Raw genomic sequence first — 55103 nt, forward strand, 5'->3', positions numbered from 1 at the left:
GCGGCGGAGCGCCCGGACCTGTTCGACGGCCTCGTCCTCGTGGGTCCGAGCCCGCGCTACGTCGACGCCGACGGCTACCGCGGCGGCTTCACGGCCGAGGAGATCGACGAGCTCCTGCAGACCATGGACAGCAACTACCTCGGCTGGTCGCGCACGATGGCGCCCGTCATCGCCGGCAACCCCGACCGGCCCGAGGTCGGGGCAGAGCTCACGAACCTCTTCTGCCGCACCGACCCGGCCGTCGCCCGCCGGTTCGCGCGCGCCACGTTCCTCGCGGACAACCGGGAGGACCTCGCCCGCGTGCGCACCCCGAGCATCGTCGTCCAGAGCCGCGAGGACGTCATCGCACCGCCCGAGGTCGGCCGGTACGTGCACGAGCACCTGCCCGGCAGCGAGCTCGCCGTCATCGACGCGGTCGGGCACTGCCCGAACCTCTCGCACCCGGAGGAGCTCGTCCGGGCGATGGACGACTGGCTGCGTTCGCGCTGATGCAGGCCTCTCGCGCAGCGCTCTGGGACCGCTCCCCGGTCGCCCTCCTGCTCCTCGACCCCGACGGACGGATCCTCGACGCGAACCGTGAGCTGCTGCGCCACGTCGGCGCGCGGACGCGGGACGAGGTCGCCGGGCGCCGTCTCAGCGACCTGCTCACCGTCGGCGGCCGGATCTACTGGGAGACGCACCTCGCGCCCCTGCTGCGGATGGAGGGCCGGCTCGACGAGGTCGCCGTCGAGCTGCGGACGCCGGCAGGACGAGAGCCCGTGCTCCTCACGGTCACCCACCACGCCGCCGAGGGCGGGACGTCCGACGCGGTGCTGCTCGGCACCCGCGAGCGCGCCCGGTTCGAGCGTGAGCTCGTCGAGGCGCGTGCCGCCGCGGAGACCGCCGAGCGCCGCGTGCGCGCGCTGCAGCGCACCGCGGCGGCGCTCGCGGGAGCGGCGGGTTCCGAGGGCGTCGCGCAGGTCCTGCTGCGGTCGGCGACGACGGAGCTGGGCGCGGCGGACGCCGCGATCTGGACGGTGACGGAGGACGGACGGCTCCGGCACGCGGGCGGCCGGGGCAGCCTCGTCGTGCCGGCCGCGCACGAGCTCGCGGGGACCGTCACGCGCGCCGACGGGGACGTCGTCGTCCCGCTGCGTCAGGGTGGCGCGCTGCTCGGCGTCCTCGTGCTGCACCCGTCCCGCGCACCGGGCGCGACCCCGGCCGACGCGGAGACGCTCACGGCCGCGGGACAGCAGGGAGCGCTCGCGCTCGCCCGGGCGCGGACGCACGAGCGGAGCCTGTCCGTCGCGTCCGTGCTCCAGCAGGCGATGCTCTCCGGCGGGCTGGTGCGCGACCCGCGCGTGGAGGTCGTGGCCGAGTACCGCCCCGGCGTGCACGAGCTCGAGGTGGGCGGGGACTGGTACGACACGTTCCTCGTCGCGGACGACACGCTCGCGCTCTCGGTGGGCGACGTCGTCGGCCGCGGACTGCACGCGGCGACCGCGATGGGGCAGCTGCGCACCGCAGCGCGTGCGTCCGCGGGGCCGGGTGCCGGGCCGGAGGACGTGCTCGGGAGGCTGGACGACTTCGTCGCGCGCACCGGGACGGGTTTCATGGCGAGCGTCGTGTACGCCGAGCTGGACCTGGCCTCGGGCGTGCTGCGCTACGCGTGCGCGGGCCACCTGCCGCCCCTGCACGTGCGCGCCGACGGCGGGGCCGCGTACCTGTGGCACGCGCGCTCCACGCCGCTCGGCGTGCGCGGCGCCGCCGCGCGGACGGCGGACACGCTCCGGCTCGCGCCGGGGGACACCGTCCTGCTGTACACGGACGGCGTGGTGGAGCGCCGCGACCGCGCGCTCCCGGAGGGCCTCGACGAGCTGGCCGGCGCGGCGCTGCGGGCGCTCGCGGGCGGCGGTCCGCTCGACGGGCTCCCGGCCCGGCTCGTCGCCGCGGCGGCGGAGCACGACGACGCGTGCGTGCTCGCCCTGCGCTGGCGGGGCTGACCGCACGGCGACGACCGGGCGGCGTGCCCCCGGCGCCGCTCAGCGCACGAAGAAGGGGCCCGACGAGGGATCGGCGAGCCAGCCGAGCGCGTGGCCGACGCGCTCCGTCGTGGACGGCGTGACGTCCAGCGGAAGGGCGTCGGGCGCGAACCACGCGACGGCGAGCGACTCGTCGTCGGCCACGTGCGCCGCCGCCGCGGCGGCGGGGGAGGTGGGCCGGCACAGGAACGCGAGGTCGAGGTACTGCGAGAGGTCGCCGTTCGGGTACCGCACGGGCTCGGTGACGGTCACCGCGACGAGCGCGTCCACCACGACGTCGACGCCCGTCTCCTCGAGCACCTCGCGCGCGAGCCCGACCGCCGGGTCCTCGCCCGGCTCGAGGATCCCGCTGATCACGGACCACAGCCCGCTGTCGGCGCGCCGGCCGAGCAGCAGGCGGCCGTCGTCGTCCACGACGACCGCGGACACCCCCGGCATCCACAGCAGGTCGGTCCCGACGTGGGAGCGCAGGGCGGCGACGAACTCGGGGATCGGCATGCCCCGAGCGTAGGTGCTGCGGTCGCGCGACCACCACGCGAGACGGACCGTCCGCTCCTCGGAGACCGCGTGCTATTGTCGCGCCGTGACCTCGCAGTGGTATTGGCGCTTTACGCAGGCTCCCGGTGGAGCCGTGCGGGCGTTCGCCTGACCACACGTCACCACCCGGAGCCAGCACAGGGCCTTGGACGCGGACCGCGTCCGGGCCCTTCGTCGTATCGACGGGCCGCTCCGGGACCACGGGCGGCAGCAGGCCGGAGAGGGCTCCCGTCGGACGGCGGCCCGACCCCCCAGCCGCACGAACCAGGAGCCTCCCGTGACCAGCACGACCGCCCAGCCCGCGAACGCCGACGCCGATCCCGATACCGTCGACCCCGTGGACAGCCCCGAGCTGCAGGCCCGCACGAGCGACCTGCGCGTGCGCGCGCTCGACGCGCTGCCCGCGCCGCGCGCCATGCTCGCCGACCTGCCGCTCGGCCCCGCGCGCAGCGACCTCGTCACCACCTCGCGCCGCGAGGTCCGGGACGTGCTCGCCGGCGACGACGACCGCCTCCTCGTGATCGTCGGCCCGTGCTCCGTGCACGACCCGGAGGCCGCGCTCGACTACGCCGGCCGCCTCGGCGCGCTCGCCCGCGAGCTCGGCGACGACCTGCTCGTCGTCATGCGCGTGTACTTCGAGAAGCCGCGCACGACCGTCGGGTGGAAGGGCCTCATCAACGACCCGCACCTCGACGGCTCGCACGACGTGCACCACGGGCTGCGGCTCGCCCGCGAGGTGCTGCTCGGCGTGCTCGACGCAGGAGTGCCGGCGGCGTGCGAGTTCCTCGAGCCGACGAGCCCGCAGTACATCGCCGACGCCGTCTCCTGGGGCGCGATCGGGGCGCGCAACGCCGAGTCGCAGGTGCACCGCCAGCTCGCGTCGGGCCTGTCGATGCCGGTGGGCTTCAAGAACGCGACGGACGGCGACGTGCAGATCGCGGTCGACGGCTGCATCACCGCCGCGAGCGAGCACACGTTCTTCGGCATGGACTCCCTCGGCCGCGCCGCCGCGGTCGAGACCGCGGGCAACCCGGACTGCCACGTCATCCTGCGCGGCGGCCGCTCGGGCCCCAACTACGGGTCGGACGACGTCGCGGCGGCGCTCGCGGTCGCCCGCGCCTCGGGCGTCGGCGGGGTGGCGGAGCACGGGCTCGTCGTCGACGCGTCGCACGGCAACTCGGGCAAGGACCACCTGCGTCAGGCCGAGGTGGTGCGCGAGCTCGCCGCGCGCCTCGCCGCGGGGGAGGAGGGCGTCACGGGGCTGATGATGGAGAGCTTCCTCGTCGCCGGGGCGCAGAAGCCCGCACCGTCCGGTCTGACCTACGGGCAGTCGGTGACGGACGCCTGCATGTCCTGGGACGTCACGGCCGACCTCCTGCGCGAGCTCGCCGGAGCGGTCCGGGAGCGCCGGGCGCTCTGACGGTCGCGCCGACCCATCCGGTGGGGCGTCCGCACCGAACCCCGGACGGGCGAGGGTGAGGACCCCCGCCGTGCGGCAGACTGTCCGGGTGCCGCACCCCGTGACGACGAGCCCGTCGGGTGCCGTCGACGCCGCGCTGGCCGCGTGCGCCGACGGCGACCCCGGCGCGTTCACGCCCGTGTACGACGCGCTCGCGCCCGTCGCCTACGGCACGTGCCTCGGCGTGCTGCGCGACCCGGACCACGCGGCGGAGGTGATGCAGGAGGTGATGGTCGAGGTGTGGCAGACGGCAGCGCGGTTCGACGCGACGCGCGGCTCCGCACGCACGTGGGTCGCGACCCTCGCGCGTCGCCGCGCCGTCGACCGGGTCCGCGCCGAGCAGGCGCGGCGCGCGCGCGACCAGCGGGACCTCGACACGGCGACGGCGGTCGCGCCGCGCGACGTCGTCGCGGAGGACGTGGAGCGGATGCTGGAGGGCGCGGCCGTCCGCCGCTGCCTCGGGTCGCTCACCGCCACGCAGCGGGAGGCGGTGGTCGAGGCGTACTACGGCGGCTTCACCTACCGCGAGGTCGCCGACCGTCTCGACGCCGGGCTGCCGACCGTCAAGTCGCGCATCCGCGACGGTCTGATGCGCCTGCGCGACTGCCTGGGGGTGAGCCGTGGCTGACCGGACCGTCGGCCCGGGCGCCGGGACCGGCGCCGACGGGCGTGGCGACGCGTGGGACCTGCTCCCGGCGTACGCGCTGGACGCCGTGGACGACCTCGAGCGGCGCGCCGTCGAGCGTCTGCTGGACGCCGACCCGGACGCCCGTCGTGCGCTCGACGAGTACCGCGACGTGGTCGCGGCGTTCGCGGTCGAGCAGGCCCCGCCGGCGGCGGCGCGCGAGGCGGTGCTCGCGCGCGTCGCGGCCACGCCGCAGACCACCGAGGGCGCTCCGGCCGGTTCGACGGCCCCGGTCCGCGGGGCGGCACCGTCGTCCGGGGGGCCGTCGGCCGGTCGGGCCCGGCGTCGCTGGGGCGTCGCCGCCGTCGCCGCGGCGGCCGTCCTCGCCGTCGCCGTGCCGACGACCGTCGCCGTGCGCGCGACGCAGGAGCAGACGCGACTGCAGGAGCAGGCCGACGTCGTCGCGCAGATGATCGCGGACCCGGCGGCCACGATCGTCCGCGGCGACGTCGCGGGCGGCGGCGAGGCGTCGGTCCTCGTCGCGGGCGACGACTACCTGTTCCGCGCGAGCGACCTGCCGGGTGCCGGCGACGACCGCGACTACCAGCTGTGGGTCGTGGGCGCGGACGGCGGCGTGACCTCCGCCGGGGTCCTGCCGGACCGCGAGGGAACGGTGGAGCGGCTCGTGCAGGACGTCCCCGGCGTGGGCGTCGCCGTGTCGGTCGAGCCCGAGGGCGGGTCGCAGCAGCCGACCACGGACCCGATCGTCGCGCTCGTCGGCTGACGCGCTCAGCCGTCGGCGGGGCCGTGCTCGTCCGGGCGTCGTCCCGTGCGGCGCTCGAGGACCCACACGTTCCCCCCGCCGTCGCCGGTGAGGTGCTCGAGGACGTCGAGGCACGAGCGGGCGAGCGCGACGCCGCGTCCCGACTCGGCGTCCGTCCCGGGCATCGGTCGGTCGAGGTCCACGGCGGCGGCGGGAGCGGTGTCGGCGAGCGTCACCCGCACGCGCGCCCCGTCGACGTCGAGCGCCGCGCGCACCTCGACGGCCTCGGGGGCCGGCGAGTGCCGGACGATGTTCGCGGCGATCTCCGTCGTGGCGAGCTCGACGGCGAACCGGTCGTCGGGCGGCACCCAGGGCGCGCGCTCCCAGAGCCGCGCGAAGGCACCGGGCAGCGCCTCCAGCCACGGCGGCGTCGCCGTGGCGCTCAGCACGACGAGGGGCGCCTCCTGCGGCGCACTCGTCGGGTCGGTGGCCATGCGGTCGTCAGCCGTCGACGAACGCGGTCGCCGCGTCGTCGTGCACGCGCAGCACCCGGTCGAGGTTCGTCAGCCGCAGGACCGTCGCGACCTGCTCGGAGGCGTTGGCGAGCCGCAGGTCGCCGCCGCCCGCCCGGGCGGTGCGCAGGCCCGCGACGAGCGCCCCGAGCCCGGAGGAGTCGACGAACTCGAGCGCTCCGAGGTCCACGACGAGCCGGACCCTCCCGGCACCGACCAGCTCCGTCACCGCGTCGCGCAGGTGCGCGGCGGTCGTGAGCGTGAGGCGGCCGTGAGGCGTCAGCACCGCCCCGGTGTCGTCGAGGGGTGTCACGTCGAGCTTCACGGTTCCTCCGTCCGGACGGCTCGCGCCGTCGATGTCTGCTGGGGTCGTGGGGGCACGCCGGCGTAGCGCGCCGCGGGGAAGAGGACGCCGAGCACCGCGAGGTCGTACACGACCCACAGGAGCGTGACGACCGTCGCGCCGGGGTCGGCGTCGAAGGCGACGAGGCGGACCGTGCCGACGACGGCCGCGACCACCAGCACGCCCATCGCGGTGAGCTGGGGCCAGATCGTGCGCCAGGCGGGCCGGTGCGCGCCGGTGCGCGTCTTCGGCGTCACGACGAACCCGAGCGGCCGGCCCAGCACGACGTTCGCGAACGCGGTCCAGCACGCCCGGATCCAGACGGGGAACAGGGCGAGCGAGTACTGCTGCCCGCGCCACGTCCGCACCCCGCGCGCGACCACGACGAACAGGAGCTGGTTGAGCACGAAGTAGGGCACGAACCGCAGGAAGAAGTCCTCCCCGAACGCCTGCACGGGCAGGATGCCGAAGCACAGGTACACCACGGGCGCCGCCAGGTAGGCGAGCGCGGCGAAGCCGGAGAGGTAGCTCCACATGGTGGAGAAGTACATGAGCCGCTGGCCGACGCTCAGGCCGCGCTTGGTCAGCGGGTTCTCGCGCAGCATGACCTGCACCGTGCCCTGCGCCCACCGCAGGCGCTGCTGGAGCATCGTCGGCATGTCCTCGGGCGCGAGGCCGTGCGCGAGGATCTCGTGGTGGTACACGGACCGCCACCCCAGGGCGTGCAGGCGCATCGCGGTCGCCATGTCCTCGGTGACGGAGATCGTCGCCATCGGCATGACGGGCTGCGCCTCGTCGCTCATCTGGACGTCGATCGTGTCGGCGAGGCGCCGCACCGCCTCCACGGCGACGAGCGGCGACAGGTCCCGGCGCGCGAGGCGGTCGAGCGCCTCCTCGTCCACGACGAGCTGCCCGATCTCCTCGTCCACCGCGAGCGGGCCGCCGTCGACCAGCTCGGGCTCGAGCGTCGCGAGCTCCGCGCGCAGCCCCTGGACCTGACCGGCCACGACGGCGCGCGAGGCGCTGTCGACGCGGCGCTGGAACCGGTAGGTGACGTCGGCGACGGGCTCGCCCGCCGTGATGGCGCGCCGGGCGACGTCGGCCTCGGCGCGCAGCTCCTCGATCGCCGCGCGCACCGCCGGGTCCGCCGCGTCCGGCGAGCGCGCGGCCCGGGCCAGGACGGAGCTCGCGGTGCGCAGCGCCCGGCGCACCCCGCTCGTCACGCCGCGCACGTAGCCGACCACGCCGAGCTGCATGAGCGCCTCGCGCCGCAGCACGGCGTTGGACCCGCAGAAGAACGCCGCGTTCCACCCGTCCTTGCCCTGCTGGATCGGTCCGTAGAACAGCGGCGCCTGGCTGCCCAGCGGGTCGGCGTCGTCGACGTTGACGAAGTACTGCGGCGTCTGGACGACGGCGACGCGCTCGTCCTGCGTGAAGTACCCGACGGTGCGGTCGAGGATCGCGGGGTCCGGCACCTGGTCGGCGTCGAGGATCAGCAGCAGCTCGCCGTCGGTCTGGAACAGCGCGTTGTTGAGGTTGCCCGCCTTGGCGTGCCGCGGCTTGTCCGCCCAGCTCGCGGAGCGCGTCAGGTAGCCGAGACCCTCGGCCTCCGCGGCGGCCCGCATGCCGTCCCGGGCGCCGTCGTCGAGGATCCACGTGCGGTGCGGGTAGCGGACGGCCCGCGCGGCGCGCGCGGTCGCCAGCACGAGGTCCTCGGGCTCGTCGTAGGTCGTGACGAAGACGTCCACGGTGACGCCCGGGGGTGCCGGGGGCGGCTCGTCGCGTTCGCGCAGGCGCCACATCGTGACGCCGAACAGCGCGGTGTCGACGAGGCTGTACGTCTCGGCGAGGACGAGCGGCACGGCGATCCACCACGCGGACCACGCGACCGAGTCGAGCCAGCGCCACGCGACGTAGTTGACGCCCGTGAGCAGCGCGAGCACGACCAGGACCCGCACGACGACGAGGCGCCGCGCGCCGCCCTTCGCCCCGCCCCTCACGCCGCGACCCGCTCGACGACGAGCACCGTGAGGTCGTCCCCGACGTACCGGCCGTCCGCGATGGCGAGCAGCGCGGCGAGCGTCGACGCGGCGTCGGGCGCGCTGCGCACGTCGCGCGCGGACCGCGACAGGTCCTCCCCGTGCGGGAGCGGCAGCGGGTCGTCGGGGTCGACGCTGCGCGGGTCGCCGCCGGGCACGCCCAGGTCCGCGAGCAGGTCCACGAGGCCGTCGCTCACGACGACGAGGCGGTCGCCGGGGCCGAGCGTCGTCTCGTACGGCGTGCGCTCGACGTCCGGCGCGACGCCGAGCGGGAGCCCGTCGGCCTCGAGCCGGTCGATGCCGCCGCCCGCGCGCAGGACGCTCGCGAGCCCGTGCCCGGCGTCGACGTACTCGAGGCGCCCGGTCTCGCGCTCGATCGTGCCGCACCACGCCGTGACGAACGAGCCGACCTCCTCGAGGTCCGCCGACAGCACCTCGTCCGCCGCCGCGACGCCCGCGGCGAGCGCCGGGGCGCGCAGCGCGGTGCGCAGCGCGGCCCGCGCGGACGCGGCGACGATCGCGGCCGCCATCCCCTTGCCCATGACGTCCGCGAGCACGAGACCCGCGCCGTCCGGCGTGGGCGTCCAGTCGTAGAAGTCGCCCCCGACGCCGCGGGCCGGCAGGCACCGCGCGACGACGCGGTAGCCGTCGAGCTCGGGCGGCCTGCGGGGCAGCAGCCCGCGCTGCACCGCACCCGCCCGGTCGAGCTCCTCGTCGCGGTGCAGCTCTCCCTGCACCCACAGGGCGAGGTCGCGCAGGAGGGCGCGGTCCCCGTCGCCGAAGCTGCGCGGGCTCGTGTCGATGACGCACAGCGTGCCGACCCGCTCGCCGCCGGGTGCCGCGAGCGGGTGCCCGGCGTAGAAGCGCAGGCGGGGGTCGTCGACGACGAACGGGTTGTCGGCGAAGCGCGCGTCGGCGGCCGCGTCCTCGACGACCAGGGTCCGGTCCTCGCGGATCGTGACGTCGCAGAACGCGCCCTCGCGCTGCGCGACCGGTCCGTCGAGCCCGATGAACGCCTTGCGCCACTGCCGGTCGGCGTCGACGAGCGTGATGCTCACGGTCGGCACGTCGAACAGGCGCTGCGCGAGCCGGGTCACGCGCTCGAAGCGCTCCTCCGGCGCGCTGTCGAGCACCCCGAGCCGGTGCAGAGCCAGGAGGCGCGCGTCCTCGCGCGCGCCGCGTGCGGTCGCGTCCGTCATGATCCCCCTGCCCGTCACCGCCGCCGTGCTGATCACGTCGACATCTATCACGGGACCAGGCACGACGCGCGACCGCGCTGCACCGGCGGGGCGGTGCCGCCCCGGGGGCACCACGGCGTCGGCTCGCTGCTCCGCCGGTGCCCGGGTGCCGGGAGCGTCCTTGACGGTGCGCAGCAGCACTCACGGGACACAGCGACATCTGGCATGATCCGGCCATGACTGTGAGGACGGCCGCGGACCTCGCCGCCGTCGACGACCCGGCGTGGCCCACGCTCGCGCGCATGCTCGGACGCGCGGGCGTCGACGTCGTCCCGCCTCCCGCGTGGGCGCTCGACGTGCTGTACCGGCTCCAGGTCACGGTCCGGTCAACGCTCGGTGCTCTCGCGCTCCACACCGGCGGCGTCCTCGTCGACGGCGGGTGGCTGCGTCTGCTCGGTGGTGGCGGTGCCGGACTGCCCGACCTCGCGAGCGTGAACGGGCTCGGCGACCCGGACGACGCGAGCGTCGCGCCCCCGGTGCTCGTCGTCGGGTACGACGTCCTCGGCGGGACGTTCGCCGTCAACGGCGGCGGGCTGCCCGGTCCGCTCGGCGACGTGCACTGGTTCGCGCCCGACACGCTGGACTGGGTGGACCTCGGCTTTGGCCAGGCGGCGTTCCTCGAGTGGGCCGTGAGCGGGGGGACCGGTGCGTTCTACGACCACCTGCGCTGGCCGGGCTGGTACGACGAGACGCAGCGGCTCCGGCTCGACGAGGGGCTCAGCGTGTACCCGCCGCTGTGGTCCGAGGAAGGGCGCGACGTGGCCCGCGCCTCGCGGACGCCCGTGCCGCTGGCCGAGCTGGTGGACTGGCACTTCGAGATGGCCGCGCGCATGGCGCCGCTCGACGAGGCCTGAACCCAGCTGTATACAAGTGCGCACGCCCGTGCCACCATGACGGGGTGACGACGCCGCCGCCCCTGGACCTCGCCGCGGAGCCTCCGGCCGCGGCCGCGCTCACCCGGCGGCAGTCCGGAGCGCGCGCGGTCTACGCGGCCCTGCGGGGGCACATCATCGACGGGACGCTCGCACCGGGCGAGCGGCTCACCGAACCGGTGCTCGCGGACAGGCTCGCGGTGTCGCGCACCCCGGTGCGCGAGGCGCTGCGGCTGCTGGAGGCCGAGGCGCTCGTGGTCGAGCTCCCCACGGGCGGCGTGCGCGTCGCCCCCCTCGACGTCGGGGACGCGCGGCGCGTCTACGAGGTGCGCGCCCGCCTCGAAGGGCTGCTCGCGCGCGACGCGTGCGAGCGCGCCGGCCCGGCCGACGCGCGACGTCTCGAACGTCTCGTCGCCCTCATGGACACCGTGCGCGACCACGAGGACGAGGTGCTGCGCGTCGGCGCCCAGTTCCACGGCGAGATCGAGGCGCTCGCGGACAACCGCTGGTGCTCCGTGCTCCTGCGCCAGATCCGCGGCCACGTCGACCGGTACCGCGCCCTCGCCACGCGCGGTCGCGCCGGTACCACCGACCACGTGGACGAGCACCGCGCCGTCGCCGCCGCGATCGCCGCCGGCGACCCGGTGACCGCCGAGACCGCGATGACCGCCCACATCCACCGCAGCGCGGCCCTCGCCGAGCAGGCGCTGCGCGAGGACCGTCCCTGACCCGCACGACCCGAGAGGCACCCATGCCCCAGACCCACCGGCTGCGCGTGCACCCGAGCGCCGACCGTCTCGACCGGACCGACCAGCTCGCGTGGCAGCTCGCCGAGCTCGCCACGGACCCCGTGGACGTGACCCCCGAGGCCGCCGACATGGTGGTCAACCGCGTCATCGACAACGCCGCCGTCGCCGCGGCGAGCCTCGCGCGCGGGCCGGTCGTCGCGGCGCGCGGCCAGGCGCTCGCGCACCCGTACGCGCCCGGCGCGACGGTCTTCGGCTGCGGCCTCTCGACGCGCACCAGCCCCGAGTGGGCGGCGTGGGCGAACGGTGTGGCCGTGCGCGAGCTCGACTTCCACGACACGTTCCTCGCCGCCGAGTACTCCCACCCGGGCGACAACATCCCGCCGGTGCTCGCGGTCGCTCAGCACGCCGGCGCGGACGGGGCCGCGCTCGTGCGGGGCATCGTCACCGGGTACGAGGTGCAGGTCGACCTCGTGCGCGCGATCAGCCTGCACCGGCACAAGATCGACCACGTCGCGCACCTCGGCCCGTCCGCCGCGGCGGGCATCGGCACGCTGCTCGGGCTCGGCACCGAGACGGTGTTCCAGGCGATCGGGCAGGCGCTGCACACGACGACCGCCACGCGCCAGTCGCGCAAGGGACAGATCTCCACGTGGAAGGCCCACGCGCCCGCGTTCGCGGGCAAGGTCGCGGTCGAGGCCGTCGACCGCGCGATGCGCGGCCAGACGTCGCCCGAACCGATCTACGAGGGGGAGGACGGCGTCGTCGCGTGGCTGCTCGACGGCCCGGGGGCCGCGTACGACGTCGTGCTGCCCGGCCCGGGCGAGCCCCGGACAGCGATCCTCGACACGTACACCAAGGAGCACTCCGCGGAGTACCAGTCGCAGGCGCTCATCGACCTCGCCCGCGCGCTGCACGCCGAACACCCGTGGCTCGCGGACCCCGAGAACGTCGCGGGCGTCGTGATCCACACGAGCCACCACACGCACTTCGTCATCGGCTCCGGGTCGAACGACCCGCAGAAGTACGACCCGGCCGCGTCCCGCGAGACCCTCGACCACTCGATCCCGTACATCTTCGCGGTCGCGCTCCAGGACGGCGGGTGGCACCACGTCGACTCCTACACGCCCGAGCGCGTCGGGCGCCCGGACACCGTCGCGCTGTGGCGCAAGGTCACCACGGCCGAGGACCCGGAGTGGACGCGCCGCTACCACTCGACCGACCCGGCCGAGAAGGCGTTCGGCGGCCGGGTCGAGATCGAGCTGGCCGACGGCGGCCGGATCGTGCGGGAGATCGCCGTCGCCGACGCGCACCCTCTCGGTGCCCGCCCGTTCGGGCGCGAGCAGTACGTGCACAAGTTCCGCACCCTCGCCGACGGCGTGCTCGAGGAGAGCGAGATCGAGCGCTTCCTCGGCCTCGCCGAGCGCCTGCCCGGGCTGACCGCCGCCGAGGTGCGCGAGCTGACGGTCGTCGCGCGGCCAGGGCTCCTCGACTCCGTGCCCACGCCCACCGGGCTCTTCGAGCTCGGCCGCGAGACGCCGCCCGCCGACGTCGAGGGCGAGGGCTTCACGATGCACGAGGCGACCGAGGGGGAGGGCGCCTGATGCTGTACAGCCAGGTGACGCCGTCGGACAAGCGGCGGACGTTCCGCGCGGCGCTCGACGCCGCCGCGACCACGGGCGAGCCGCTGCGGCTCCCCGGAGCCTTCAACCCGCTGTCCGCGCGGCTGATCCAGGACAAGGGCTTCGAGGGCGTGTACGTGTCCGGCGCGGTGCTCTCCGCCGACCTGGGCCTGCCGGACATCGGCCTCACGACGCTCACCGAGGTCGCGGGGCGCTCGCAGCAGATCGCCCGCGTCACCGACCTGCCGGCGCTCGTCGACGCCGACACCGGCTTCGGCGAGCCGATGAACGTCGCGCGGACCGTCCAGGCGCTCGAGGACGCCGGCGTCGCAGGCTGCCACGTCGAGGACCAGGTCAACCCCAAGCGGTGCGGGCACCTCGACGGGAAGGAGGTCGTCTCCCTGGAGGAGGCGGCCCAGCGCGTCCGGGCCGCGGCCGACGCGCGTCGCGATCCCGGCTTCCTCGTCATGGCACGCACGGACGTGCGCGGTACCGTCCCCGGACCGGACGGGCTGCAGCTCGCGGTCGACCGCGCGAAGGCGCTCGTCGACGCCGGGGCCGACGCGGTCTTCCCCGAGGCGATGGCCGACCTCGCGGAGTTCGAGGCCGTCGCGTCCGCGGTCGACGTGCCCGTGCTCGCCAACATGACGGAGTTCGGGAAGTCCGAGCTCTTCACGCGGCGCCAGCTCGGCGACGCGGGCGTGCGGCTGATCATCTACCCCGTCACGCTGCTGCGCGTCGCGATGGGTGCCGCCGAGCGCGCGCTCGAGGAGATCGCCGGGACCGGCACGCAGGCAGGGCAGGTCGCGGGCATGCAGACGCGCGCGCGGCTGTACGAGCTGCTCGACTACGCCGCCTACAACACGTTCGACGAGGGGATCTTCACCTACCGGCCCTGACCTGTCAGCACCACGTCGCACCCCGGGGGCCTGTGGTGCTGACACCGCCGCAGGCCGCATCACGAAGGAGTGATCGCATGACCAGTCCCGCCGCACCGACCACCGCCGACGCCCCGGAGGTCCGCAGGGGGCTCGCGGGCGTCGTCGTCGACGTCACCGCCGTCTCGAAGGTCGACCCGGCCTCCAACTCGCTGCTGTACCGCGGGTACCCCGTCCAGGACCTCGCCGCCCGCCGGTCGTCCGAGGAGGTCGCGCACCTGCTGTGGCACGGCGAGCTCCCGACGCCCGGGCAGCTCGCCGAGCAGACCGCCGTCGAGCGTGATCACCGGGCCCTGCCGGACGCCGTGCGCGACGCGGTCCTCGCGCTGCCCACGACGTGCCACCCCATGGACGTGTGCCGCACCGCCGTGTCGCAGCTCGGGGCGCACGACCCGGACGCCGAGGACTCCTCGCCCGCCGCGGAGCAGGCCAAGGCGCTGCGGCTGTGGGCGGTGCTGCCGGCCGTCGTCGCCCTCGACCAGCGGCGGCGCCGGGGCGAGCCGGCGGTCGCGCCGCGCGACGACCTCTCGTACGCCGAGAACTTCCTGTGGATGACGTTCGGCGCGGTTCCCGACGAGGCCGTCGTGCGCGCGTTCGAGGTGTCGATGGTGCTGTACGCCGAGCACTCGTTCAACGCGTCGACGTTCACCGCGCGGGTCATCACGTCCACGCTCGCCGACCTGCACTCCGCGGTCACGGGCGCCGTCGGGGCCCTCAAGGGGCCGTTGCACGGCGGCGCGAACGAGGCCGTCATGGCGACCTTCGCGGAGATCGGCACAGCCGACCGCGCCGCCGGCTGGCTCGACGACGCGCTCGCGACCAAGCGCAAGATCATGGGGTTCGGGCACCGCGTCTACAAGCACGGCGACTCGCGCGTGCCGACCATGCGCGCGACGCTCGACGACCTCGTGCGCCATTACGACCGGCCCGACCTCCTCGAGCTCTACACCGCGCTCGAGACGGCCATGGCCGAGCGCAAGGGGATCCTGCCCAACCTCGACTACCCCGCCGGCCCGGCCTACCACCTGATGGGCTTCGACACCCCGATGTTCACGCCGCTCTTCGTCGCGTCGCGCGTGGTCGGCTGGACCGCGCACGTCATGGAGCAGCGCGCCGCGAACGCGCTCATCCGGCCGCTCAGCCAGTACGTCGGCCCGGAGCGGCGGGAGGTTCCCTGAGCTCGTCGCGACGTCGGCGAGCACGCGCGGGGGTCGCGAACGCGCCCGCGGAGCGGGTGAACTTGGTCGCACTCCGGCCCGTGGACGCGCTCTTATCGGACAAAACGGACGACGATGGCGAAGTTGAACGGGTGTCCAAGATGTGAACGTTCACCTGCGACGTGCACCATGCGGGCATGTCTTGGGTGGCGGTCGGGTGGGCGATGGTCGTCCTCGGGTCGGGGGCGACGGTGCTCTTCGCCCGGCGTGCCCGTGTCCGTGCCACCACCGGAGCCGACGGCCTCGCCGTCGGCTGCGGAGCGGGCCTCGCGTTGTGGGGCGTCATCGTCGTGGTCGTCGCGACGGTGCTCCAGCCGCAGTGACGGCACGTCGGCCTTCCTCCCGCGCAGGGGGATGGGAGGAGGGCCGGCGTCACGCCCGCAGGGCGCGCCCGAGCCGTGCGACGTACGTGCGCAGCTCGTCGAGCACCCGGGCGTGGACGTCGTCGTCGCGACCGTAGGGGTCCTCGACGTCCGGCGTGCTCACCCCGCCGAGCCGCGCTCGCACCCGTCCGGCGGACGTGACGAGCGACCGCAGCCGCGCCGCGTCCCCCGTGCCCTGGAGGTCCGGGCCGGCGTGCTCCGCGAGGGACGTGAGCTCCGAGAGCAGGAACGTGCGGCGCAGCGCGCCGGGGGAGTCCTCCAGCACGACCGCCCGCTGCGCCGCGGTCATCGTCACCACGAGGTCGGCGGCCCGCACGATCGCCGGCGTCAGGGCGCGCGCCGCGAAGCCGGAGTGGTCCAGGCCCAGACCCGCGAGCCGACGCGCGACCGGTTCCGCGACCGGCGCCCCGACGACGGCGTGCGTCCCGGCACTCGTCACCTCCACCGACCCGTCGAGCTCGTCCGCGAGCAGCAGCTGCGCGGCGGGAGAGCGGCAGATGTTCCCGGTGCACACGGCGAGCAGGCGGAGCACGTCGTCCTTCCTCGCAGGTCGTCGGGCAGGGTCCCCAGGGCCTGGTTACCGTAGCGCGAGCGGTGCCGCCCTGCCGGGCGGCGACGACGGGGGCGAGTCGCAGGGGGCGACATGGTGCACGACGGTTGGGGTCCGCGGTGGTCGGGGGCGACGCCCTCCGTCGCGGTCGAGGAATGGCAGGGGCAGCCGTCGCGGCCGGCTCGCACCGGCACCGGCCGCCGTCGTGCGCGCAGGCGCGCGGTCGTCGTCGCGGTGGTGCTCGCGGTGCTGGTCGCCGGCTGGGCGGCGTGGCTCGTCGGTGACGTGCTGCGCGCGCGGTCCGCGCTCGAGCGTGCCGCGGCCGACCTCCCGGGCCTGCAGGAGACGGTGAGCTCGGGCGGTGACGCGTCCGCCGGGATCGAGGAGGTCCAGGAGGCGGCGCGCACCGCGGCCGACGCGACCACGGGACCGCACTGGCGCCTCGCCCGGCTGCTGCCGGTCGTCGGCGACGACGCCCGTGCCCTCGGCGACGTGGCCACGGCCGTGGACGGGCTCGCCGCGCAAGCGCTCCCGCGCCTCGCGCGCGCCGCCGAGGCCGCCGCCCCGGCCCGGCTCGTCCCGCGCGACGGCGCCGTCGACCTCGCGCCGCTGGAGGAGGCGCGAGCCGACGTGCTCGCCGCCGACGCCGCCGTCGCCGCCGCCGCGACGACGGTCGCGCACCTCGACACGGCGACGCTCGTCGAGCCGCTCGCGCGGGCGGTCGACGACCTCGGAGGTCGTCTGGCCGAGATCCGGTCGTCCACCGAGACGGCGGCCCGGGCCGTCGACCTGGTCCCGCCGATGCTCGGAGCGGACGGCCCGCGCGACTACCTCGTGCTCGTGCAGAACAACGCCGAGCCGCGCGCGACCGGCGGCATCGCCGGGTCCGTGCTCCACGTGCGGGCACGGGACGGCCGGCTCGAGCTCGTCGAGGTACGACCGGGGAACGAGCTCACCGGTGAGTCGAGCGCCGTCCCGCTGTCGCGCGCGGAGCAGGCGCTCTTCGGAGACGACCTCGGCCGGTACATGCTCAACGTCACCTCCACCCCGGACTTCCCCCGGGCGGCGGCGGTCGCCCGGCAGATCTGGGCGGACCGTACCGGGACGCAGGTCGACGGCGTCCTCGCCGTCGACCCGGTGGCGCTCCAGGGCGTCCTCGACGCGACCGGACCCGTCACCTTCACCGACCCCGGCGGCGCCGAGGTGCGGCTCACGGGCGACGACGCGGCCGGCTTCCTCCTCAACGGCGTGTACCGGCGCTACGAGGACCCGGCGACCCAGGACACCGTGCTGGCCGCGGCGGCGCACGCGGTGCTGAGCGCCCTGACCACGTCGGCGGGCGCGGAGCCGGCGGGCGTCGTCGGGGCGCTCGCGGACGCGTCGCGCGCGGGCCGCCTCCTCGTGTGGTCCGCGGACGACGGCGAGCAGGCCCGCCTCGCCGGCACCGTCCTGTCCGGGGAGCTCGCCGGTGTGCTCCCCGGGGCGTCGGGCGGTGACCCGTCGCCCGTGCTGGGCGTGTACCTCAACGCGTCGTCGGCCTCCAAGACGGGCTACTACCTGAGCACGAGCGTCCGGGTCGACGACGTGACGTGCCGGCCCGACGGGTCGCAGCGCTTCACCGCGGCCGTGACGCTGACGTCGACGCTCACGCCCGAGGAGGCCAGCACGCTGCCGGCCTACGTCGCCGGCGCCCGGGACGGCGACGGCACGATCCGCGCGAACCTCCTCGTGTACGCGCCGCGCAACGGCGGGATCCTCGGCGCGCAAGGACCGCAGGGCGACCTCGGCCTGTTCTCCCAGGTGCACGAGGACCTCGTCGTCGGAGCACGGACCGTCGCGCTCGCGCCGGGCGAGTCGGCGACATACCGCTACGACGTCGTGTCGGGCAAGAGCCAGCGCGGAATCGTTTCGGTGCGGAAAACACCTGGCGCCTCGGCGGTCCCGGACGAGCTCCCGACTGTCGGCTGCACCGCGCGTGTGCTGTCCTGATCGGGCACGGCGGGACGCACCGCGGTCCACCCGGCTCTCCTGGGGGTCGTGGACGCGCGACGCGCCCCGCTCCGTTCACCAAGGCAGGGGGCCTTCGACATGAACGTTCGACGCGCAACGACCACGCTCCTCCTCGGCGCCGCGCTGGTGGCCGCGCCCGCGGCCGCCGCGACCGCCTACGAGGCGGACGAGTACGAGGTCGGCATCTCGACCACGACGCCCGCGCCCGGGCAGTCCTTCTCCGTGACGGTCGGCGGACCCGCGGAGAACCCGACCATCACGCTCACCATCAGCTCGCCCGACGTGCCCGACGGCGCGATCGCGATCGCGGGCACGAAGTCGCTCACGAAGGGCACGACCGACGGCTTCGCCTCGTTCACGGTGACGCTGTCGGAGCCGGCGTCCTACACGATCCAGGCGACCGACGCGGACGGCACCGTCCTGTCGTCGCAGCAGGTCGTCGTCCCGGCCGACGCGGCGGGCGCCGACGGCGACGGCGACGGCGACGCCGCGGGGGCGAGCGGTGCCACGGGCTCCTCGGGCTCCGCGGGCGGCTCCGGCCTCGCCGAGACGGGTGCGGACGAGGTGCTCCTCGTCTCCGGCGCGGCGCTCCTCCTCGCGGGCGGTGCGACGGCTCTCGCCGTCAGCCGCCGCCGACGCGCGGCGAGCACCCGCGCCTGACGGCGGCGGCGCCCGCGGGCGCCGCCGTCCGGAGCGGCTCGCGGGCCGGATCGCCGGCCCGCCCGGGTCCGAGGACGTCCACGTCCTGCCGGACCACTTCTCACGGCACACGCGCGGGCGTGCCGGGACCACCCGACGGCGGGGGTCCCGGCACGGTCCGACGTGCCGTCGCACTCAGGCGTCGCGGGGGGCACCATGACGTTGGAACGAGAGCAGGACCTACGACCGGTCGTCCCGGCCGGGTCGTCGTCGCCGGCCGGGTCGTCGTCGCCGGCCGGCGCGGGACGGGGCGCGCCGGCGTTCGACACCGGACAGCTCGTCCGGATCGCGCTCGGCGCCTACCGGCGACCGGGCTGGAAGACCCGGCTGACCCGGCGGGTGGCCCTGGTGGACACCGTCGCGGTGACGGCCGCCGTCGTCGTCGCCTACCTGGTGCGGTTCGACGGATTCGGCGGGACGGCGCTGGACGTGCAGTACCTCGCGATCTCCGTGGGGCTGCTCGTCGCGTGGTCGCTCGCCCTGCGGATGGCCTTCTCGCGCGAGAGCCGCGTCCTGGGCACCGGGGCCCCGGAGTACGCCCGGGTGGTCAACGCGACGCTCGCCGTCTTCGGGGTCGTGGCCGTGGTCGCCTACCTCCTGCGGTACGACCTCGCGCGCGGCTACGTCGCGATCGCGCTGCCCGTGGGACTCGTGCTGCTGCTGCTCGGCCGGTACGCCGTGAAGCGGCGTCTCGTCGCCCAGCGCGAGCAGGGTCGCTGCCGGTCGCGGACCATCGTGGTCGGCGGGCGCGAGGGCGTCGCCCACCTCGTCGGTGAGCTGCGCAAGGACCGCCGTGGCGGCTACGAGGTCGTCGGGAGCTGCGTCCCCGGCGGTCCGGTGGAGCCGCACGAGCAGGTGGCGGGCGTCCCGGTCGTCGGTGACGTGGTCGACGGCGCACGGCTCGTCGGGCCGCTGCGCGTCGACACGGTGATGGTGACCGGGTCCGACCTCGTGACGCCGCGCACCGTCAAGCGCCTCGCGTGGGATCTCGAGCCCTGGGGTGCCGACCTCGTGCTCGCCCCGGCGCTCACCGACGTCGCCGGACCCCGCATCCGGACGCGGCCGGTGGCCGGCCTCCCGCTGCTCCACGTGGAGGCACCGGGGTACTCGGGGCCGCAGCACGTGCTCAAGCGGGCGTTCGACGTCGTGGGGGCGGCGCTGCTCGTCCTGCTGTTCTCCGTGCCCCTGCTCGTCACCGCGGCCGCGGTCAAGCTGTCGAGCCGAGGACCGGTCTTCTTCCGGCAGGAGCGCGTGGGGCTGCAGGGGGAGCCCTTCACGGTGCTCAAGTTCCGGTCGATGGTCGTCGACGCGGAGTCCCGCCTCGAGGACGTCCTCGGCGCGGGGAACGTCGGCGTCTTCTACAAGCCGCGGCACGACCCGCGCGTGACGCCGGTCGGGCGGTTCATCCGGCGTTACTCGATCGACGAGCTGCCGCAGCTGTTCAACGTGCTCGGCGGCTCGATGAGCCTCGTGGGCCCGCGCCCGCAGGTGCCGCTCGAGGTCGACCAGTACGACGACGAGATCGGGCGCCGGCTCCTGGTCCGGCCGGGCCTGACGGGCCTGTGGCAGGTCTCCGGGCGCAACAACCTCACGCTCGAGGAGAGCGTGCGTCTCGACCTGTACTACGTGGAGAACTGGACGGTCGCCGGGGACCTGCTGATCCTGCTGCGCACGGCTCGTGCGGTGCTCGGGCGGGACGGTGCGTATTGAGAGACCTGGCACCACACGTCACGGTGGTCGTGCCGACGACGCTGCGCAGGACGCTCGCCCGCGCGGTCGCGTCGGTGGAGGGTCAGACCGTCGGTCGCGAGCGGATCCGGCTGGTGGTCGTGGTCGACCGTGACGACGAGGCGGTCACCGACGAGTGGCGCGGCGTGCTGGACGCCGCCGACGCCGTCGTCCTCACCGGCGGGGGCGCAGGAGGCGGCCGGGCTCGTCAGCTCGGGGCGGAGGCGGGCGCGGAGCCGTGGGTCGCCTACCTCGACGACGACGACGAGTGGCTGCCCGGCAAGCTGCAGCAGCAGCTCGAGGCCGCCCGGGCGCACGCCGCCGACGTCGTGTCCTGCCGGGCGGTGCAGGTGGCGGAGGACGGCCGGGTCTCGGCGCCCGTCCCCTCCCGGGTCTACCGGGAGACCGAGCGCGTGGGCGACTACCTCTTCCGGCACCGGGGGCCGAGCCCGGGCCGGGCCTCGCTCTTCACCTCGACCCTCCTCGTCGCGCGCGAGCTCGCGACGGCGAACCCGTGGCGACCGGAGCTCCGCCGCCACCAGGACTGGGACTGGCTGCTGCGAGCCGTCGACGGGCTCGGCGCACGCCTGCACCAGGTGGAGACCGTGCTCGTCCGCATCGCGCTCGGCAGCCCCGGGTCGATCTCGGCAGGCTCGGACTGGCGGAGCTCGATCCGCTGGGCGGAGGGCCACGCGTCGCTGCTGTCCGCCCGGACGCGCTCCGACTTCGTCGCCGGCCAGAGCCTGCGCTACGCGCTCCAGGCGCGGTCGCTCGACGGCGCCAGGGCGTGCCTGGCGTCGTTGCGCCGCACCGGGACGCCTCCGAGCCTGCGCAGCCTGGCTCTCGGCGCCACCGGCCTGGTCCCGCGGAGCCTCGGCCAGCAGGCGCTGCTGCGCCTCGGCGCGAACGGGGGGACCCGATGACGCCGGCCCCTGTCGACGTGGCCGTCCTCCTGGCGGTCCGCAACCGGGCGGAGACCACCGAGCGGTTCCTCAGGGCGCTCGCGCGGGAGGAGTCGGGCTCGCTCCGGTTCACGGTGCACGTCGTGGACGACGGGTCGACGGACGGCACCCCGGAACGGATCCGCGCAGGCTTCCCGGACGTCCACCTGGTGCGCGGGGACGGGTCGCTCTACTGGGGCGGAGGGATGCGGCTCGCCGAGCGCTCGCTCGACGGCCACGACCACGACTTCGTGCTGTGGGCGAACGACGACGCCGACCTCGTGCCCGGTGCGGTGCGCCGGCTCGTGGAGACGGCCTCGTCGGCCGGCGGCGCGACGATCGTCTGCGGCGCGATGGCCGACGCGACGACCGGCGCCACGACGTACTCGGGCGTGCGCCGCGTCCGCCGCTGGCACCGGTTCTTGCGGCTCGCCCGCGTCGAGCCCGGGGCCACCGCCCAGCGCGTGGAGTCCTTCAACGGCAACCTCGTGCTGTTCCCCCGGGACGTCTACCGCCGGCTCGGTGGCATCGACCCCGGCTTCACGCACCACTACGGGGACTTCGACACGGGTCTGCGCGCGACCGCGCTCGGGATCCCCGTCGTCCTCGCGCCAGGCGTCGCCGGGTACACCAGCAGGAACCTCGTCCGCGGAGGGTTCGGGGACCCGTCGCTGCCCCGGCGCGTGCGCGTCGAGCGGCTGCTCGGCCCCAAGGGCTACCCGCCGCGGGAGAAGCTGCGCTACCTCCGCCGGCACGGAGGTGCCGCCTGGCCGGTCCAGCTCCTCGGGGTCTACGCGGCCCAGCTCCTCCGGATCACGCTCGGCAGGCCCGCATGAGGGCGCGCGCGCCCCTGCACGTCGCCGTGGTCGGGCCGGTCAACGTCGCCCAGCTCGAGCACCGCCTCGCCGGGCGCGACGCCGAGACGGCCCGTCGCCAGCCCACCCGGAACGTCTCCGCGCCCGGGGTCATCGTCGACGCGCTGCTCGACGCCGGCCACCGGGTGACGGTCGTCACGCACCTGCGCGGCGAGCCGCCGCTCGAGCTGCACGGCGAGGCCCTGCGCGTGGTCCGGGTCCCCTCGCGCGCCGACCGGTGGGCGCAGGTCGGGAGCAGGTGGCGGGACGAGACGAGGGCGATGGCCCGCGCGGTGCAGGGCTCCGGCGCGGACGTCGTGCACACGCACTGGGCGTACGAGGCCGCGCTCGCCGGGGTCCGGTCCGGCCTGCCGCACGTCGCCACCGTGCGTGACGCGCCCCTGACCGTGCTGCGGTACTACCGCACGCCGATGCGGGTCGTGCGCGCGACCATGGCGTACGAGTTCCGGGCGCGCTCGTCCCGCGCGGTCCTCACCGCGCCCTCCCCGTACCTCGCCCGGGCCTGGCAGCGGCAGACGCTGACGCGCCGGCCCGTCCGGGTCGTGCCGAACATCGCCCCGGACGACTTCCGTGGCGTCGCACGCCGCGCGCCGCACCCGACGTTCCTCGAGGTCTCGGACGCCGGTGCGCGCAAGAACGTGCGCGGTCTCGTCCGCAGCTTCGCGCGCGTCCGTGCGGAGCTGCCCGGCGCCGAGCTGCGGGTCGTCGGCGAGGGACTGGGCGAGGACGGCGAGTGCGCACGGTGGGCCCGCGCGCACGGTCTCGCGGCAGGGGTCGTGTTCCTCGGACCCCGGACGCGGCCGGAGGTCGTCGCGGAGATGAGCAGCGCATGGATCCACGTGCACGCCGCCCTCGAGGAGACCTTCGGCAACACGCTCGTCGAGGCCATGGCCGCCGGCGTCCCGGTGATCGCCGGGACGAGGAGCGGAGCCGTGCCGTGGGTCCTGGACGGGGGGTCGGCCGGAGCGCTCGCCGACGTGACGGACGACCGCGCGCTCGCGGCGGCCATGCTCGCTCTCGCACGGTCCGGTGCGCGTCGGCGCGAGCTCGCCTCCCGGGCGCAGGCGCACGTCCGTGCCGCGTTCTCCGCCGCCGCGGTCGCCGAGCGGTACGCCGACGCCTATCACGACGTGGTGCGTGGTCGCCGTGACGGGTGACCCGACGGCGGGCATCGGTGCCCGGGCGTCCCGCGGAGCGCTGGTGACGGGGGGCGGCCAGGCCGCGCGCATCGGGCTGCAGCTCGTGGGGCTCGTCGTGCTGGCCAGGCTGCTCGGACCGGACCAGTACGGCGTCGTCGCGATGGCGATGGCGTTCCTCGGCGTGGGCGAGGTGCTGCGCGACTTCGGCCTGTCGACCGCAGCCGTCCAGGCCGTGCGGCTGAGCGCGGCGCAGCGGAGCAACCTCTTCTGGCTCAACTCCGCGGTGGGTCTGCTGCTGACGCTGGCGGCGGCCGTCTCGGCCCCCGCCATCGCGGCGTTCTTCGACCGCGACGAGCTGGTCGCCGTCGTCGTGGCCCTGTCGGGGATGTTCGTCCTGAACGGGATGACGACGCAGCTGCGCGCCGACGTGAACCGGCAGATGAGGTTCGCAGCCCTCACCGCGGTCGACGTGTCCGCGCAGGCGGCCGGTCTGGTCGCGGGAGTCGTGCTCGCGGCCGTCACCGGCACCTACTGGGCGCTCGTCGCCCAGGTCCTGGCGCAGTCGGCCGCCGGTCTCCTGGGGTTCGCCGTCGTCGCGCGCTGGCGGCCCGGACGACCGAGCCGCGAGGGCGACGTCCGCCCCCTGCTCGCGTTCGGCGTGACCCTGACCGCGACGCAGCTGCTGGGGTACGTCAGCCGCAACGTCGACGCCGTCGTCGTGGGGGCCCGCTTCGGTGCCGAGCCGCTCGGGTACTACAACCGGGCGTACCAGACGGTGATGGCGCCGCTCAACCAGCTCAACGCGCCGTCGACGACCGTGGCCCTCCCGGTGCTCGCGCGGCTGCGGGAGGACCGGCCGTCGTTCGACAGGTTCCTCCTGCACGGGCAGTCGATCATGACGGTCGCGCTCGGCTGGGTCTTCGCCGTGCTGTGCGGCGTCGCGGACGTCCTCGTGCCGCTCGTGCTCGGCGACCAGTGGGCCCCCGCCGTGCCCCTCGTGCAGGTGTTCTGCGTCGCGGCGGCGATCCAGGCGGTGAGCTACGCCACGTACTGGGTCTTCCTCGCGCACGGCCGCACGGGCGCCAACCTGCGGTTCTCGATCGTGTCACGGGCCGTCGTCATCGGGTGCGTCGTCGCGGGCTCGGCGTTCGGCGTGATCGGCGTCGCGGTCGGGTACACGCTCGGGGTCCTCCTCGCCTGGCCCCTCGGCCTGGCGTGGATCGCGCGCGCCGCCGCGGCCCCGAGCGGCGCCATGCTGCGCACCGGCGTGGTCGCGCTGCTCGGAGCCGTGGCCGCCGGCGGCGCGGCACGAGCCGTGAGCCCGCTCCTTCCCGGCGGATGGTGGTCGGTGGCCGGAGCGCTCGCCGCGGCGTGCACGGCCACCTCGCTCGTGTGCCTCGTCTGGCCGGCGTACCGGCGTGCGGTCCGTGCCGTGCTCGCCCTGGCTCGCAGGAGGGTCCATGCGTGAGGAGGGCGGCCCGGTGCGTGTCGTGATGCATCCCGACCCCGCGCGGGCGGGCACCAACCCGTTCGTGCCGGACCTCGTGGCGAGCCTGCCGTCCTGGTGCGAGGTGTCGCCCTACTCGTGGTGGCGTGCGACGACCGGCCGGTACGACGTCCTGCACGTGCACTGGCCCGAGTACCTGCTCCTCGCGCGGCGACGGCCGCGGACGGTGGGCAAGGCGGTGCTCGGTCTCACCGCGGCCGCCTGGGCGCGGGCGCGGGGACGCTCGGTCGTGTGGACGGTGCACAACGCCGAGCCTCACGCGGGCCACGACGCGCTCTCGCGCACGGTCCTGCGGGTGTGGGCCCGGCTCGCCGACCGCCACGTCCACCTCTCCCGCGCCGGGGCCGCGGCCGCCGGCCCCGCACGCGCCGCGGTCACCGTCATCGAGCACGCCGACTACTCGTCGTCCACGGGGGTCCGCCGCGCGCACGACGGCCCCCGGCGAGGGCTCCTGCTCTTCGGCAGGATCCTGCCCTACAAGGGCGTCGAGGAGCTCCTCGACGCGTACGCGCGCCTGAGGTCCCGGGCGCAGGGGGCGGTCCCGCGGCTCACGATCCTGGGCGACGCGCCGGACCCCGACTACCGGGCGGAGGTGGAGCGCCGGGTCGAGGACGTCGAGGGCGTGACGTTGCGCATCGGCCACGTGGACGACGTCGAGCTCCACGCGGCGATCCGCACGGCGGCGGCCGTCGTCGCACCGTACCGGCGGATCGGGAGCTCGGGGGTCGTGCTGCTGGCCCTCACGCTCGGGACGCCGGTGATCGCGCGCGCGTCGTCGTCGATGGCGGAGCTGCGCGACGAGGTCGGCGAGCAGTGGTTGCGGCTCTTCGACGACACGACGGACCCGGACGCGCTCGTCGCGGCGCTGAGCACCGCCGAGGACGAGGTGCCCGCCGGTCTCCCGGACCTGAGCCGGCGCGCGCCCCGGTCCGTCGGGCGCCGGTACGGCGACCTCTACCGGTCCACCGTGAGGGGGGCACGATGACCTCCGTCTCGGGCGTCCGGGTCGTCGCGTGGAACCCGCGTCGCCGCGCCGCGCGGCGAGGACCGCTCCGGCGGGTCGGCCTGCCTGCGCGGGTCGACAACTTCGGGGACCTGATCGGTCCGCTCGTCGTCCGCCGGATGCTCGGCGACCTCCGCGTGCGCCCGGGACGCAGCCGGACGCGGCTGCTGACCGTGGGCTCGATCCTGCACCTGGCCCGGCCGGGCGACGTGGTGTGGGGCAGCGGCAGGAACGGGAAGGTCCCCGCCGAGCGGCACGAGCGGGGTGGGCTGGACGTCCGCGCGGTCAGGGGCCCGTCGACGCGAGCCTTCCTCGCGGAGCGGGGCGTGGACGCCCCCGCGGTGTACGGGGACCCGGCGCTCCTGCTGCCGCTGCTCGTGCCGGAGCTGCGGGACGCCGCCGGGACGAAGAGGTACGCGAGGACCCACGTGCCGAACCTCAACGACCACGCCGCGTGGTCCGGCGACCCGGACGTCCTGGCGCCCACGGCTCCTCTCCGCGAGTGCCTCGAGCGCGTGGTGCGGAGCGAGTTCGTCTACGGCTCCTCGCTCCACGGCGTGATCGTCGCCGAGGCCTTCGGCGTCCCGGCGATGTTCGCGCCCTCGCAGCACGAGGACGTCTTCAAGTACCACGACTACCTGTCCGGGACGGGCCGTCCGGAGGCCCAGGTGGCCGGGAGCGTCGCCGAGGCGAGGGCGGGCCGTGGCTACCCGCCGCCGGCCTGGGACCCGGCGCCGCTGCTGGCGGCCTTCCCGTGGGACCTCTGGGGCGTCGAGTCGCCACCGGGCCGGGGGGAGGGCCGATGATCGCCGTGCTGTGCCTCGCCGTCGTGCTCGCGGTCGCCGCCCTGCTGGGATGCCTGTCCTGGGGGTGGCGGAACGTCGTCCTCCTGGCGTTCGTCCTCTCGGTCGCCGTGTTCCCCCGCCGTCTCCTGGGCGATCCTGTCGCGTACGCGGGGGTAGCACCCGGTGCGCCGCAGCTCAGCACGTTCGGTCTGGTGCTCGTCGTCGGATCCTTGGTCGCCGTGCTCGCGCGCTCCGCGCGGGGAGGCCTCGCGGTCCTCCCCGTGCTCGTCTGGACGGGGGTCGCGTCCGTGACGGTGTGGACGCCGAGCCCCGTCCTCGTGTCCGGGTTGCTGCACGTCGCGCTCATGGCGCTGGCCTGGGTCCTGGGCACGAGCCTGTCCGGTGCCCGGGCGTCCTCGTCGAAGGACCAGCTCTTCTACGCGAGGGTCGTGGCGGGCGCCGTCCTCGTCCAGCTGGGCACCGTCCTCCTGCAGCTCGCCGGTCTCGACCTCAACCCGATGCGACCCCAGACGGCGGCGATCATGGAATGGCGGCTCAACGGGACTATGGACCACCCCAACACCCTGGGCAAGGTGCTGCTCCTGCTGCTCGCCATGGCGCTTCCCGGGACGGTCTCCGTCCAGCGTGCGGTGCGTCGCACCTCCTCGGTCGCCGTCCTCGCCTGCTTCCCGCCGCTGCTCCTGAGCGGCGGCCGCGCCAACATCACCGCAGCCGTCATGACCGTGCTCGTGTGGGTCGTCGTGCAGCGGCGCGAGAGCGTGCTGCGGGGCATGCGCGCCTACCTGCTCATCGGCGGGGCGCTGCTCGGGGGGACGTTCGCGGGCCGGGTGGTCGAGCGCTTCCGGGAAGACCCCGACGGGGGCTCCCGAGCCGCGCTGACCGACAGGGCCCTGGAGGTGATCCCGCAGAACCTCCTGCTCGGCGTGGGGCCGAACTCCTGGGTCGACGTCGTCGGCCGCTTCGACCCCCTGACCGCCGCCGGGCTCCCCGTGCACAACGCGGTGCTCCTGGTGGTCGGCGAGCTCGGTGTGGTGGGCGCCGTCCTGCTCCTCGCACCGGCCGGCGCCACCGTCCTCCTCGCGTTCCGGCGTCGACGGGACGGCGGGCAGGCGGGGGCGGCGGCCACCGCGGTCGTGGCGGCACTGCCGGGGCTGCTCCTCGTCATGCTGACCGGCTGGGGGATGGTCGCGGGCAACGTGGCGATGCTCTGGATGTTCTTCCTCGGCGGGTCGACGGCCGCGATGACGCGGACCCGGACCCCCGAGCCGGACTGCACGACGGTCGACGCTCCGACCGGAACCTACTCGAGGGGGACCGTATGAAGAAGGCGCTCATCACCGGGATCACCGGCCAGGACGGCTCGTACCTGGCCGAGCTGCTGCTGCGCAAGGGGTACGAGGTGCACGGGCTGATCCGGCGTGCGTCGACGTTCAACACCGCGCGCATCGAGCACCTCTACCAGGACCCGCACGAGGAGGACGTCCGCCTCTTCCTGCACTACGCCGACCTGTCCGACGGCGCCCGGCTCGTCACGCTGCTGTCGCAGATCAACCCCGACGAGGTCTACAACCTCGCCGCCCAGTCGCACGTGCGCGTGTCGTTCGACGAGCCGGAGCACACGGCCGACACGACCGGGACCGGGGCGATCCGGCTCCTCGAGGCGGTCCGCCTCGCCGGGATCCAGACCCGGTACTACCAGGCGTCGTCGTCCGAGCTGTACGGCGCGACGCCGCCCCCGCAGGACGAGTCGACACCGTTCCACCCGCGGTCGCCGTACGCCGCGGCCAAGCTCTACGCGTACTGGATCACCCGCAACTACCGGGAGGCGTACGACCTCTTCGCCGTCAACGGCATCCTGTTCAACCACGAGTCCCCGCGCCGGGGCGAGACCTTCGTGACCCGCAAGATCACGCGCGCGGTCGCCGCGATCCAGGCCGGCCGGCAGGAGCACCTGTACATGGGCAACCTCGACGCGGTGCGCGACTGGGGGTACGCGGCGGAGTACGTGGAGGGCATGTGGCGCATGCTCCAGGCCGACGAGCCGGACGACTACGTGCTCGCGACGGGCACCGGCATGACCGTGCGCGACTTCCTCGAGGTGTCGTTCTCGCACGTCGGGCTGGACTGGCAGGACCACGTGCGCTTCGACGAGCGCTACCTGCGCCCGACCGAGGTCGACGCGCTCGTCGGCGACCCCAGCAAGGCGCACGCCGACCTCGGCTGGAAGCCGACCGTCGACGGGCGCGAGCTCGCCCGGATCATGGTCGACGCGGACGTCGAGGCGCTCCGGCACGCCGGCTCGCCCTGGGTCGACCGGGTCGCGCTCGCCACCTGGGAGGCCGCGTGACGACCACCGACGAGCGCGACCTCGTCGCCTACGCGCCCGCGCCGCTCGACCGGGACGCCACGTTCTACGTCGCGGGCCACCGCGGCCTGGTCGGGTCCGCGATCTGGCGCCGGCTCGAGAGCGCCGGCTTCGGGCGGCTCGTGGGCCGCTCCTCCGCGGAGCTGGACCTCACCGACCGGGACGCGGTCTTCGCCTTCTTCCGCGAGCACCGGCCGCGCTACGTCGTGCTCGCCGCGGCGAAGGTCGGCGGCATCATGGCGAACGCCACGTACCCGGTGGACTTCCTCAGCGAGAACGTGCGGATTCAGGTCAACGTCCTCGACGCGGCGCGCGCGTACGAGGTGGAACGGCTGCTGTTCCTCGGCTCGTCGTGCATCTACCCGCGGCTCGCGCCGCAGCCGATCGTCGAGGAGGCGCTGCTCACCGGTCACCTGGAGCCGACGAACGACGCGTACGCGATCGCGAAGATCGCCGGGATCCTCCACGTCCAGGCCGTGCGGCGCCAGGACGGGCTGCCGTGGATCTCGGCCATGCCGACCAACCTCTACGGCCCCGGCGACAACTTCTCGCCGACCGGGTCCCACGTCCTGCCGGCGCTGATCCGCCGGTACGACGAGGCCGCCCGCGCGGGCGCTCCGAGCGTGACCAACTGGGGGACGGGCAGCCCGCGCCGCGAGCTGCTCCACAGCGACGACATGGCCGACGCGTGCCTGCACCTGCTGGAGCACTACGACGGCCCCGTGCACGTCAACGTCGGGACCGGGACGGACACCACGGTCCGGGAGATCGCGGAGACGGTCGCGGACGTCATCGGGTTCACCGGCGAGACCCGGTGGGACACGTCCCGGCCGGACGGGACCCCGCGCAAGGTGCTCGACGTCTCGCGGCTGCGGTCGACGGGTTGGCAGGCCCGCACCGGTTTGCGGGACGGGATCGAGAGCACGGTCCGGTGGTACCGCGAGCACGCCGGGGAGCTGCGCCGGTGACCGCGCCGGGGCTCGCGGGCGCACGCGCGCTGTGGAACATTGGGTCGGACGTGACCGGCTCAGGGGGAGCCGGACACGTGAGGGGGCGTCGATGGACCTGAAGGACTACCTGACCCTGCTGCGCAAGCGATGGGTGACCGTCGCCGCGCTGACGCTCGCCGGGACGCTCGTCGCGGCCGTCTACGCCCTGGCGACGACGCCGACGTACTCCGCACGGTCGCAGGTGTACGTGTCGGTGCAGGGCTCGGACAGCACCACCGACCTGCTCCAGGGCTCGAACTTCACGGTGCGCCAGGTGAAGTCGTACACCGAGCTCGTCACGAGCCCTCGCGTGCTCGACCCCGTCATCGAGGAGCTCGGGCTCACCGACACCGCCCCCGGGCTCGCGGAGCGGGTGCACGCGGACTCGCCGGTCGACACGTCGCTGATCGACATCACGGCGTCGGACGGCTCGCCGGCGCTCGCCGCGGACATCGCGGACGCGGTCGCCGCGTCCCTGGCCGACGTCGTGGGCGAGCTCGAGACACCTGCCGGCGGGGGTGACTCCCCGGTCCAGATCAGCACGGTGCAGTCCGCGACGGTGCCCGTCGCCCCGTCCTCGCCGAACGTCCGGCTCGACCTCGCGCTCGGACTCGTCGTGGGGCTGGCGCTCGGTGTCGGGCTCGCCGTCGCGCGCGAGCTCCTCGACACCCGCGTCCGCTCGGCCGCGGACGTGGAGGCCGCCACCGACGCGCCCGTCCTCGGCGTCATCGGTTACGAGGCCGACGCGCCGGAGCACCCGCTGATCGTCCAGGAGTCCCCGCAGGCGCTGCGTGCCGAGGCGTTCCGACGCCTGCGGACCAACCTGCAGTTCCTCGACCTCGGTGACCGGCACCGCACCTTCGTCATGACGTCGGCGCTCCCCGGCGAGGGCAAGACGACGACGAGCATCAACCTCGCGATCACGCTCGCGGACGCGGGGCAGCGGGTCGTGCTCGTCGACGCCGACCTGCGCCGGCCCTCGGTCGCGCGGTACATGGGGATCGAGGGCTCCGTCGGCCTCACCACCGTCCTCATCGGGAAGGTGGAGCTGGCCGACGCGGTGCAGCCGTGGGGGAGCAGCATGCTCGACGTGCTCGCGGCGGGGCAGATCCCGCCCAACCCGAGCGAGCTCCTCGGGTCCGAGGCGATGACGTCGCTCGTCGAGAGCCTCGGCGAGGAGTACGACGTCGTGGTCGTGGACACGCCGCCGCTGCTGCCCGTCACGGACGCCGCCATCCTCGCCCGGCGCACGGGCGGGGCCGTCCTGGTCAGCGGCGTCGGGACGGTCCACCGCCAGCACGTCGCGGGCGCCGTCGCCGCGCTCGGCACGGTCGGGGCGCGCCTGCTCGGGGTGGTGCTCAACCGCGTCCCCCTCAAGGGGCCCGGGGCCAGCGCCTACGGCCACTCCTACTACGAGTACTCGAGCGAGCCGGCGCGACCCGGCCGTCGACGCCGGACGCCCGCGCACGGCACCGCGCGCGGCGCAGGGCTCTTCCGGCGGAGCGGCTCCGCGCCCGAGGAGCCGCCCACGGCCGAGGACTCGCCGGTGGCCGGCCCACCGCCCGCGCCCGGACCGTCGTCGGTGCCCGACGTCGTACCGGCGGCCGGTGTGCCCGCCGCGGACCGCGTGCCGGCGGGGACGGCGTCCCGCACCGCGACGTTCGACGAGGTCGTCTCGCCCCGCGAGGGTCGCTGACGGCCGCGAACGGTCGTCCACCACGCCAGGCCGAGCGCACGGCCGGGACAGACCACGGCAGGGGGCAGCATGAGGATCTCGGTCATCGGGTGCGGATACCTCGGTGCGGTGCACGCGGCGTGCATGGCGACGCTCGGGCACGACGTCGTGGGCGTCGACGTCGACGCGGGAAAGGTCGCCGCGCTCGCGGCCGGACGCGCGCCGTTCTTCGAACCCGGGCTGGAGGAGCTCCTCGCCCGGGAGGTCGGTTCGGGCCGGCTCGAGTTCACGACGGACGCCTCGCGGTCCGCCGGGGCCGACGTCCACTTCCTGTGCGTCGGGACACCGCAGCGGGCGGACTCCTACGCCGCGGACCTCACGTACGTCGACGCCGCGTTCGGGGCGCTGCTCGCGTCCGTCCGGCCGGGGGACCTCGTCGTCGGGAAGTCCACCGTGCCCGTCGGGACGGCCGCCCGGCTGGCCGACGAGCTGGCCGAGCGCGCGCCCGGGGCCGTGCTGGTGTGGAACCCGGAGTTCCTGCGCGAGGGCTTCGCGGTCGAGGACACCCTGCGCCCGGACCGGCTCGTCTACGGCGTGCCGGACGGCGAGGACGGGGAGAGGGCGGTCGAGGTCCTCGACCGCGTGTACGCGGCGCCGATCGCCGAGGGCACGCCACGGATGGTCACGGACCGCCCGACGGCCGAGCTGGTCAAGGTCGCCGCCAACTCGTTCCTCGCGACGAAGATCTCGTTCATCAACGCGATGGCCGAGCTGTGCGAGGTGGCCGGCGGCGACGTCACCCGGCTCGCGGACGCGATCGGCATCGACGAGCGCATCGGCCGGCGCTTCCTCAACGCGGGACTCGGGTTCGGCGGCGGCTGCCTGCCGAAGGACATCCGTGCCTTCATGGCGCGCGCCGAGGAGCTCCACGCCGACCCGGCGGTCAGCTTCCTGCGCGAGGTCGACTCCATCAACATGCGCCGCCGCGAGCGCATGGTCGACCTCACGGTGGGCGTGCTCGACGGCCGGCCGCTCGCAGGTGCGCGGATCGCGGTGCTCGGGGCCGCCTTCAAGCCCGACAGCGACGACGTCCGCGACTCTCCGGCGCTCGACGTCGCCGAGCGGCTGCACGAGCGGAGCGCGCGGGTGGTCGTGACGGACCCGCAGGCGGTGGCGAACGCTCGGCGCAAGGCGCCGCAGCTGCGCTACGCCGACACGGTGGAGGAAGCCGTCGACGGGGTCGACGCCGTGCTCGTGCTCACGGAGTGGCGCGAGTACCGCGAGCTGCACCCGGGGAAGATCGCGGGACTCGTGGCGTCGCCGCGGGTCGTCGACGGGCGCAACGCGCTCGACGCGGCGGCCTGGCGCGACGCCGGCTGGACGTACCGGGCGCTGGGCCGGCCGTGAGCACGCTCCGGCGCGCCGCGACGACTCTCGCCGCGGCGCTGCTCGTCGCGGGCTGCGGGCAGGTCGCGCCACCCGGCGAGAGAGATCCTGGCGCCGGGTCCGACGCCCGCCCCGTGCTCGCCGACGCGCAGGCGTACGCCCAGCAGGTGGCCGACGAGACGAACGCCCTGCGCGGCGACCACGGCGTCCCCGTGCTCGAGGCGGACGACTGCGCCGTCGAGGCCGCGCTCGCGCGGGCCCGGGACCTCGTGGGCGCGGGCGAGCTCGAGCACGCCGCGCTCGACGCCGTGATCGCGGCCTGCGCGCCTCCCGGAGGCAGCGCGGCGGAGAACCTCAGCCGGGCGGCTGCCCCGCCGACCGAGGTGGTGGACGCCTGGTCCCGGTCGCCCGGGCACCGGTCGAACCTCCTCGACCCCGCGCTCACGAGGCTGGGGGTGGGGTGCGTGGTCGACGAGACCGGGACGGAGCCCCAGATGCTCTGCTCGCAGGTCTTCCTCGGGTGACCGGCCGGCCGGCCGGACGCCGTGACCTCGTGCGTGCTCGCCGGGCTGGTCCTAGCCTCCCGTCATGGGGGCACAGATGAAGCACGTCCTGACCTCGGTCGCGCGGACGGTGCAGACCGTGGAGATCGTCGCGGCGGCGGGAGCCATACGCCTGTCGGAGCTGTCGGCGGCGCTCGGCACCAGCAGACCCGGGGCCTTCCGCATCGCGCAGAGCCTCGTCGCGCTGCGGTGGCTGTCGCAGGGCTCGGACCGCCGGTACCGCATCGGTCCGGGGGCGCGAGCGCTCGGCTCCGTGCACCACGGCGACGTGCGGCCGTCCGGCAACGAGTAGGACGTACGGCCGTCCGGGAACGAGAAACGGCCGGACCTACGAGTTCGTAGGTCCGGCCGTTTCTCGATGTCCTGAGACAGGACACGCGGTCGGGGTGACAGGATTTGAACCTGCGACCTCTTCGTCCCGAACGAAGCGCGCTACCAAGCTGCGCCACACCCCGGTTGCCGACCACACGGTTCCGGGCGCCGTCTCCAGCGCCCGCCGGACAGGCCGAGAGCCTGTGTTCCGCGCGGGAAGCCTGCCCAGAATAGCCGACGGAAGGCCGTACGACGAAACCGGACCGGCGTGACGCGCGCGACGGCCGGATTCAGCGCGACGTGAGGGTGAGCAGCGTGGCCTCGGGGCGGCACGCGAACCGGAACGGAGCGTACGGGGACGTGCCCGCGCCGGCCGACACGTGCAGCCAGCTCGACGTCTCGCCGCCCCGCTCGTCGGGCCGCGCTCCCGGCCAGCCGTGCAGTCCCTTCGCGCGCCGCCGGTCCAGGTCGCAGTTCGTCACGAGCGCGCCGAAGCCCGGCACGCACAGCTGCCCGCCGTGCGTGTGCCCGGCGATCACCACGTCCGAGCCGTCCGCGTGCATGGCGTCGAGCACCCGGCGGTACGGCGCGTGCGTGACCCCGACGCGCAGGGCGCCGTCCGCGGCCGGGTCGCCGGCGCTCACCGCCGCCGTGCCGGGGAAGACGTCCCGGTCGAGGTGCGGGTCGTCGACCCCGACGAGGTCGAGCCGCAGACCGGCCACCTCGAGGACGTCACGACGGTTCGTGAGGTCCAGCCACCCCGCCGCCGTCATGGCGGTGGCGAGGTCGGCGGCCGGGAGCTCGCGCGGCTCGCTCTGAGCCGGGACCCGCGCGTCGGGCAGGAGATAGCGCGCCGGGTTCTTCGGCCGGGGAGCGTAGTAGTCGTTCGACCCCATGACGAACACACCCGGCACCGCCAGCAGCGGCTCGAGCGCACCCAGCAGGGGCTCGAGCGCGTCGACGTGCGCCATGTTGTCGCCGGTGTCGACGACGAGGTCGGGCTCCAGCTCGGCGAGCGAGCGGATCCACGCGATCTTGCGCCGCTGCGTCGGCACGAGGTGCAGGTCGGACACGTGCAGCACCCGGACGTCGCGGGCCCCCGCGGGCAGCACCGGGACGGTCACCCGCCGCGTCGTGAACAGCTTCGTCTCCACGTGGGCGTAGGCGAGCGCGCCGACGCCCAGGGCCGCGAGCACCCCCAGACGTCGCGCGCCGCTGCCGGTCAGTCGTCCGCCCCGTCGGCGGGCGCCCCCGCGGCGGGCGTCTCGGGCGGCGGCGGTGCGGTGTCACCCTCGTCGGACTCCCGGTCCTCACCGCGCGAGGGCGGCGGGGGAGCGGGGGCGTTGACCCGACCCCAGTCGGGCGCGGCGAAGTCGACCGCGGGCTTGCCGGCCAGCGCCTGGTCCATGTACGCCTTCCACGTCGGCGCGGCGAGGGTGGACCCGAACCACCAGCGCTCGTACTGGCCGTTGATCACCATGTCGCGCATCTCGACGTCGTTCTCCGCGTTCCCGATCCACACCGCGGTCGAGACCTGCGGGGTGTAGCCGAGGAACCAGGTGTGGCGGTTGAGCTGCGAGGTGCCGGTCTTGCCGGCGCTCGTGCGGCCCTCGAGCTGGGCGCTGCGGCCGGAGCCCTGCGTCATGACGGCCTGGAGCGCGTACGTCACGGTGTTCGCGACGGCCGGGTCGAGCGCGTTCGGGTTGCACCGGGTCGGCGGGACGGCGATCTCCTCGCCGTCGGTCCCGACGACGCGCGTGATCGCGATCGGCTCGCAGTACGTGCCGCCGCTCGCGAACGTCGCGTAGGCCGCGGCCATCTGCAGCGGGGAGGAGTTCTGCGTGCCGAGGACCATGGACGGCATCATCTGCACGCCGCCGTCCTTCTGGGCGGAGATCGAGGGACGGTAGCCGATGGACTCGGCCGTCGCCTTGATGTCGCACAGACGCAGCTGGCTCTCCATGTCCGCGTACGCGGTGTTGATCGAGTTGTACGTCGCCTGGAGCACCGTGATGCGCCCCTTGTTGTCGATGCCGTCCGAGTTCCCGGGGCGCCAGGCGTCCCGTTCGTTCGGCGCGTGCGCGCCGCAGAAGTCGAAGTCGGAGTTGTACCAGCCGCGGCTGTTCGCGTTGACGCGCTCGTACAGCGACCGCCCGCTCTTGAGCCACTCCGCGAGCACGAACGGCTTCCACGACGAGCCGGGCGAGAAGCCGTTGGACGAGCCGTGGTCCTGGTCCACGCTGTAGTTGACCGCCGTCGTCCCCGGCGCCCGGTCCTGCGACGCGTCGAACGGACGGTTCTGCGCCATCGCGAGGATCTTGCCCGTACCGGGCTCGACCGAGACGATCGCGTCCTCGAGGCCGCTCGGGTCGCCGGCCGGGACGGCCGCCTGGGCGTGCTGCTCGGCCGCGGCCTGCATCGCCGGGTCGAGCGTGGTGAAGATGTCGAGGCCCCCGCGGTACAGCAGCGTCGTCCGCTCCTCCTCGGTCTCCCCGAACGCGGGGTCGGAGACGAGCACCTTCGTCACGTAGTCGCAGAAGAACGCGGCGCCGCCGGCGGCCTGGCAGCCGACCTCGACCGGCTTGACGTTGAGGGTGTCGGCGATCGGCGTCGCGCGCCCGGCGTCGTACTCCTCCTTGGTGATGTACCCCTGCTGGTACATCGTCATGAGCACCGTGTTGCGACGGCTCTGCGACATCTCCGGGTTGCGCGTCGGGTCGTACGTCGACGGCGCCTTGGTGATCCCGGCGATGGTCGCCGCCTCGACCGCGTTGAGGTCCTTCGCGCTCTTGCTGAAGTAGTGCTGCGCGGCCGTCTCGACCCCGTAGAGCGATGACGCGCCGAACTGCGCGATGTTGAGGTACCCCTGGAGGATCTCCTCCTTGCTCATGCGCGTCTCGATCGAGATCGCGAGCTTGGCCTCCCGCGCCTTGCGGGAGAGCGTGTTCTCCCGGGCCTCCAGGACGCCCATGGTGTCGTCCTCGCGCACGGCCTTCTCGATGAGCACGTTCTTCACGTACTGCTGCGTGAGGGTCGAGGCGCCCTGGGTGTCCTTCTGCAGGGCGTTGTTCACCGCGGCGCGCGGGATGCCCTCGAGGTCCACCCCGCCGTGCTCCCAGAACCGCTTGTCCTCGATCGCGACGACCGCGTTCTGCATGTACGGGGACACCTGGTCGAGCGGCACGACGATCCGGTTCTCCGTGTAGAAAGTCGCGAGGAGCGTCGTGCCGTCGTTGGCGTAGACGCGCGACTGCTCCGCGAGCGGCCCGGGCTCCAGGTCCGCCGGCAGCTCGTCGAAGACCTCGATCGCCGTGTCCGTCGCCGTGTTGGCGCCGGCCGCCAGGGGCACGAGCAGCCCGGCGGACAGGACGCCGCCGACACCCGCCACCAGCACGAACGCCAGGAGGAGGGCGACGAGCTGGTACGCGTTGATCTGCCGGCCGCGCGGACGCACAGGGGAAGCCATGGGGCAACCCTACGGGAGCGGTCCCGGCGGAGCCCCGGTGAGTAGCGGCCCGGCGGTGTGCGGGTTGTGTGAGCATCCCGCGCCCCGCCCCCCGGGGCGATGCCCGGGCCGCCGCTCCGGGCGCTGCGCCTCGGGCTACGCTCCCCCCATGGCAACCACCTGGGAGTACGCGACCATCCCGCTCATCATCCACAACACGAAGGCCGTCCTCGACCAGTGGGGCGCCGACGGCTGGGAGCTCGTCCAGGTCGTCACCGGCCCCGACGGCAACGGCCTCGTCGCCTACCTCAAGCGCCCGACCGGGGAGAAGTAGTGGCGGACGGCACGTCGGCCGCAGGCGGCACCGTCGCGGCGCGCCTCGCGGAGCTCGGCGTCGAGCTGCCCGACGTCGCGGCGCCCGTGGCCGCGTACGTGCCGGCGGTGCGCACCGGACGGTACGTCCACACCTCCGGCCAGCTCCCGTTCGTGGACGGCGCCCTCCCCGCGACGGGCAAGGTCGGTGACGGGGAGGGTCTCGTGCCGCCCGACGACGCGGCGCACCTCGCGCGCGTGTGCGCGCTCAACGCGCTCGCCGCCGTCCAGCACCTCGTGGGCGATCTCGACCGCGTCGTGCGCGTCGTGAAGGTGGTCGGCTTCGTCGCGAGCGACCCGTCGTTCACGGGCCAGCCCGGCGTGGTCAACGGCGCCAGCACGGTCCTCGGCGAGATCTTCGGGGACGCGGGCGTCCACGCCCGCAGCGCGGTCGGCGTCGCGGTCCTGCCGCTGGACTCGCCGGTCGAGGTCGAGCTGCTGGTCGAGCTCGCGGAGTAGACCGCGCGCCCGTCCGGCCGGCCGCGAAACCACGACCGGCCCGGACGGGCGTCGTCGTCTCGGCGGGGGCGGCGCCTCAGCGGGCGCGGCGCTCCAGGCGGTCGAGGTCGAGCAGGACGACGGCGCGCCCCTCGCGCCGCACCCAGCCGCGCGTCGCGAAGTCGGCGAGCGCCTTGTTGACGGTCTCGCGCGAGGCGCCGACGAGCTGGGCGAGCTCCTCCTGCGTCAGGTCGTGCGCGACGCGGACGCCCTCGTCCGTCTCCTCGCCGAAGCGGGTCGACAGGTCGAGCAGCGCCTTGGCGACGCGGCCGGGGACGTCGGAGAAGACGAGGTCGGCGAGGGTCTCGTTGGTGCGGCGCAGGCGGCGTGCCAGCGCGCCGAGCAGGTGCTTGGCGACCCCGGGGTGCTTCTCGATCCACTCGACGAGCTGGTCGTGGCCGAGCTCGTAGATCACGGAGTCGGCGACCGAGCTCGCGGTCGCCGTGCGGGGGCCGGGGTCGAAGAGCGAGAGCTCGCCGAACATCTCGCCGGGCCCGAGGATCGACAGGAGGTTCTCGCGGCCGTCGTTCGAGCGGCGGCCCAGCTTGATCTTGCCGCCGGCGATCACGTACAGGCGGTCACCGGGCTCTCCCTCGCGGAACAGCACGTCCCCTCGCGTGAGCTCGATCTGCTGCATCGACTCGAAGAGGGTGCGCGTCTCGTCCGCGTCCATCGTCGCGAACAGAGGGGCGGAGAGCACAACGTCGTCGTCCACGCGGGGGTGTCCTTCGTCTCGACCTCGACAACTGCCACGGACAAGTCTGCCCTACCGCTGCAACTCGGGTGTCGGGGGCACGGGCTAGCGTGGGCGTGTGAACGCTGCCGAGCAGTCCTCCGCCGCGGCCGCCGACGAGCGGTCGGCGAGCACGCGGACCGAGTCGCGCCTCGCGCTGGTGCGCCGAGCGCGACGGATCGACCGGGAGCTCGCGGTCACCCACCCGGACGCGCACTGCGAGCTCGACTTCACGACGCCGCTCGAGCTGTTGGTCGCGACGGTGCTGTCCGCCCAGACCACGGACAAGCGGGTCAACCTCACGACCCCGACGCTCTTCGCGCGCTACCCCGACGCGGCGGCCTACGCGGGCGCGGACCGCGCCGAGCTCGAGGAGATCCTGCGTCCCACGGGGTTCTTCCGCGCGAAGGCGCAGTCGGTCATCGGGATCGGGCAGGCGCTGGTCGAGCGCTTCGACGGCGAGGTGCCGGCACGGCTGGAGGACCTCGTGACGCTGCCGGGCGTGGGCCGCAAGACCGCGAACGTGGTGCTCGGGAACGCCTTCGGCGTCCCGGGGCTCACCGTGGACACGCACTTCGGCCGCCTCGTGCGCCGGCTCGGGTGGACGGCGGAGGAGGACCCGGTGAAGGTCGAGCAGGTCGTCGGGGGGCTGATCCAGCGGTCGGAGTGGACGATGCTGTCCCACCGGCTGATCTTCCACGGCCGGCGGGTCTGCTTCGCACGCCGCCCGGCCTGCGGGGCGTGCAGCATCGCCCGCTGGTGCCCGTCGGCCGGTATCGGGGAGACGGACCCGGTGAAGGCCGCGGCCATGGTGAAGACGGGCTGAGACGCCCGCGCGTCAGTTGCGCGGGATCCCGCCGAGCCAGTCCAGCAGGAGGCCCGTGACGTCGTCGGGCGCCTCCTCGGGCAGGAAGTGGCCGGCGTCGGGCAGGACCTCGAAACGGAAGTCGCGTGCGAGCGCAGCGGCGTCCGCGTCTGCGAGGTCGCGGCGCAGCAGGCCGTCCCGGCCGCCGTGCACCTGGAGCGCCGGCACGCCGATCGGGCGTCGCAGCGCGCCGGCGAAGCGGCGGCCGTCGGGCCGGGGCGTGGAGCGCACCGCCCACCGCAGCGACTCCATCGCCGTGTGCGCGGCGAAGGGGATGCGCATGACCGTCCGGTAGGTCGCGACGACGTCGTCGTCGAAGGCCCGGGCCGCGCCGTCGGCGAGGACCCGGTCGACGAGGTCGCCCGACACGAGCGCGCGCTCCGGGAGCGTGGGGACCTGGAAGAACGCGAGGTGGCGCCGCGCGACCGGCGTGAGGAGCCGCCGCGCGGGGGCGTGCATGCGCGCGGGGTGCGGTGCGGACAGCGCCGCGACGCCGGCGGTCACGGCCGGCTGGAGGGCCGCCATCGCCCAGGCGAGGGTGCCGCCGGTGCCGTGCCCCACGACGACGGCGCGGCTCGCCCCGAGCGAGCGGACGACCCCGGCGACGTCCCGCGTGCGCGTGGGGGCGTCGTAGCCGATCGGTGGCTTGTCGGACGCGCCGACCCCGCGCACGTCCATGGCGGCGACCCGGTAGCCCGCCGCCGCGAGGGGCTCGATCTGGTGGCGCCAGGCCCACCAGAACTGCGGGAACGAGTGCAGCAGCACCACGAGGGGTGGTCCGGGGTCGCGGACGCCGCGGTCGGCCGGGCCGGCGAGCGCGACGTGGAACCGGGCGCCGTTGGCGGGGACGAGCTCGTGGCGCCAGGGGCCGTCCGGCAGCGCCGAGGTGAAGTCGGAGAGATCGGCCGTCACCGCGCGGAACCCACCGGGTCGCCGGAGGCGCCGTCACCGGGCCGGGCGGGTCCGGGAGTGCCCTCGGAGGGCCGCGCGCCGGCGTCCTCGGTGGCCTCGCCGACGTCGTCCGCCGTGCCGCCGACGGCGCCGCGCCGGTCCTTCGGGGGGTCGAAGCGGTAGCCGACGTTGCGCACGGTCCCGATCAGCTGCTCGTGCTCGGGCCCGAGCTTGGCCCGCAGGCGCCGCACGTGCACGTCGACGGTGCGCGTGCCGCCGTAGTAGTCGTAGCCCCACACCTCCTGGAGGAGCTGGGCACGGGTGAAGACCCGCCCCGGGTGCTGCACCAGGTACTTGAGGAGCTCGAACTCCTTGTACGTCAGGTCGATCGGGCGGCCGCGCAGGCGTGCGGTGTACCCGCTCGCGTCGATCGCGAGCTCGCCCGCCGAGATCTCCTGCGGGCCGTCGTCGACGGGCCCCGACGCGGACCGCTCCACGACCAGGCGCAGACGCGCCTCGACCTCGGCGGGGGTCGCGCTCTCGAGCAGCAGGTCGTCCGCCCCCCACTCCGCGGTCACGACGGTGAAGCCGCCCTCGGTGAGGACGAGGACGAGGGGGACCGTCAGGCCGGTCGCGTGCAGCAGCCGGCACGTGGTGCGCGCGCCGACGAGGTCGCGGCGCGCGTCGAGCAGCACCACGTCCGAGTCCGGCGCGTCCACGAGCGCGGACGGCTCCATCGGCAGCACGCGGATGCGGTGGGACAGCAGGCCCAGCGCGGGCAGGACCTCGACGGACCCGCCCGTGGCGGGAGTGAGGATCAGCAGGTCGGCCATGCCGGGCCCCTCCTTCCGCGGTCGCGGGCACGCGGGTGTGCCGGCGTCTCGTCGCACTCGTGGTGTCCGACGTCGACCGGCCGGCGGACACGGCCGGTCCGGCGCGGCGCGTCGTCGGCCCGTGGGGGCTTACCGTATCGCGACGCGCCCGGACGGACCGCGACGTCTCACGCCCGCCGCGTCCCGCGCCGCCGCGTCCCGCGCTGCCGGGTCTGCGACACTCTGAGGCGTGCTGTGCGACTCGACGACCCGACCGACCCCCCGAGCGGGGTGCTGACCGCTCGTGGACCTCTCGACCCGGGCCGTCGTCACGGCGTGCCTCGCCGCGGCCGTCGCCGTCGCCGCGTTCTTCGGCCAGCTGCCCCTCACCGTGGCCGCCGGCGCGCTCGCCCTCGCCGTCGCGGTGGGCTGGCCCCGGCTGCTCGACATCCCCGTGCACGGGGGCACGCGCATCGTCATCGCCATCGCGGGCGTGGGCGCCGTCGCGGCGACCGCGGCCACGCCCGGCGAGCCCGCGCTGCGCCACCTCCCCGTGGTGCTGGCCCTGTCGATCGTCCTCGCGTTCGTCGCCGAGCTGCTGCGGCGCGACGGTCGTCCGCGCCTGACCGAGTCGCTGATCGGCACGGTGAGCGGCATCGTCGTCGCGACGTCGTGCGCGGGCTGGATCGCCACGGGGCGCACCGACGCGGGTGCGTCGCTCGTCGTCACGTGCGCGGTCGCGCTCGCGGTGGCGTCCGCGGCGTCCGCGCTGCCCGTCGGCGGCTGGGTGAACGCCGGGCTGACGCTGGGGCTCGCCGTGGCCGCCGGCGGGGCGGTCGGCTACGTGATGCCGGGGCTCGACCTGCTGAGCGGGGTGTGGTCGGGGGTGGTCGCCGGCATGCTCGTCGCGTCGCTGCACGCCCTGTTCGACCGGCTCCCGGAGCTGCGCGGCCGGCTCGGCGCCTTCTCGGCGACCGCGCTCCCCGTCGCGGTCGGCGGGACGCTGATCTTCGTCGTCGGTCGCGTCATCGTCGGCTGACGTCGGCGAGCGCTGGTGAGGGCGTCAGTACACGAGCGCCTGGGCGCCGTCCCGCAACGACTCCTCGACGAACACGGCCGCTCCCGCGACGCGCACGCCGGGCAGCACGTCGTCGCCGGCGATGCCGCGCCGGGCCGCGCACTGGGTGCAGACGGTGAGCGTGCCGGCGGCGAGGACCGCCTCCAGGAGGTCCGGCAGGGCAGCGGCGTGCTCGAGCTCGAGCTCCGCGGCGCGGCCCGGGAGCGCGAACCAGGCCGCCTCGCCGGTCAGCCAGACGCTGACCTCGACGCCCGCGGCGACGGCCGCGGCCGCGACGGTGAAGGCCTGGTTCGCGGCCTCGGGGCGGTCGAGGCCGGACGTCGCCTTGACGACGAGGGACCGGGCGGGGCGTGCTGCGGGTGCGCTCACGAGCCGAGCGTAGCGCCGGGCGTGGGCGCGACGGCGGGCCCGGCCCGGCCGGTAGGATCGGGCCCATGAGCCCGCACACCCTCGAGCTGATCTTCCTCGGCCTCCTGCTCGCGGCGACCGTCACCATCACGTGGTTCGCCGGCTACGTCGTCTACAAGCTCTACAAGGGCCAGCGCTGACGTCCCGCGCGTCCTGACCCGCTGCCGACCCGGCGCGGCCGCGGCCCGGTCGCCCCGCTCGTGAGCGCGTCCCGCCGCCCGTCCCGCCGCCCGCACCTGCACCGACCCGTCGCCCGGAGGTGGCCGCCCATGCCGTTCGAGTTCCCGGAGGGCCTCGCGCCCGAGGTGTACCCCCTCGCGTGGCTCGTGGGCCGCTGGCGGGGCGAGGGCGTGATCAAGTACCCGGGCATCGACGAGACGGCGTTCGTCCAGGACGTCGAGTTCGACCACGACGGCGGTCCGTACCTGCGGTACGCGTCGACGCTGCGCGTGCTCGAGCCGGAGGTGCCGACGACGGTGCCCGACGAGGGCGAGTGGCCGGAGCGCGACCCCGACGTCCTCGACGCGGCGGCGCAGGGCGCGACCGTGTGGTCGACCGAGACCGGGTACTGGCGCGTGTCGACCGACCGCCCCGAGGGCCTGGAGGACGACCGGCACCCGCTCGAGGTGCTGCTCGCGGACGCCGCAGGGCGCGTGTCGGTGTACCTGGGCGCGGTGGGCAACGGGCGCGTCGACCTCGCGAGCGACCTCATCGCCCGGACGGGGACCGCGGCGGAGATCTCGGCGTCCAAGCGGCTGTTCGGCCTCGTCGAGGGGCAGCTGCTGTGGGTGTGGGAATTGGCGGCCTTCGGCGAGCCGTTGCAGTCGTACGCGTCGGCGAAGCTCAGCCGCCGCCCGGCGTCCTGACCGACGCGACGCCCGCACCGACGAAGGAGGACCCGTGACGACCACCGGCCGGACCAGCCCGCTCCTCGCCCGCCACGGCGCCGTCGAGGCGTCGGGGCCCGACGCCGGCGTGGCGTGGCACTACGGCGACCCGGTGGGGGAGCAGCGCGCCCTCCAGACCGGCGGCGCCGTCGTCGACCAGTCGCACCTCGGCGTCGTCCGCGTGACGGGGCCGGACCGGCTCGGCTGGCTGAACTCCATCACGTCGCAGGACCTCACCGGCCTGGCGCCGCGCACCTCGACGGAGCTCCTCGTCCTGTCCCCGCACGGCCACGTCGAGCACGCCGCCGCCGTCGTCGACGACGGCGAGGCGACGTGGCTCGTCACGGAGGGCTCCCACGCCGCCGACCTCGCGGCGTGGCTCGACCGCATGAAGTTCATGCTGCGCGTCGAGATCGCCGACGTCAGCGCCGAGTACGCCGCGCTCGGCGAGCCCCTCGACGCGGAGGGCGTCGAGGGCGAGCCCGTCACGTGGCGAGACCCGTGGCCCCGGGTGGCCGCGGGCGGCACGCGGTACGGCCCGCCGGAGGACGAGCACCCCGGGCGCGAGCGCCCGTGGCGGCTCGTGCTCGTGCCCCGCGACGAGCTGGCCGACGCCGTCGCCGCGCGCGAGGCGGCGGGCTGGCGGCTCGCCGGCACGTGGGCGAGCGAGGCCCTGCGCGTCGAGGCGTGGCGCCCCCGGCTCGCCACCGAGGTGGACCACCGGTCCATCCCGCACGAGACCGACTGGCTGCGCACGGCCGTGCACCTGCACAAGGGCTGCTACCGCGGTCAGGAGACGATCGCGCGCGTGCACAACCTGGGCCGCCCGCCGCGCCGCCTCGTCATGCTGCACCTCGACGGCTCGGGGCACCTGCTGCCGCTGCCCGGCGCCGAGGTCACGCTCGACGGACGTGCCGTGGGCGCCGTGACGTCGGTCGGGCGGCACCACGAGCTGGGTCCCGTCGCGCTCGCCGTGGTCAAGCGCAGCGTCCCCGCGGACGCCGTCCTGCTCGTCGACTGCGAGGGCGGTGCGATCACGGCGGGCCAGGAGACCGTCGTCCCGGGGGAGGGCGTCTCCGTCGACCGCCCCGCCGCGCGCGGCCCCGTCGCCCGGGGGCTGACGCCGCGGGGCGAGGGCGCGCCGTCGAGCATGCTGTGACCGCCGGCCGCGGGGCGACGGGCGACGGGTCCGGCGCGGTCGACCTCGCGCGCACGGCCTGGCGCCGCCTGCTGCTGCGCGCACGTGTGCGCCAGGGCGCGTCGCGCGTCCGGGTCGCGTTCTGGCCGATCGTCCAGGCCGCCGCGGCCGCGGGGGTCGCCTTCGGCATCGCCCGCTACGGCCTCGGTCACGCGGCGCCCTTCTTCGCGCCGATCTCCGCCTGGATCTGCCTCGGATTCAGCCAGGACCGGCAGCTGCGCCGGGTGCTCGAGGTCGCGGTCGGGGTGGCGGTCGGGGTCGGGCTGGGGGACGTCGTCGTCCACGTCATCGGGTCCGGCTGGTGGCAGGTGGCCGTCGTGCTCACCGTCTCCGCGCTCCTGGCGCGGTTCATCGACCGGGGCGCGATGCTCACCACCCAGGCCGGCGTGCAGGCGGTCGTCATCGTCGCGCTCCCCGCGGCGCAGGCCGGCGGGCCGCTCGGCCGGTGGACGGACGCGCTCGTCGGCGGTGCCGTCGCGCTCGCGGTCGCGGTGCTCACGCCCGGCGACCCGCGACGTCGGCCGAGGCACCTGGGCGCGGAGGCGACGACGGAGCTCGCCCGGGTGCTCGAGACCCTCGACCGCGGTCTGCGCACCCGCGACCGCGCCGATCTCGAGGCGGCGCTCGTCACGGGACGCGCCTCGGAGGGGGCGATCGAGGACTGGCAGGCGGCGGCGTCGTCCGCGCGCGAGCTCGCCCGCGTGACCGCGGCCGGGCGCCGGCACCGCGACGACCTCGGCGACCTCGAACGGCAGTCGGTGCTGGTGGACCGGGCGATGCGCAGCGTGCGCGTGCTCGCCCGTCGCGCGCTGCCCGTCGCGGGTGGCGTGGACGAGCGCGACCTGGAGCCCGTCGCCGACCTCGTCAGCCGGTTCGCCGCGGGCACGCGCGTGCTCGCGGAGGCGATCGGTGCGGGGCGCGACCCGGCGGTCGCGCGAGAGGTGCTCGTGGAAGCCGCGCGCACCGCGGACCCGCACGTCGTGGGGTCCGGGGACTGGCAGGTGCAGTCGCTCGTCATGCTCGTGCGGTCACCGCTCGTCGACGTGCTGGAGGCGACGGGCGCGACCCCCGCAGAGGCGCGTGCGGCGCTGCCCGAGCTCTAGCCCGCCGCTCGCCCCGCCGGGCCGGTACGGTTCGGTCATGGAGGTCCCCGTCAGCGCGCTGCGCGCAGAGCTCAGGTCGTGGATCGAGCGGGCCAGGGCGGGTGAGGAGGTCGTGGTCACCGAGCGCGGGGTGCCGGTGGCCCGGCTCACCGGCATCGCGACGGCCGACCTCGTGACCGAGCTGACGCGCGACGGGCTGCTCACGCCGCCCTCGACGGAGCGACCGCAGCACACCGGTGCCGCCACACCCGCGGACGTGCCCGAGCGGGCGGTCGGCGGCGCGCCGGTGCGCGCGAACCGGTCCGGCGTCGCCGCGCTCGTGCGGCGCATCCGCCGCTGAGGGGGCTCGGGTGGCCCTCGTGTACTTCGACGCCAGCGCGCTCGTGAAGCTGTGCGTCCCCGAGCCCGGGACGCTGCTCGCGAGCCGCCTGTGGAACCGGGCGGACGTCGTGGTGACCAGCCGCCTGTCCGACACCGAGCTGCGCGCGGCCCTCGCCGCGGGCCTGCGGGCGCAGGTGCTGGACGCCGCCGAGCACGCGGAGGCCCTCGGCACCTGGGAGTCGCTGTGGCCGGCGCTGCACGTGGTCGAGGTCACGAGCCAGGTGGCGGCACAGGCCTCCGCGCTCCTCGGGGCGACGAGGTCGCCGGACGGGGCGGGCGAGCCGGCGGTGCTGCGCAGCAACGACGCGGTGCACGTCGCGAGCGCGCTCGCCGTCGCGCACGACGACACGCTCGTCGCCGCCTGGGACCCGGTCGTGGCCACGGGCGCCCGTGAGCACGGTCTGCGGGTGGTGCCGTGACCGTCGGGGCGCGCGGGCTGGTGCCGGAGCGGACCGCGAGACCGTAGGCTCGTCGTCGTGTACGGAATCGTCGGGTCCCTCCAGTGGATCATCTACCTGCTGCTCACCCTCGTGGTGTTCGGCGTCCAGCTGTTCGCCCTGGTCGACGCGGCCCGGCGCCCGGCGAGCGCCTTCACCGCGGAGGGCAAGCTCTCGAAGCCGATCTGGCTCGCGATCCTGGGCGCCGCGGCGGTGCTCGGGTTCCTGTCGCTGCCGCTCGGCGGCCCGAACCTGGGGTTCCTCGGCCTCATCGCCGTCGTGGCCGCCATCGTCTACCTCGTCGACGTGCGCCCGCGTCTGCAGCCGTACGGCAACGGGCGTCGTGGTGGCGGCACGGGCGGCGGCCGCCCGGGCGGTTGGTGAGCCCGGCGGGTGGTCGGGCGGCGCGGGACGTCGTGATCGCGCCGGCCGGCACGGTGGCGGGTGGCGCCGTGCCGCTCGCGGAGGTGGTGCGCGGTGACCTCGTGGAGTCGGTGCACCTCGGCCACCTCGTGCTGGACGCCGGGCCGTCCGCGCCGGCGGGGGCCGCGCTGCTGCTCGGCGACGCGGACGCGGTGATCTGGCCGCGGTCCAGCGTCAAGCCGTTCCAGGCCGTGGCGATGCTCCGGCACGGGCTCGCGCTGCCGCCGCGGCTGCTCGCGCTCGCCACGGCGAGCCACAACGGCGAACCGGAGCACCTCGCGGGCGTGCGGGAGATCCTCGCGGGGGCGGGGCTCGATGCCGCGGCGCTGCGCAGCACGCCCGACCTTCCGCTGCACCCGCCCGCCGCTCTCGCGTGGCAGCGCGAGCACGGTGGTCCCGCGCCGCTCGCCCAGAACTGCTCCGGCAAGCACGCGGCGATGCTCGCGACGTGCGTCGCGGCCGGGTGGGACACGACCACCTACCTCGACCTCGACCACCCGCTGCAGGTCGCCGTCCGAGCGACCGTCGCCGAGCTCACCGGGGTGCCGGTCGAGCACGTGACGGTCGACGGGTGCGGGGCACCGTTGTTCTCGACGTCGCTGCGCGGCCTCGCGCGCGCGTTCGGTCGTCTCGCCGCGGCGCCCGGCCGGGAGCCGGGATCACCGGAGGCGGCCGTGGCCGGGGCGATGGCCGCCTTCCCCGACATGGTCGGCGGCACGGGGCGCGACGCGACGCGCGCGATGCGGGCCGTGCCCGGGCTCGTGGCGAAGGACGGCGCCGACGGCGTCTACGGCGCCGGGCTGCCGGACGGCAGCGCGCTGGCGTTCAAGGTGCTCGACGGCGCGTCGCGCCCCCGGCCCGCGGTGCTGGCCGCGGCGCTGCACCGCCTGGGCGCCGGTGACGTCCCGGGAGCCGACGGCGCGGCGCTCCACGCGCTCGGCGACGTCCCCGTGCTCGGGGGCGGACGGCCGGTCGGCGCGGTCCGCCCGGTGTCCGCGCTGGCCGTCGGGGTGAGCGCATGAGGGCCGTCGTCCAGCGCGTCGCGCACGCGAGCGTGACCGTCGTCGGCGCGGACGGTGAGGCCGAGGTCGTCGGGTCCGTCGACCGCCCGGGCCTGCTCGCGCTCGTCGGCGTCACCCACGACGACGGCGACGCCCAGGCCGAGACGATCGCGCGCAAGATCGCCGAGCTGCGCATCCTGGACGGGGAGCGCTCGGTGCTGGACGAGGGCGCGCCCGTGCTCGTCGTCAGCCAGTTCACGCTCTACGCGGACACGCGCAAGGGTCGGCGCCCGTCGTGGAACGGCGCCGCCCCCGGGCACGTCGCGGAACCGCTCGTCGACGCCGTCGTCGAGCGGCTGCGGTCCCGGGGCGTCGAGGTGGCGACCGGCCGGTTCGGCGCGCACATGCGCGTCGAGCTCCTCAACGACGGCCCCGTCACGCTGCTGCTCGAGGCCTGAGGCCGCCACGGCTCGCCCTGCGCCGGCGGGTGCGCGTCCGTAGGGTGAGGGCCATGACGGACCTCACGCTCGAGGAGATGCTCGCCGTCGAGCACGACGGCTGGAGCGCGCTGTGCACGTCACGTGGCGGCACGTTCTACGGCTCGATCATGACGCCCGACGCCCTGATGGTCGTCGCGGGCGGCATGGTCCTCGACCGGCGCACGATCGCCGCCTCGCTCGACGAGGCGCCCCCGTGGGACTCGTACGAGATCACCGAGGCGCGCGTCGTGCGGGTCGGCGAGGACTGCGCGGCGCTCGTCTACCGGGCGTCGTCGGTGCGGGGTGACGACCCGCCGTTCGACGCGCTCATGACGAGCGTCTACCGGCGGGTCGACGGCGACCTGCGCCTCGCGCACTACCAGCAGACACCGACGGGCTGACGGCGCCGGGCGGTCAGCCCCGGCGTGCGCGCCGCGTGAGGAGCAGGACGGCGGCGCCGACGGCGGCGAGGCCCGCCGCGACGGCCGCGTACAGGCCCACCGTCGCACCGGTCGACGCGAGGCTCTCGTCCTGCGGCGCGGAGCTCACGGGGTTCGCGACCTGGCTCGCGGACGGCGTGGGCTCGCCCTCGCCCGGGGGGTTCGTCGCGCAGTCCGGCGACGACGGCGGGTAGTCCACCGTGACCATCGCCTCGGGGTTGGCCTCGAACAGCACGTCGACCGAGGGGCGCACCCAGTCGTACTCGTCGCCCTGGACCCACTCGCCGTCCTCGAGCCGCCAGCCCGGCCAGTCGGCGCCGCGGCCGTCGTCGCCGACGACGGCGCCGGGCCACGGGACACGGCCGGTCAGCGGGAGGTCGGCCTGCACGACGTCGTCCCCACCCGGGTTGAGCCACGTGATCGTGACGGTGCTGGAGTCGCCGCCGGCGAGCTCGACGGCGTAGTCGAGGTAGGGCACGTCGCCGTCGCACACCGGTGCGTGGACGGTGATCTCCATGGTCGGTTCGGGGACGTACGTGTCACCGCCGGATGCCGCGGGCGCCGCCGGCGCAGTCAGCAGGGCGGCGGTGCCGGCGACCGCGGTGACGGCGAGCGCCCGGGTGACGCGGCGGCTCCTGGGGGTGCTCATGGGTCGTCCTCGTCTCGGTGGTGACGTCTGCGGGTTCGAGGAGGGCCGCACCGGGTTCCTCGCTCGGAGATCGGTCCGCCGTGGCGGTCCGGATGCGCCCCACAGTAGTGATGTCCGAGAAAGAGTTGGACGCTCGTCCGGGTGAAAAGGAATGGCCGTGGTCGATCGTTATCGATCCGTGACGAGAGTTCACCCGCTGGTCAGGCGGTGGCCCTCACCCGCAGGTCGGGACGTCGACCGTCCGGAGCCCGGGCGCGCGTGCCGTCGGCGTGGACCAGACGTCGAGCCGCCCCGGCGTCGCGCCGACGGCGGACTCTCCGGACGCGTCGTCCCCGGGGCTCTCGGCGGAGAACGTCAGCGTGGCCGCCTGCCCGGGGGCGAGGTCGACCACGACCGACAGCGCCGACCGCCCCGCGACGGTGCCCGCCTGCCCCGAGACGGAGCCGTCGTCGAGGCGCACGTCCGTCACGCGCCCGCCGCGCGGCGGGTACAGGACGACGAACGTGCGCGTGACGCCGGGCTCCACGCCCGCGATGCCGCCGCCGGTGACGTACCAGGGCAGGGAGGTCGCGGCGTCCGCGGGTGCCGTGGACGAGAGCCGGACGGCGAACGTGTCGAGGCGGCCGTCGACGGTGCAGGAGCTCGTCGTGAGCTCGACGGCCGAGTCGAGGAAGTAGCTCATCTTGCCGCCGGTGGCGTCGTTGTAGAACACCCCGACCGACCCTGCGGCGCGCTCGGCCGTGTCGATGTCGCCCGCGACGACGGTGCCCGCCAGGTGCTCCTGCTCGTCGGCGTGCGCCGACCACAGCAGGAGCCGGTGCTCGGACGCGGCGCGGTCGAGCACGTCCGTCGCGGTGGCCGGGTCGGCGCCGCCCGCGAGGACCGTGCCGAGGACCGTCGCGGCGACGGAGGCGAAGAACGCGTCCGTCTGCTCGCCGTCCTCGAGGCGTGCGTACGCGTCGGCGAGGAGCACCTGCACGACGTTCCCCGCCTCCACGGTCGTGCCGTCGACGTCGAGCGGTCCGGTGGCCTCGAGCAGGTAGGACAGCGCGACCGGGTCGGTCGCCACGACCCCGTCGACGGTCTCTCCCTGGGCCTGCTCCCACATCGCCGCGGCGAGCGAGGCGGTGGTGGGGAAGTCGGGCGTCAGTGTCGTGTCCTGCACGAAGCGCCCGAGCCGGTCGGAGAAGAGCTGCTCGGACCCGGGGTCGAGCGGCAGCACGGGTGCGTCGAAGGGCGGGACGTCCGCGGTCGCGGCCTGGCGCTCGAGCGTGACCCGGCCGTCGTCGACCGTCACGACGGCGAGCGCGCCGGGGATGCCGCCGGTCGCGCGCAGCTCTGCGCTGTTGAGGGCGAGCACGAGGTAGCGCCGCGGGCCTTCGGCACCCAGCATCGCCGGCCCGACGGCCGTCACGCGCTCGGCCGTCCGCACGAGCGGGCGCAGCTCGTCCGTCGCGGCGACGAGCCGGTCGTACGGCTCGGCGATCTCCGCGTGCAGCGCGGCGCGGTCCACGGCCGCGTGGCGCGCGTCGATCGCGTCGAACGTGGCCGCGGCGCGCGCCGTCAGGGGTGCGGCCTGCTCGAGCGGGGCGAGGTCGACGCTCCCGGCGGTCACGGCGACCGCGTCGCCGTCGACGACGCCCAGCACGTCGGTCAGCGACGGCAGGACCGTCGCCGCGAGGTCGTCCACGGTCGCGGCCGCGGCCGAGAACGCCCGGACGTCCTGCCCGACGAGCGGCAGGCGGGCCGCGAGCGACCACAGCGGGCCGTCGGTGCTCGCGCGCGCGGTGGCCGTGAGCGGCTGCACGTGCGCGAGCGTCGCCTCGGCCGCCTCCAGGTCGCCCGAGCGCAGCGCCTCCTCGGCCGCCGGCACCTCGTCCATCGCCCGCGTCAGCGCGTCGCGGGCGGTGAGGGCGTCCCGCACGAGCAGCCCGACGGCGACGAGCGCGAGCACGAGCACGGCGAGCACCGCCCAGCCGGCCCACCGGGCCCGGCGACGTCGGGGTGCCCGGGCGTGCCGCTCCGTGCCCCGGACGTCCTGCTGGCTCGCGTCCATGGGCCACAGCGTAGGCGCCGGGAGGTGGGACGATCGTGGCCGGGCCGGGTGATCCTCGGGTACCGGGAACGCGCCGGACCGGCGTGCGCCTCCCGCCGTGCAAGATCCGGGTGCCCGGCGACACATCGCGGGTGAGGACACCCGCCCGCCGACCGGGGCGGCCGACGAGGACGACCGCCGAGGAGCCGCCGTGACGAACGACGAGACGCCCGACCCGCCGGCTGGCGCGCCCGTCCGCGACGACGCCTGGTTCGCCGCGCTGTTCGACGCGCACGCGTCGGCGCTCCACCGCTACTTCCGGCGCCGTCTGCCGAGCGGCCGGGGTGCGGTGGCCCCCGACGCGGAGGACCTGACGGCGGAGGTGCTGACCACCGCCTGGCGCCGCCGCGCCGACGTCCCGGAGGGTGCCGAGCTCCCGTGGCTGTACCGCACCGCCGGCTTCCTGCTCGCGAACCACGGCCGCAAGGCGCGGCCGGTCCCGGTCGCCACGGTGCCCGACGAGGCGGACACCGGTGCCGACGTCGAGCACGTGGTGGTGCAGGACGACGAGGTCCGCCGGGCGCTCGCGACCCTCTCGGCGCGCGACCGGCGCATCCTCCTCCTGCACGCCTGGGAGGGGCTCGGCGGCGAGGAGCTCGCGGTGGTGCTCGGCGTCTCCCGCGGTGGGGCCGATGCCGCGCTGTCGCGGGCCCGCGCCCGGTTGCGCGCGGCCTGGTCCGAGGACGCCTCCGACGCCACGCGCGACCGGGCGGCGGCGCAAGACGCCGGCGCCTGACGACACATCCTCGACAGGGGCGGCGCCACGCGCCGGACCCCGTCCCCGCAGCACCTGGAGGTCGCCATGACCACGCACACGCCCGACGAGCTCCCCGGCCCGGACGCCGCCGGCGACCGGACCGACCCGGCGCTGGAGCGGCTGCGCGCCGCGGACCCCGCGCACGACGACACGGCCGACGTGGAGGCGATCCGCGCGGCCGTGCGCGATCGGGCACCCGAGGCGTTCGGCGGGGCGGCGGCCGCGGCCGCGCTCCCGCGCGTCCCCGACGAGCTGGCCGCGCGCCGCGACCGCCGTCGCCGGGTGCCGCTGCAGGTCGCCGCGGCGGTCGCCGGTGCCCTGGTCGTGGGCGCGGGCGGCTACGCGCTCGGTGCGGAGGGCGGCTCGGGCGGCGGCGGGACCGTCGCGGCGACGACCGCGCTCGCACCGATCGAGCTGGGCGCGACGACGCAGGGCGACGTCGCGACGCAGGAGGAGTCCACCGCGGTCGGCAGCCTCCCCGAGGTCGGTGCCGTCGGGCCCCGCGTCACCACCGAGATGATCCACCCGGGGTACGGGGCGGCGCGCACCGTCTTCCGCCAGGAAGGGCTCTCCGAGGCGGGCGGCTCGGCCGAGGCCTGGGCGTACGACGCCGCGGGCGTCTTCTCGTCGCAGACGGCGCGCCGCGTCGCCGACGTCCTCGGCGTGGGCGGCGACGTGCGCGAGGAGTACGGCTCGTACGTCGTCGGGGAGCGCGACGGGACGGGGCCGACGGTCTCGCTCCAGCCCGACGGGCTCGCGAGCGTGTCGTTCGTCGACCCCGCGAAGGACCCGTGGGGCTGCGTCGTCGTGGAGCCCGCGCCCGACGACGCGACGTCGTCGAGCGGGGGCGGCAGCGCCGACGTCGCGCCCGTGGAGCCGGGCGCGTGCGCCGAGGCCGACCACGGGGTCCCGCCGAGCCGCGACGCGGCCGTCGCGCAGCTGCGCGACGTCATGGGCTCCCTCGGCCTCGACACCGAGGCGTTCGAGTACGTGGCCGAGGACCTCACCGCCGACCAGGCGGCACCGCGCGCCACGACGGTGACCGCGTACGAGGTGGTCGAGGGACAGCGCACCGGTGCGTCCTGGAGCGCGACGTTCTCCGGTGCCGGGCTCGCCTCCCTGTACGGGTCGCTCGCGCCGCGCGTGCCGCTCGGCACGTACGACGTCGTGAGCCCCGCCGAGGCGGTCGAGCGCCTCGACGACCCCCGGTTCTCCGGCGGCGGACCGGTCGCGCTCGCCCGGGACGCCCTCGACGCGCAGGCCGTGCCCGAGATCCTCCCCGCACCGGAGGACCCGGTCGCGCCGACCGTGCCGCCGACCGTCCCGGAGGGCAGCGCGATCGCGTGGCCCGTCACGGAGGTGACGATCACTAGCGCCCGGCTGGGTCACGGCGTGCAGCACCAGCCCGACGGCGCCGCGGTCCTGGTCCCGGCGTACGAGCTGACGGACGCCGACGGCGGGACGTGGTCGGTGCTTGCCGTCGCCGACGACCGGCTGGACTTCTCGGTCCCCGCCGGCTGACGTGCTGTGGGATCCTCGGCGCCGTGGGCACGTGGGGACCAGGCATCTTCTCGGACGACACGGCGGCGGACGTGCGTGGCGACTACCGCGCGCACGTCGAGGACGGGGTCCCCGACGACGAGGCGACGAGGCGGGTGGTCGAGACGTGGAGGGACGTCCTCGGCGACGAGGAGCACCTCCTGTGGCTCGCGCTCGCCGCTGCGCAGCACGAGCTCGGGCGGCTGGACGACGACGTGCGGGCGAAGGCGCTCGGGGTCCTCGACCAGGGCTTCGGTCTCGAGCCGTGGGAGGAGGCGGGCCCGCGACGGCTCGACGAGCGCCGCGAGGCGCTGGCGAGGCTGCGGGAACAGCTCACCGGTCCTGCGGCGCCGCGCCGCGCCGTGCGCCGTCGGTGGCGGCACGTGACCGACCTGCGGCCGGGGGACGTGCTGGGCCTCGCCGGCCCGTCCGGCCGCGTCGCGCTGCTGCGGGTGCTGCGGGTGGACGACCACCGCGTCGGTGCCGCGCCGGTCGTCGAGCGGCTTGGATGGAGCGGCGACGGGATCCCGCCGGGCCGGGAGCTGGAGGACCTCGGTCCGGTGCTCGAACCGGGGCCGGACCCCGACGACGCCCCCCGGCCCCTCACGTGGCGGGTGTCGCGTCAACGCCGCGCGGACCTCGACTGGCGGGACGCGGGGTTCGGGCTGGTCGCGCAGGTCCCCTCGCGTGCGCACGACGGCTCGGCGGTCGCGTGGTCGTACGTGGGGTGGGAGGCTCTCAGACGCGTC

Annotated in this window: 57 protein-coding genes and 1 tRNA gene (2 of these 58 running past the window's edge); 43 read left to right on the forward strand and 15 right to left on the reverse strand. The window is 75.4% G+C overall.

Features of this window, described 5'->3' with window-relative positions:
- Both ACFTZA_RS08205 and ACFTZA_RS08210 read left to right on the forward strand, forming a co-directional pair.
- Positions 1-489 carry the 3' portion of an alpha/beta fold hydrolase gene (locus tag ACFTZA_RS08205; protein ID WP_378192689.1) on the forward strand. The gene continues 312 nt to the left of window position 1, outside the view, so 489 of the gene's 801 nt are visible here — the last part of the coding sequence; the start codon falls outside the window, past its left edge; it ends in the stop codon at positions 487-489.
- On the forward strand, positions 489-1982 hold the full coding sequence (locus ACFTZA_RS08210; RefSeq protein ID WP_378192691.1) for a SpoIIE family protein phosphatase: 1494 nt from the start codon (positions 489-491) through the stop codon (positions 1980-1982). Before ACFTZA_RS08205 ends, ACFTZA_RS08210 begins: the two co-directional genes overlap by 1 nt.
- A 39-nt stretch (positions 1983-2021) precedes the next feature.
- On the opposite strand, the gene ACFTZA_RS08215 is transcribed toward ACFTZA_RS08210, so the two are convergent.
- Positions 2022-2519, reverse strand: a complete 498-nt coding sequence (locus tag ACFTZA_RS08215; protein WP_378192693.1) for an NUDIX domain-containing protein — start codon at positions 2517-2519, stop codon at positions 2022-2024.
- Positions 2520-2835: 316 nt separating this feature from the next.
- Between ACFTZA_RS08215 and ACFTZA_RS08220 the strand changes: the two genes are divergently transcribed.
- The 3 genes from ACFTZA_RS08220 to ACFTZA_RS08230 all read left to right on the forward strand — a co-directional run bounded on the left by ACFTZA_RS08220 (position 2836) and on the right by ACFTZA_RS08230 (position 5426).
- A complete protein-coding gene (locus ACFTZA_RS08220; RefSeq protein ID WP_378192695.1) occupies positions 2836-3978 on the forward strand; it encodes a 3-deoxy-7-phosphoheptulonate synthase in 1143 nt (380 codons plus the stop codon).
- Between the two features lie 88 nt (positions 3979-4066).
- The gene (sigK, locus tag ACFTZA_RS08225; protein ID WP_378192697.1) at positions 4067-4645 is read left to right on the forward strand and encodes an ECF RNA polymerase sigma factor SigK; all 579 of its coding nucleotides are present in this window, start codon (positions 4067-4069) and stop codon (positions 4643-4645) included.
- Entirely contained in the window at positions 4638-5426 is a 789-nt protein-coding gene (locus ACFTZA_RS08230; RefSeq protein ID WP_378192699.1) for an anti-sigma factor domain-containing protein, read from the forward strand. Before sigK ends, ACFTZA_RS08230 begins: the two co-directional genes overlap by 8 nt.
- Before the next feature lie 5 nt (positions 5427-5431).
- On the opposite strand, the gene ACFTZA_RS08235 is transcribed toward ACFTZA_RS08230, so the two are convergent.
- Genes ACFTZA_RS08235 through ACFTZA_RS08250 form a run of 4 tightly spaced genes read right to left on the reverse strand, consistent with a single transcriptional unit; the run spans position 5432 to position 9534 of the window.
- Positions 5432-5899, reverse strand: a complete 468-nt coding sequence (locus ACFTZA_RS08235) for an ATP-binding protein (protein WP_378192701.1) — start codon at positions 5897-5899, stop codon at positions 5432-5434.
- A 7-nt stretch (positions 5900-5906) separates the two neighbouring features.
- Positions 5907-6242 (reverse strand): STAS domain-containing protein, encoded by a 336-nt coding sequence (locus ACFTZA_RS08240; RefSeq protein ID WP_378192703.1) that lies wholly within the window; start codon positions 6240-6242, stop codon positions 5907-5909.
- Entirely contained in the window at positions 6239-8260 is a 2022-nt protein-coding gene (locus ACFTZA_RS08245) for a glycosyltransferase (RefSeq protein ID WP_378192706.1), read from the reverse strand. The genes ACFTZA_RS08240 and ACFTZA_RS08245 overlap by 4 nt, the downstream gene beginning before the upstream one ends.
- Positions 8257-9534 carry a PP2C family protein-serine/threonine phosphatase gene (locus ACFTZA_RS08250; protein ID WP_378192707.1) on the reverse strand — a complete coding sequence of 426 codons (1278 nt, stop codon included), beginning with the start codon at positions 9532-9534 and terminating at the stop codon, positions 8257-8259. Before ACFTZA_RS08250 ends, ACFTZA_RS08245 begins: the two co-directional genes overlap by 4 nt.
- A 179-nt stretch (positions 9535-9713) precedes the next feature.
- On the opposite strand from ACFTZA_RS08250, the gene ACFTZA_RS08255 reads away from it, so the two are divergent.
- The 6 genes from ACFTZA_RS08255 to ACFTZA_RS08280 all read left to right on the forward strand — a co-directional run bounded on the left by ACFTZA_RS08255 (position 9714) and on the right by ACFTZA_RS08280 (position 15255).
- Positions 9714-10391: a DUF2625 family protein gene (locus ACFTZA_RS08255; RefSeq protein ID WP_378192709.1), complete on the forward strand. Its 678-nt coding sequence runs from the start codon at positions 9714-9716 to the stop codon at positions 10389-10391.
- A gap of 44 nt (positions 10392-10435) precedes the next feature.
- Positions 10436-11137 carry a GntR family transcriptional regulator gene (locus tag ACFTZA_RS08260; RefSeq protein WP_378192712.1) on the forward strand — a complete coding sequence of 234 codons (702 nt, stop codon included), beginning with the start codon at positions 10436-10438 and terminating at the stop codon, positions 11135-11137.
- A 23-nt stretch (positions 11138-11160) separates the two neighbouring features.
- A complete protein-coding gene (locus ACFTZA_RS08265) occupies positions 11161-12759 on the forward strand; it encodes an MmgE/PrpD family protein (protein WP_378192714.1) in 1599 nt (532 codons plus the stop codon).
- A complete protein-coding gene (gene prpB, locus ACFTZA_RS08270) occupies positions 12759-13676 on the forward strand; it encodes a methylisocitrate lyase (RefSeq protein WP_378192716.1) in 918 nt (305 codons plus the stop codon). The genes ACFTZA_RS08265 and prpB overlap by 1 nt, the downstream gene beginning before the upstream one ends.
- A gap of 77 nt (positions 13677-13753) precedes the next feature.
- On the forward strand, positions 13754-14893 hold the full coding sequence (locus ACFTZA_RS08275) for a bifunctional 2-methylcitrate synthase/citrate synthase (RefSeq protein WP_378192719.1): 1140 nt from the start codon (positions 13754-13756) through the stop codon (positions 14891-14893).
- Between the two features lie 176 nt (positions 14894-15069).
- Entirely contained in the window at positions 15070-15255 is a 186-nt protein-coding gene (locus ACFTZA_RS08280; RefSeq protein WP_378192721.1) for a hypothetical protein, read from the forward strand.
- Positions 15256-15304: 49 nt separating this feature from the next.
- Here ACFTZA_RS08280 and ACFTZA_RS08285 read toward each other — a convergent pair whose 3' ends face one another.
- Positions 15305-15847: a low molecular weight phosphatase family protein gene (locus ACFTZA_RS08285; RefSeq protein ID WP_378192723.1), complete on the reverse strand. Its 543-nt coding sequence runs from the start codon at positions 15845-15847 to the stop codon at positions 15305-15307.
- Between the two features lie 111 nt (positions 15848-15958).
- On the opposite strand from ACFTZA_RS08285, the gene ACFTZA_RS08290 reads away from it, so the two are divergent.
- The 16 genes from ACFTZA_RS08290 (at position 15959) to ACFTZA_RS08365 (ending at position 33843) form a co-directional block, all read left to right on the forward strand.
- On the forward strand, positions 15959-17854 hold the full coding sequence (locus ACFTZA_RS08290; protein WP_378192725.1) for a DUF4012 domain-containing protein: 1896 nt from the start codon (positions 15959-15961) through the stop codon (positions 17852-17854).
- A 99-nt stretch (positions 17855-17953) separates the two neighbouring features.
- Positions 17954-18535 (forward strand): peptidase, encoded by a 582-nt coding sequence (locus tag ACFTZA_RS08295; RefSeq protein ID WP_378192727.1) that lies wholly within the window; start codon positions 17954-17956, stop codon positions 18533-18535.
- 195 nt (positions 18536-18730) lie between these two features.
- Positions 18731-20284 (forward strand): sugar transferase, encoded by a 1554-nt coding sequence (locus tag ACFTZA_RS08300; protein ID WP_378192729.1) that lies wholly within the window; start codon positions 18731-18733, stop codon positions 20282-20284.
- Between the two features lie 29 nt (positions 20285-20313).
- Positions 20314-21225 (forward strand): glycosyltransferase, encoded by a 912-nt coding sequence (locus ACFTZA_RS08305; protein ID WP_378192731.1) that lies wholly within the window; start codon positions 20314-20316, stop codon positions 21223-21225.
- Positions 21222-22079, forward strand: coding sequence for a glycosyltransferase family 2 protein (locus tag ACFTZA_RS08310; RefSeq protein ID WP_378192733.1), 858 nt, complete (start codon positions 21222-21224; stop codon positions 22077-22079). The genes ACFTZA_RS08305 and ACFTZA_RS08310 overlap by 4 nt, the downstream gene beginning before the upstream one ends.
- The gene (locus tag ACFTZA_RS08315) at positions 22076-23275 is read left to right on the forward strand and encodes a glycosyltransferase family 4 protein (protein ID WP_378192735.1); all 1200 of its coding nucleotides are present in this window, start codon (positions 22076-22078) and stop codon (positions 23273-23275) included. Before ACFTZA_RS08310 ends, ACFTZA_RS08315 begins: the two co-directional genes overlap by 4 nt.
- Positions 23256-24725 carry a lipopolysaccharide biosynthesis protein gene (locus ACFTZA_RS08320; protein WP_378192737.1) on the forward strand — a complete coding sequence of 490 codons (1470 nt, stop codon included), beginning with the start codon at positions 23256-23258 and terminating at the stop codon, positions 24723-24725. Before ACFTZA_RS08315 ends, ACFTZA_RS08320 begins: the two co-directional genes overlap by 20 nt.
- Positions 24718-25749, forward strand: a complete 1032-nt coding sequence (locus ACFTZA_RS08325; RefSeq protein ID WP_378192739.1) for a glycosyltransferase — start codon at positions 24718-24720, stop codon at positions 25747-25749. The genes ACFTZA_RS08320 and ACFTZA_RS08325 overlap by 8 nt, the downstream gene beginning before the upstream one ends.
- The gene (locus ACFTZA_RS08330; protein ID WP_378192742.1) at positions 25746-26573 is read left to right on the forward strand and encodes a polysaccharide pyruvyl transferase family protein; all 828 of its coding nucleotides are present in this window, start codon (positions 25746-25748) and stop codon (positions 26571-26573) included. Before ACFTZA_RS08325 ends, ACFTZA_RS08330 begins: the two co-directional genes overlap by 4 nt.
- Positions 26570-27895: an O-antigen ligase family protein gene (locus ACFTZA_RS08335; RefSeq protein ID WP_378192744.1), complete on the forward strand. Its 1326-nt coding sequence runs from the start codon at positions 26570-26572 to the stop codon at positions 27893-27895. Before ACFTZA_RS08330 ends, ACFTZA_RS08335 begins: the two co-directional genes overlap by 4 nt.
- On the forward strand, positions 27892-28920 hold the full coding sequence (gmd, locus tag ACFTZA_RS08340) for a GDP-mannose 4,6-dehydratase (RefSeq protein ID WP_378192746.1): 1029 nt from the start codon (positions 27892-27894) through the stop codon (positions 28918-28920). The genes ACFTZA_RS08335 and gmd overlap by 4 nt, the downstream gene beginning before the upstream one ends.
- A complete protein-coding gene (locus ACFTZA_RS08345) occupies positions 28917-29906 on the forward strand; it encodes a GDP-L-fucose synthase family protein (protein WP_378192748.1) in 990 nt (329 codons plus the stop codon). The genes gmd and ACFTZA_RS08345 overlap by 4 nt, the downstream gene beginning before the upstream one ends.
- 91 nt (positions 29907-29997) lie before the next feature.
- A complete protein-coding gene (locus ACFTZA_RS08350; RefSeq protein WP_378192750.1) occupies positions 29998-31623 on the forward strand; it encodes a polysaccharide biosynthesis tyrosine autokinase in 1626 nt (541 codons plus the stop codon).
- 69 nt (positions 31624-31692) lie between these two features.
- Positions 31693-33009: a UDP-glucose dehydrogenase family protein gene (locus ACFTZA_RS08355; protein WP_378192752.1), complete on the forward strand. Its 1317-nt coding sequence runs from the start codon at positions 31693-31695 to the stop codon at positions 33007-33009.
- Entirely contained in the window at positions 33006-33512 is a 507-nt protein-coding gene (locus tag ACFTZA_RS08360; RefSeq protein ID WP_378192754.1) for a CAP domain-containing protein, read from the forward strand. Before ACFTZA_RS08355 ends, ACFTZA_RS08360 begins: the two co-directional genes overlap by 4 nt.
- A gap of 64 nt (positions 33513-33576) precedes the next feature.
- Positions 33577-33843, forward strand: coding sequence for a helix-turn-helix domain-containing protein (locus tag ACFTZA_RS08365; RefSeq protein WP_378192756.1), 267 nt, complete (start codon positions 33577-33579; stop codon positions 33841-33843).
- Between the two features lie 89 nt (positions 33844-33932).
- Here ACFTZA_RS08365 and ACFTZA_RS08370 read toward each other — a convergent pair.
- The 3 genes from ACFTZA_RS08370 to ACFTZA_RS08380 form a co-directional block, all read right to left on the reverse strand.
- Positions 33933-34006: transfer RNA gene (locus ACFTZA_RS08370), tRNA-Pro, on the reverse strand.
- 147 nt (positions 34007-34153) lie between these two features.
- Positions 34154-35059 carry a metallophosphoesterase gene (locus ACFTZA_RS08375; RefSeq protein WP_378192758.1) on the reverse strand — a complete coding sequence of 302 codons (906 nt, stop codon included), beginning with the start codon at positions 35057-35059 and terminating at the stop codon, positions 34154-34156.
- Between the two features lie 26 nt (positions 35060-35085).
- Complete coding sequence (locus ACFTZA_RS08380; RefSeq protein ID WP_378192760.1) at positions 35086-37329, reverse strand: transglycosylase domain-containing protein; 2244 nt, start codon at positions 37327-37329, stop codon at positions 35086-35088.
- Between the two features lie 148 nt (positions 37330-37477).
- On the opposite strand from ACFTZA_RS08380, the gene ACFTZA_RS08385 reads away from it, so the two are divergent.
- Positions 37478-37642, forward strand: coding sequence for a DUF4177 domain-containing protein (locus ACFTZA_RS08385; RefSeq protein WP_115943240.1), 165 nt, complete (start codon positions 37478-37480; stop codon positions 37640-37642).
- On the forward strand, positions 37642-38139 hold the full coding sequence (locus ACFTZA_RS08390; protein ID WP_378192763.1) for a RidA family protein: 498 nt from the start codon (positions 37642-37644) through the stop codon (positions 38137-38139). The genes ACFTZA_RS08385 and ACFTZA_RS08390 overlap by 1 nt, the downstream gene beginning before the upstream one ends.
- Before the next feature lie 76 nt (positions 38140-38215).
- Here the strand turns inward: ACFTZA_RS08390 and ACFTZA_RS08395 are convergent, their stop codons facing one another.
- Positions 38216-38893, reverse strand: a complete 678-nt coding sequence (locus ACFTZA_RS08395) for a Crp/Fnr family transcriptional regulator (RefSeq protein WP_378192765.1) — start codon at positions 38891-38893, stop codon at positions 38216-38218.
- A 175-nt stretch (positions 38894-39068) separates the two neighbouring features.
- On the opposite strand from ACFTZA_RS08395, the gene nth reads away from it, so the two are divergent.
- The gene (gene nth / locus ACFTZA_RS08400; RefSeq protein WP_378192852.1) at positions 39069-39737 is read left to right on the forward strand and encodes an endonuclease III; all 669 of its coding nucleotides are present in this window, start codon (positions 39069-39071) and stop codon (positions 39735-39737) included.
- Between the two features lie 12 nt (positions 39738-39749).
- On the opposite strand, the gene ACFTZA_RS08405 is transcribed toward nth, so the two are convergent.
- Positions 39750-40688 carry an alpha/beta fold hydrolase gene (locus ACFTZA_RS08405; RefSeq protein WP_378192767.1) on the reverse strand — a complete coding sequence of 313 codons (939 nt, stop codon included), beginning with the start codon at positions 40686-40688 and terminating at the stop codon, positions 39750-39752.
- A complete protein-coding gene (locus tag ACFTZA_RS08410) occupies positions 40685-41500 on the reverse strand; it encodes a winged-helix domain-containing protein (RefSeq protein ID WP_378192769.1) in 816 nt (271 codons plus the stop codon). Before ACFTZA_RS08410 ends, ACFTZA_RS08405 begins: the two co-directional genes overlap by 4 nt.
- Positions 41501-41783: 283 nt before the next feature.
- Here ACFTZA_RS08410 and ACFTZA_RS08415 point away from each other — a divergent pair, with 283 nt between their 5' ends.
- Positions 41784-42518, forward strand: a complete 735-nt coding sequence (locus ACFTZA_RS08415; protein ID WP_378192771.1) for a hypothetical protein — start codon at positions 41784-41786, stop codon at positions 42516-42518.
- A 24-nt stretch (positions 42519-42542) separates the two neighbouring features.
- Here the strand turns inward: ACFTZA_RS08415 and ACFTZA_RS08420 are convergent, their stop codons facing one another.
- Positions 42543-42926, reverse strand: a complete 384-nt coding sequence (locus tag ACFTZA_RS08420) for a DsrE family protein (RefSeq protein WP_378192772.1) — start codon at positions 42924-42926, stop codon at positions 42543-42545.
- A 308-nt stretch (positions 42927-43234) separates the two neighbouring features.
- Here ACFTZA_RS08420 and ACFTZA_RS08425 point away from each other — a divergent pair, with 308 nt between their 5' ends.
- From ACFTZA_RS08425 to ACFTZA_RS08465, 9 genes are all read left to right on the forward strand, one after another.
- A complete protein-coding gene (locus ACFTZA_RS08425) occupies positions 43235-43831 on the forward strand; it encodes an FABP family protein (protein WP_378192774.1) in 597 nt (198 codons plus the stop codon).
- A 34-nt stretch (positions 43832-43865) separates the two neighbouring features.
- Positions 43866-45011: a YgfZ/GcvT domain-containing protein gene (locus tag ACFTZA_RS08430; protein WP_378192776.1), complete on the forward strand. Its 1146-nt coding sequence runs from the start codon at positions 43866-43868 to the stop codon at positions 45009-45011.
- Positions 45008-46153: an aromatic acid exporter family protein gene (locus tag ACFTZA_RS08435; RefSeq protein WP_378192778.1), complete on the forward strand. Its 1146-nt coding sequence runs from the start codon at positions 45008-45010 to the stop codon at positions 46151-46153. The genes ACFTZA_RS08430 and ACFTZA_RS08435 overlap by 4 nt, the downstream gene beginning before the upstream one ends.
- A gap of 37 nt (positions 46154-46190) precedes the next feature.
- Positions 46191-46493 (forward strand): type II toxin-antitoxin system Phd/YefM family antitoxin, encoded by a 303-nt coding sequence (locus tag ACFTZA_RS08440; protein ID WP_378192779.1) that lies wholly within the window; start codon positions 46191-46193, stop codon positions 46491-46493.
- A gap of 10 nt (positions 46494-46503) precedes the next feature.
- Complete coding sequence (locus ACFTZA_RS08445; protein WP_378192781.1) at positions 46504-46953, forward strand: type II toxin-antitoxin system VapC family toxin; 450 nt, start codon at positions 46504-46506, stop codon at positions 46951-46953.
- 57 nt (positions 46954-47010) lie between these two features.
- A complete protein-coding gene (locus ACFTZA_RS08450) occupies positions 47011-47355 on the forward strand; it encodes a DUF2516 family protein (RefSeq protein WP_378192783.1) in 345 nt (114 codons plus the stop codon).
- Between the two features lie 68 nt (positions 47356-47423).
- Positions 47424-48416, forward strand: coding sequence for an asparaginase (locus tag ACFTZA_RS08455; protein ID WP_378192785.1), 993 nt, complete (start codon positions 47424-47426; stop codon positions 48414-48416).
- A complete protein-coding gene (gene dtd / locus ACFTZA_RS08460) occupies positions 48413-48853 on the forward strand; it encodes a D-aminoacyl-tRNA deacylase (protein ID WP_378192787.1) in 441 nt (146 codons plus the stop codon). Before ACFTZA_RS08455 ends, dtd begins: the two co-directional genes overlap by 4 nt.
- Before the next feature lie 53 nt (positions 48854-48906).
- Positions 48907-49275 carry a nuclear transport factor 2 family protein gene (locus ACFTZA_RS08465; RefSeq protein ID WP_378192790.1) on the forward strand — a complete coding sequence of 123 codons (369 nt, stop codon included), beginning with the start codon at positions 48907-48909 and terminating at the stop codon, positions 49273-49275.
- Between the two features lie 13 nt (positions 49276-49288).
- Here the strand turns inward: ACFTZA_RS08465 and ACFTZA_RS08470 are convergent, their stop codons facing one another.
- Both ACFTZA_RS08470 and ACFTZA_RS08475 read right to left on the reverse strand, forming a co-directional pair.
- On the reverse strand, positions 49289-49963 hold the full coding sequence (locus ACFTZA_RS08470) for a peptidase (RefSeq protein ID WP_378192792.1): 675 nt from the start codon (positions 49961-49963) through the stop codon (positions 49289-49291).
- Between the two features lie 214 nt (positions 49964-50177).
- Positions 50178-52019, reverse strand: a complete 1842-nt coding sequence (locus tag ACFTZA_RS08475; RefSeq protein ID WP_378192794.1) for a DUF4012 domain-containing protein — start codon at positions 52017-52019, stop codon at positions 50178-50180.
- 190 nt (positions 52020-52209) lie between these two features.
- Between ACFTZA_RS08475 and ACFTZA_RS08480 the strand changes: the two genes are divergently transcribed.
- The 3 genes from ACFTZA_RS08480 to ACFTZA_RS08490 form a co-directional block, all read left to right on the forward strand.
- Positions 52210-52794 carry an RNA polymerase sigma factor gene (locus ACFTZA_RS08480; RefSeq protein WP_378192796.1) on the forward strand — a complete coding sequence of 195 codons (585 nt, stop codon included), beginning with the start codon at positions 52210-52212 and terminating at the stop codon, positions 52792-52794.
- A gap of 66 nt (positions 52795-52860) precedes the next feature.
- Positions 52861-54336 (forward strand): hypothetical protein, encoded by a 1476-nt coding sequence (locus ACFTZA_RS08485; RefSeq protein ID WP_378192798.1) that lies wholly within the window; start codon positions 52861-52863, stop codon positions 54334-54336.
- Positions 54337-54359: 23 nt separating this feature from the next.
- Positions 54360-55103: the 5' portion of a hypothetical protein gene (locus ACFTZA_RS08490; RefSeq protein WP_378192800.1), read on the forward strand. Its footprint extends 24 nt past the window's final position; only the first 744 of its 768 coding nucleotides appear in the window; it begins with the start codon at positions 54360-54362; its stop codon lies off the right edge, out of view.

Origin of the sequence: Cellulosimicrobium sp. NPDC057127 (assembly GCF_042670945.1) — a bacterium.
Lineage (GTDB): Bacteria > Actinomycetota > Actinomycetes > Actinomycetales > Cellulomonadaceae > Cellulosimicrobium.

What these genes read in the sequence shown, in the direction of transcription:
- ACFTZA_RS08210 (WP_378192691.1), top strand. Translation starts at nt 489, where the DNA reads ATGCAGGCCTCTCGCGCAGCGCTCTGGGACCGCTCCCCGGTCGCCCTC.
- ACFTZA_RS08215 (WP_378192693.1), bottom strand. Translation starts at nt 2,519, where the DNA reads ATGCCGATCCCCGAGTTCGTCGCCGCCCTGCGCTCCCACGTCGGGACC.
- ACFTZA_RS08235 (WP_378192701.1), bottom strand. Translation starts at nt 5,899, where the DNA reads ATGGCCACCGACCCGACGAGTGCGCCGCAGGAGGCGCCCCTCGTCGTG.
- ACFTZA_RS08255 (WP_378192709.1), top strand. Translation starts at nt 9,714, where the DNA reads ATGACTGTGAGGACGGCCGCGGACCTCGCCGCCGTCGACGACCCGGCG.
- ACFTZA_RS08265 (WP_378192714.1), top strand. Translation starts at nt 11,161, where the DNA reads ATGCCCCAGACCCACCGGCTGCGCGTGCACCCGAGCGCCGACCGTCTC.
- prpB (WP_378192716.1), top strand. Translation starts at nt 12,759, where the DNA reads ATGCTGTACAGCCAGGTGACGCCGTCGGACAAGCGGCGGACGTTCCGC.
- ACFTZA_RS08275 (WP_378192719.1), top strand. Translation starts at nt 13,754, where the DNA reads ATGACCAGTCCCGCCGCACCGACCACCGCCGACGCCCCGGAGGTCCGC.
- ACFTZA_RS08280 (WP_378192721.1), top strand. Translation starts at nt 15,070, where the DNA reads ATGTCTTGGGTGGCGGTCGGGTGGGCGATGGTCGTCCTCGGGTCGGGG.
- ACFTZA_RS08290 (WP_378192725.1), top strand. Translation starts at nt 15,959, where the DNA reads ATGGTGCACGACGGTTGGGGTCCGCGGTGGTCGGGGGCGACGCCCTCC.
- ACFTZA_RS08295 (WP_378192727.1), top strand. Translation starts at nt 17,954, where the DNA reads ATGAACGTTCGACGCGCAACGACCACGCTCCTCCTCGGCGCCGCGCTG.
- ACFTZA_RS08300 (WP_378192729.1), top strand. Translation starts at nt 18,731, where the DNA reads ATGACGTTGGAACGAGAGCAGGACCTACGACCGGTCGTCCCGGCCGGG.
- ACFTZA_RS08310 (WP_378192733.1), top strand. Translation starts at nt 21,222, where the DNA reads ATGACGCCGGCCCCTGTCGACGTGGCCGTCCTCCTGGCGGTCCGCAAC.
- ACFTZA_RS08315 (WP_378192735.1), top strand. Translation starts at nt 22,076, where the DNA reads ATGAGGGCGCGCGCGCCCCTGCACGTCGCCGTGGTCGGGCCGGTCAAC.
- ACFTZA_RS08325 (WP_378192739.1), top strand. Translation starts at nt 24,718, where the DNA reads ATGCGTGAGGAGGGCGGCCCGGTGCGTGTCGTGATGCATCCCGACCCC.
- ACFTZA_RS08330 (WP_378192742.1), top strand. Translation starts at nt 25,746, where the DNA reads ATGACCTCCGTCTCGGGCGTCCGGGTCGTCGCGTGGAACCCGCGTCGC.
- ACFTZA_RS08335 (WP_378192744.1), top strand. Translation starts at nt 26,570, where the DNA reads ATGATCGCCGTGCTGTGCCTCGCCGTCGTGCTCGCGGTCGCCGCCCTG.
- gmd (WP_378192746.1), top strand. Translation starts at nt 27,892, where the DNA reads ATGAAGAAGGCGCTCATCACCGGGATCACCGGCCAGGACGGCTCGTAC.
- ACFTZA_RS08350 (WP_378192750.1), top strand. Translation starts at nt 29,998, where the DNA reads ATGGACCTGAAGGACTACCTGACCCTGCTGCGCAAGCGATGGGTGACC.
- ACFTZA_RS08355 (WP_378192752.1), top strand. Translation starts at nt 31,693, where the DNA reads ATGAGGATCTCGGTCATCGGGTGCGGATACCTCGGTGCGGTGCACGCG.
- ACFTZA_RS08365 (WP_378192756.1), top strand. Translation starts at nt 33,577, where the DNA reads ATGGGGGCACAGATGAAGCACGTCCTGACCTCGGTCGCGCGGACGGTG.
- ACFTZA_RS08380 (WP_378192760.1), bottom strand. Translation starts at nt 37,329, where the DNA reads ATGGCTTCCCCTGTGCGTCCGCGCGGCCGGCAGATCAACGCGTACCAG.
- ACFTZA_RS08385 (WP_115943240.1), top strand. Translation starts at nt 37,478, where the DNA reads ATGGCAACCACCTGGGAGTACGCGACCATCCCGCTCATCATCCACAAC.
- ACFTZA_RS08410 (WP_378192769.1), bottom strand. Translation starts at nt 41,500, where the DNA reads ATGGCCGACCTGCTGATCCTCACTCCCGCCACGGGCGGGTCCGTCGAG.
- ACFTZA_RS08425 (WP_378192774.1), top strand. Translation starts at nt 43,235, where the DNA reads ATGCCGTTCGAGTTCCCGGAGGGCCTCGCGCCCGAGGTGTACCCCCTC.
- ACFTZA_RS08440 (WP_378192779.1), top strand. Translation starts at nt 46,191, where the DNA reads ATGGAGGTCCCCGTCAGCGCGCTGCGCGCAGAGCTCAGGTCGTGGATC.
- dtd (WP_378192787.1), top strand. Translation starts at nt 48,413, where the DNA reads ATGAGGGCCGTCGTCCAGCGCGTCGCGCACGCGAGCGTGACCGTCGTC.
- ACFTZA_RS08465 (WP_378192790.1), top strand. Translation starts at nt 48,907, where the DNA reads ATGACGGACCTCACGCTCGAGGAGATGCTCGCCGTCGAGCACGACGGC.
- ACFTZA_RS08470 (WP_378192792.1), bottom strand. Translation starts at nt 49,963, where the DNA reads ATGAGCACCCCCAGGAGCCGCCGCGTCACCCGGGCGCTCGCCGTCACC.
- ACFTZA_RS08475 (WP_378192794.1), bottom strand. Translation starts at nt 52,019, where the DNA reads ATGGACGCGAGCCAGCAGGACGTCCGGGGCACGGAGCGGCACGCCCGG.
- ACFTZA_RS08485 (WP_378192798.1), top strand. Translation starts at nt 52,861, where the DNA reads ATGACCACGCACACGCCCGACGAGCTCCCCGGCCCGGACGCCGCCGGC.